This is a genomic window from Sulfitobacter sp. 1A13679 (genome assembly GCF_043557115.1).
Lineage (GTDB): Bacteria > Pseudomonadota > Alphaproteobacteria > Rhodobacterales > Rhodobacteraceae > Sulfitobacter > Sulfitobacter faviae.
The window spans coordinates 110,669-162,575 of record NZ_JBIFFO010000007.1; the positions used below are offsets into that span (position 1 = coordinate 110,669).

51 protein-coding genes (1 of these 51 only partly in view) are annotated in these 51,907 nt (G+C 63.6%); 35 read left to right on the top strand and 16 right to left on the bottom strand.

Annotated elements, in window-relative coordinates:
- The 3 genes from ACGYLA_RS07665 to ACGYLA_RS07675 form a co-directional block, all read left to right on the top strand.
- Window positions 1-62 carry the 3' portion of a metal-dependent hydrolase gene (locus tag ACGYLA_RS07665; protein ID WP_394431587.1) on the top strand. The gene continues 631 nt to the left of window position 1, outside the view, so the window shows 62 of its 693 coding nt (coding positions 632-693); the start codon falls outside the window, past its left edge; the stop codon is at window positions 60-62.
- Window positions 63-135: 73 nt separating this feature from the next.
- The gene (locus tag ACGYLA_RS07670) at window positions 136-294 is read left to right on the top strand and encodes a hypothetical protein (RefSeq protein WP_394431589.1); all 159 of its coding nucleotides are present in this window, start codon (window positions 136-138) and stop codon (window positions 292-294) included.
- A 16-nt stretch (window positions 295-310) separates the two neighbouring features.
- Window positions 311-1,000 (top strand): VIT family protein, encoded by a 690-nt coding sequence (locus tag ACGYLA_RS07675; RefSeq protein ID WP_067267575.1) that lies wholly within the window; start codon window positions 311-313, stop codon window positions 998-1,000.
- Between the two features lie 78 nt (window positions 1,001-1,078).
- Here the strand turns inward: ACGYLA_RS07675 and ACGYLA_RS07680 are convergent, their stop codons facing one another.
- Window positions 1,079-1,855, bottom strand: coding sequence for a Bax inhibitor-1 family protein (locus tag ACGYLA_RS07680; RefSeq protein WP_394431591.1), 777 nt, complete (start codon window positions 1,853-1,855; stop codon window positions 1,079-1,081).
- 625 nt (window positions 1,856-2,480) lie between these two features.
- Here ACGYLA_RS07680 and ACGYLA_RS07685 point away from each other — a divergent pair.
- The 4 genes from ACGYLA_RS07685 to ACGYLA_RS07700 all read left to right on the top strand — a co-directional run bounded on the left by ACGYLA_RS07685 (window position 2,481) and on the right by ACGYLA_RS07700 (window position 5,624).
- Window positions 2,481-2,855, top strand: coding sequence for a helix-turn-helix domain-containing protein (locus ACGYLA_RS07685; protein WP_168612238.1), 375 nt, complete (start codon window positions 2,481-2,483; stop codon window positions 2,853-2,855).
- Between the two features lie 83 nt (window positions 2,856-2,938).
- The gene (gene hisN / locus ACGYLA_RS07690) at window positions 2,939-3,739 is read left to right on the top strand and encodes a histidinol-phosphatase (RefSeq protein WP_394431593.1); all 801 of its coding nucleotides are present in this window, start codon (window positions 2,939-2,941) and stop codon (window positions 3,737-3,739) included.
- A gap of 134 nt (window positions 3,740-3,873) precedes the next feature.
- Window positions 3,874-5,208, top strand: a complete 1,335-nt coding sequence (locus ACGYLA_RS07695) for an 8-oxoguanine deaminase (RefSeq protein WP_394431595.1) — start codon at window positions 3,874-3,876, stop codon at window positions 5,206-5,208.
- Window positions 5,205-5,624 (top strand): CAP domain-containing protein, encoded by a 420-nt coding sequence (locus ACGYLA_RS07700; RefSeq protein WP_271693224.1) that lies wholly within the window; start codon window positions 5,205-5,207, stop codon window positions 5,622-5,624. The genes ACGYLA_RS07695 and ACGYLA_RS07700 overlap by 4 nt, the downstream gene beginning before the upstream one ends.
- Window positions 5,625-5,651: 27 nt before the next feature.
- Here ACGYLA_RS07700 and guaD read toward each other — a convergent pair whose 3' ends face one another.
- Window positions 5,652-6,953: a guanine deaminase gene (gene guaD, locus ACGYLA_RS07705; protein ID WP_394431597.1), complete on the bottom strand. Its 1,302-nt coding sequence runs from the start codon at window positions 6,951-6,953 to the stop codon at window positions 5,652-5,654.
- Window positions 6,954-7,075: 122 nt separating this feature from the next.
- Between guaD and mgtE the strand changes: the two genes are divergently transcribed.
- The 4 genes from mgtE to ACGYLA_RS07725 all read left to right on the top strand — a co-directional run bounded on the left by mgtE (window position 7,076) and on the right by ACGYLA_RS07725 (window position 11,782).
- Window positions 7,076-8,479: a magnesium transporter gene (gene mgtE, locus ACGYLA_RS07710; protein WP_394431599.1), complete on the top strand. Its 1,404-nt coding sequence runs from the start codon at window positions 7,076-7,078 to the stop codon at window positions 8,477-8,479.
- Window positions 8,476-9,063: a 5-formyltetrahydrofolate cyclo-ligase gene (locus tag ACGYLA_RS07715; RefSeq protein ID WP_394431601.1), complete on the top strand. Its 588-nt coding sequence runs from the start codon at window positions 8,476-8,478 to the stop codon at window positions 9,061-9,063. Before mgtE ends, ACGYLA_RS07715 begins: the two co-directional genes overlap by 4 nt.
- Window positions 9,064-9,101: 38 nt before the next feature.
- A complete protein-coding gene (locus tag ACGYLA_RS07720) occupies window positions 9,102-9,914 on the top strand; it encodes a TIGR00282 family metallophosphoesterase (protein ID WP_168612244.1) in 813 nt (270 codons plus the stop codon).
- A gap of 95 nt (window positions 9,915-10,009) precedes the next feature.
- Entirely contained in the window at window positions 10,010-11,782 is a 1,773-nt protein-coding gene (locus tag ACGYLA_RS07725; protein ID WP_394431603.1) for an SLC13 family permease, read from the top strand.
- A 1-nt stretch (window position 11,783) separates the two neighbouring features.
- On the opposite strand, the gene ACGYLA_RS07730 is transcribed toward ACGYLA_RS07725, so the two are convergent.
- Window positions 11,784-12,818 carry a hypothetical protein gene (locus ACGYLA_RS07730; protein ID WP_394431605.1) on the bottom strand — a complete coding sequence of 345 codons (1,035 nt, stop codon included), beginning with the start codon at window positions 12,816-12,818 and terminating at the stop codon, window positions 11,784-11,786.
- Between the two features lie 319 nt (window positions 12,819-13,137).
- On the opposite strand from ACGYLA_RS07730, the gene ACGYLA_RS07735 reads away from it, so the two are divergent.
- Entirely contained in the window at window positions 13,138-14,583 is a 1,446-nt protein-coding gene (locus ACGYLA_RS07735; RefSeq protein WP_394431607.1) for a hypothetical protein, read from the top strand.
- A gap of 68 nt (window positions 14,584-14,651) precedes the next feature.
- On the opposite strand, the gene ACGYLA_RS07740 is transcribed toward ACGYLA_RS07735, so the two are convergent.
- Window positions 14,652-15,509 (bottom strand): bile acid:sodium symporter family protein, encoded by an 858-nt coding sequence (locus tag ACGYLA_RS07740; protein ID WP_394431609.1) that lies wholly within the window; start codon window positions 15,507-15,509, stop codon window positions 14,652-14,654.
- A gap of 75 nt (window positions 15,510-15,584) precedes the next feature.
- Window positions 15,585-17,357, bottom strand: coding sequence for an SLC13 family permease (locus ACGYLA_RS07745; RefSeq protein WP_394431611.1), 1,773 nt, complete (start codon window positions 17,355-17,357; stop codon window positions 15,585-15,587).
- Between the two features lie 119 nt (window positions 17,358-17,476).
- On the opposite strand from ACGYLA_RS07745, the gene ACGYLA_RS07750 reads away from it, so the two are divergent.
- Entirely contained in the window at window positions 17,477-18,217 is a 741-nt protein-coding gene (locus ACGYLA_RS07750; RefSeq protein ID WP_394402223.1) for a YebC/PmpR family DNA-binding transcriptional regulator, read from the top strand.
- Here the strand turns inward: ACGYLA_RS07750 and ACGYLA_RS07755 are convergent.
- Window positions 18,214-19,095 (bottom strand): LysR family transcriptional regulator ArgP, encoded by an 882-nt coding sequence (locus ACGYLA_RS07755; protein WP_394431613.1) that lies wholly within the window; start codon window positions 19,093-19,095, stop codon window positions 18,214-18,216. The genes ACGYLA_RS07750 and ACGYLA_RS07755 overlap by 4 nt on opposite strands.
- 91 nt (window positions 19,096-19,186) lie before the next feature.
- On the opposite strand from ACGYLA_RS07755, the gene ACGYLA_RS07760 reads away from it, so the two are divergent.
- The 6 genes from ACGYLA_RS07760 (at window position 19,187) to ACGYLA_RS07785 (ending at window position 25,527) form a co-directional block, all read left to right on the top strand.
- On the top strand, window positions 19,187-19,786 hold the full coding sequence (locus tag ACGYLA_RS07760) for a LysE/ArgO family amino acid transporter (protein WP_394431615.1): 600 nt from the start codon (window positions 19,187-19,189) through the stop codon (window positions 19,784-19,786).
- Between the two features lie 55 nt (window positions 19,787-19,841).
- On the top strand, window positions 19,842-20,771 hold the full coding sequence (locus ACGYLA_RS07765) for a DMT family transporter (protein ID WP_136720479.1): 930 nt from the start codon (window positions 19,842-19,844) through the stop codon (window positions 20,769-20,771).
- A gap of 92 nt (window positions 20,772-20,863) precedes the next feature.
- A complete protein-coding gene (betI, locus tag ACGYLA_RS07770) occupies window positions 20,864-21,439 on the top strand; it encodes a choline-responsive transcriptional repressor BetI (protein WP_394431617.1) in 576 nt (191 codons plus the stop codon).
- Window positions 21,440-21,515: 76 nt separating this feature from the next.
- Window positions 21,516-22,973 (top strand): betaine-aldehyde dehydrogenase, encoded by a 1,458-nt coding sequence (gene betB, locus ACGYLA_RS07775; RefSeq protein ID WP_394431619.1) that lies wholly within the window; start codon window positions 21,516-21,518, stop codon window positions 22,971-22,973.
- A gap of 159 nt (window positions 22,974-23,132) precedes the next feature.
- Entirely contained in the window at window positions 23,133-24,791 is a 1,659-nt protein-coding gene (gene betA / locus ACGYLA_RS07780; protein WP_394431621.1) for a choline dehydrogenase, read from the top strand.
- A 61-nt stretch (window positions 24,792-24,852) separates the two neighbouring features.
- The gene (locus ACGYLA_RS07785) at window positions 24,853-25,527 is read left to right on the top strand and encodes a thermonuclease family protein (RefSeq protein WP_394431623.1); all 675 of its coding nucleotides are present in this window, start codon (window positions 24,853-24,855) and stop codon (window positions 25,525-25,527) included.
- Here the strand turns inward: ACGYLA_RS07785 and ACGYLA_RS07790 are convergent, their stop codons facing one another.
- Both ACGYLA_RS07790 and ACGYLA_RS07795 read right to left on the bottom strand, forming a co-directional pair.
- Window positions 25,528-26,928, bottom strand: coding sequence for a short-chain fatty acyl-CoA regulator family protein (locus ACGYLA_RS07790; protein ID WP_394431625.1), 1,401 nt, complete (start codon window positions 26,926-26,928; stop codon window positions 25,528-25,530). It lies immediately after the preceding gene.
- A gap of 78 nt (window positions 26,929-27,006) precedes the next feature.
- Window positions 27,007-28,221, bottom strand: a complete 1,215-nt coding sequence (locus tag ACGYLA_RS07795) for a multidrug effflux MFS transporter (RefSeq protein ID WP_394431626.1) — start codon at window positions 28,219-28,221, stop codon at window positions 27,007-27,009.
- Between the two features lie 169 nt (window positions 28,222-28,390).
- Here ACGYLA_RS07795 and ACGYLA_RS07800 point away from each other — a divergent pair, with 169 nt between their 5' ends.
- The 7 genes from ACGYLA_RS07800 to ACGYLA_RS07830 all read left to right on the top strand — a co-directional run bounded on the left by ACGYLA_RS07800 (window position 28,391) and on the right by ACGYLA_RS07830 (window position 34,174).
- A complete protein-coding gene (locus tag ACGYLA_RS07800; RefSeq protein ID WP_168612268.1) occupies window positions 28,391-29,923 on the top strand; it encodes an acyl-CoA carboxylase subunit beta in 1,533 nt (510 codons plus the stop codon).
- Between the two features lie 105 nt (window positions 29,924-30,028).
- Window positions 30,029-30,283: a Rho termination factor gene (locus ACGYLA_RS07805; RefSeq protein ID WP_394431627.1), complete on the top strand. Its 255-nt coding sequence runs from the start codon at window positions 30,029-30,031 to the stop codon at window positions 30,281-30,283.
- Window positions 30,181-30,681 carry a DUF6497 family protein gene (locus ACGYLA_RS07810; RefSeq protein ID WP_394431629.1) on the top strand — a complete coding sequence of 167 codons (501 nt, stop codon included), beginning with the start codon at window positions 30,181-30,183 and terminating at the stop codon, window positions 30,679-30,681. Before ACGYLA_RS07805 ends, ACGYLA_RS07810 begins: the two co-directional genes overlap by 103 nt.
- Before the next feature lie 214 nt (window positions 30,682-30,895).
- On the top strand, window positions 30,896-31,036 hold the full coding sequence (locus tag ACGYLA_RS07815; RefSeq protein WP_162931863.1) for a hypothetical protein: 141 nt from the start codon (window positions 30,896-30,898) through the stop codon (window positions 31,034-31,036).
- A gap of 81 nt (window positions 31,037-31,117) precedes the next feature.
- Window positions 31,118-31,465, top strand: a complete 348-nt coding sequence (locus tag ACGYLA_RS07820; protein ID WP_067261657.1) for a hypothetical protein — start codon at window positions 31,118-31,120, stop codon at window positions 31,463-31,465.
- A gap of 319 nt (window positions 31,466-31,784) precedes the next feature.
- On the top strand, window positions 31,785-31,991 hold the full coding sequence (locus ACGYLA_RS07825) for a hypothetical protein (protein WP_067261646.1): 207 nt from the start codon (window positions 31,785-31,787) through the stop codon (window positions 31,989-31,991).
- A gap of 137 nt (window positions 31,992-32,128) precedes the next feature.
- The gene (locus tag ACGYLA_RS07830) at window positions 32,129-34,174 is read left to right on the top strand and encodes an acetyl-CoA carboxylase biotin carboxylase subunit (protein WP_394431631.1); all 2,046 of its coding nucleotides are present in this window, start codon (window positions 32,129-32,131) and stop codon (window positions 34,172-34,174) included.
- A gap of 42 nt (window positions 34,175-34,216) precedes the next feature.
- Here ACGYLA_RS07830 and ACGYLA_RS07835 read toward each other — a convergent pair whose 3' ends face one another.
- Window positions 34,217-34,672 carry a DUF4174 domain-containing protein gene (locus ACGYLA_RS07835; RefSeq protein ID WP_394431633.1) on the bottom strand — a complete coding sequence of 152 codons (456 nt, stop codon included), beginning with the start codon at window positions 34,670-34,672 and terminating at the stop codon, window positions 34,217-34,219.
- Window positions 34,673-34,837: 165 nt separating this feature from the next.
- On the opposite strand from ACGYLA_RS07835, the gene scpA reads away from it, so the two are divergent.
- From scpA to ACGYLA_RS07860, 5 genes are all read left to right on the top strand, one after another.
- On the top strand, window positions 34,838-36,979 hold the full coding sequence (scpA, locus tag ACGYLA_RS07840) for a methylmalonyl-CoA mutase (RefSeq protein ID WP_209219048.1): 2,142 nt from the start codon (window positions 34,838-34,840) through the stop codon (window positions 36,977-36,979).
- Entirely contained in the window at window positions 36,979-37,500 is a 522-nt protein-coding gene (locus ACGYLA_RS07845) for a GNAT family N-acetyltransferase (protein ID WP_394431636.1), read from the top strand. The genes scpA and ACGYLA_RS07845 overlap by 1 nt, the downstream gene beginning before the upstream one ends.
- A 52-nt stretch (window positions 37,501-37,552) precedes the next feature.
- A complete protein-coding gene (locus ACGYLA_RS07850) occupies window positions 37,553-38,233 on the top strand; it encodes a TerB family tellurite resistance protein (RefSeq protein ID WP_394431638.1) in 681 nt (226 codons plus the stop codon).
- Window positions 38,233-39,234: an endonuclease/exonuclease/phosphatase family protein gene (locus tag ACGYLA_RS07855; protein WP_394431640.1), complete on the top strand. Its 1,002-nt coding sequence runs from the start codon at window positions 38,233-38,235 to the stop codon at window positions 39,232-39,234. Before ACGYLA_RS07850 ends, ACGYLA_RS07855 begins: the two co-directional genes overlap by 1 nt.
- A 77-nt stretch (window positions 39,235-39,311) precedes the next feature.
- Window positions 39,312-39,677 carry a hypothetical protein gene (locus ACGYLA_RS07860; RefSeq protein WP_276153849.1) on the top strand — a complete coding sequence of 122 codons (366 nt, stop codon included), beginning with the start codon at window positions 39,312-39,314 and terminating at the stop codon, window positions 39,675-39,677.
- Here ACGYLA_RS07860 and ACGYLA_RS07865 read toward each other — a convergent pair.
- The 4 genes from ACGYLA_RS07865 to ACGYLA_RS07880 form a co-directional block, all read right to left on the bottom strand.
- Window positions 39,674-41,257 (bottom strand): Ppx/GppA family phosphatase, encoded by a 1,584-nt coding sequence (locus ACGYLA_RS07865; protein WP_394409900.1) that lies wholly within the window; start codon window positions 41,255-41,257, stop codon window positions 39,674-39,676. The genes ACGYLA_RS07860 and ACGYLA_RS07865 overlap by 4 nt on opposite strands.
- Before the next feature lie 83 nt (window positions 41,258-41,340).
- Window positions 41,341-43,515 (bottom strand): RNA degradosome polyphosphate kinase, encoded by a 2,175-nt coding sequence (locus tag ACGYLA_RS07870; RefSeq protein WP_394431643.1) that lies wholly within the window; start codon window positions 43,513-43,515, stop codon window positions 41,341-41,343.
- Window positions 43,516-43,576: 61 nt separating this feature from the next.
- Window positions 43,577-44,257, bottom strand: coding sequence for a chromosomal replication initiator DnaA (locus tag ACGYLA_RS07875; RefSeq protein ID WP_394414854.1), 681 nt, complete (start codon window positions 44,255-44,257; stop codon window positions 43,577-43,579).
- Between the two features lies 1 nt (window position 44,258).
- A complete protein-coding gene (locus tag ACGYLA_RS07880; protein WP_067265471.1) occupies window positions 44,259-45,341 on the bottom strand; it encodes an AI-2E family transporter in 1,083 nt (360 codons plus the stop codon).
- Window positions 45,342-45,529: 188 nt separating this feature from the next.
- Between ACGYLA_RS07880 and proS the strand changes: the two genes are divergently transcribed.
- From proS to ACGYLA_RS07900, 4 genes are read left to right on the top strand one after another with little or no spacing between them, the layout of a single operon-like run.
- Complete coding sequence (proS, locus tag ACGYLA_RS07885) at window positions 45,530-46,870, top strand: proline--tRNA ligase (RefSeq protein ID WP_394409909.1); 1,341 nt, start codon at window positions 45,530-45,532, stop codon at window positions 46,868-46,870.
- Between the two features lie 8 nt (window positions 46,871-46,878).
- On the top strand, window positions 46,879-47,385 hold the full coding sequence (locus ACGYLA_RS07890; protein WP_394431646.1) for a DUF2937 family protein: 507 nt from the start codon (window positions 46,879-46,881) through the stop codon (window positions 47,383-47,385).
- Window positions 47,386-47,439: 54 nt separating this feature from the next.
- Entirely contained in the window at window positions 47,440-48,735 is a 1,296-nt protein-coding gene (locus tag ACGYLA_RS07895; protein ID WP_394431648.1) for a lipoprotein-releasing ABC transporter permease subunit, read from the top strand.
- Window positions 48,728-49,411, top strand: coding sequence for an ABC transporter ATP-binding protein (locus tag ACGYLA_RS07900; RefSeq protein WP_394431650.1), 684 nt, complete (start codon window positions 48,728-48,730; stop codon window positions 49,409-49,411). Before ACGYLA_RS07895 ends, ACGYLA_RS07900 begins: the two co-directional genes overlap by 8 nt.
- A gap of 1 nt (window position 49,412) precedes the next feature.
- Here the strand turns inward: ACGYLA_RS07900 and ACGYLA_RS07905 are convergent, their stop codons facing one another.
- The 3 genes from ACGYLA_RS07905 to ACGYLA_RS07915 all read right to left on the bottom strand — a co-directional run.
- Entirely contained in the window at window positions 49,413-50,090 is a 678-nt protein-coding gene (locus ACGYLA_RS07905) for a hypothetical protein (RefSeq protein ID WP_394431652.1), read from the bottom strand.
- 190 nt (window positions 50,091-50,280) lie between these two features.
- The gene (locus tag ACGYLA_RS07910; RefSeq protein ID WP_394431654.1) at window positions 50,281-50,754 is read right to left on the bottom strand and encodes a GIY-YIG nuclease family protein; all 474 of its coding nucleotides are present in this window, start codon (window positions 50,752-50,754) and stop codon (window positions 50,281-50,283) included.
- On the bottom strand, window positions 50,747-51,907 hold a 1,161-nt coding region (locus ACGYLA_RS07915), incomplete at its 5' end, for a toprim domain-containing protein (protein ID WP_394431656.1). The genes ACGYLA_RS07910 and ACGYLA_RS07915, both read right to left, overlap by 8 nt.

The window sequence follows — 51,907 nt, forward strand, 5'->3', positions numbered from 1 at the left end:
TCGACGGGCTTCCGGGCGTCGATGTGGTTGAGCCGCAGGTGATGCAGCCGATCACCGTCTGATCCTCCTCCGCCCCGACGCCTTGCGCGGCGGGGCGGAACGGGGGATACCTGAAGGAACTGCCGGGGGAATGCCATGTTTGCCAAATCGACTGCCGTGATCTTGCTGCTGACACTGGGGGCCTGCGCACCGTTGAGCCGGGCGGAGCCTACCGGCAGTGTCGGCTTTACCGGGGTGGGCGGCGACGGGCCGGTCATTTTCCCGGCGCATCTGTTGGTGTATCAGCCGCAGTAGACGCAAGGCGGGTCAGATGCCCAAAGAAGGCCACTTCATCAACCGCAGCAACTGGCTGCGCGCCGCCGTTCTGGGGGCCAACGATGGTATCGTCTCCTCTGCCAGCCTGCTGGTCGGGGTGAGCGCGGCGGGTATGACGCAGGGCAATGTCCTGCTGACGGGGCTTGCGGGCCTCACCGCCGGGGCGCTGTCGATGGCGGCGGGGGAATATGTCTCGGTCTCGGCGCAGGCGGATGTGGAGAAGGCCGATCTGGAGCGCGAGCGCGTCGCCCTGATCGAAGACCCGGACTATGAACTCAGCGAACTGGCCGAAGGGCTGGAGAACCGGGGCGTGCAAAGCGACCTCGCCCTAGAGGTTGCCACCCAGATGACAGACCATGACGCCCTCGGCGCCCATGCGCGCGAAGAGTTGGGCATGTTCGGCCTCGCCGGTCAGGCCGATCCGTTACAGGCGGCGGGCGCTTCGGCATTGGCCTTTGCCTTGGGGGGCGGTCTGCCGCTGTTTGCGGCGGTTCTGGCCCCTGCGGGGCTGCGCGGCGTGACCATCGCCTTGGTGGCGCTGTTGGCGCTGATACTGCTCGGCGCGGGCGGCGCGCAACTGGGCGGTGCGCCAAAGCGGCCCGCCATCGGGCGCGTCGTGGTTTGGGGCGGTCTGGCAATGGCCGTGACGGCCGGGGTCGGGCACCTTTTCGGCGCGATTGGGTGAGCGGCTTGGCCTAAGAAGGTGCCAAAGAAAAAGGCCGGTCCTTTCGGAGCCGGCCTTTCGCATTAGATGGCAGGGCGATTACTCGCGGTTGCCGAAGAGCGACAGCAACATCATGAACATGTTGATGAAGTCCAGATAGAGGCTCAGCGCGCCCATGATCGCGGCCTTGCCCAGCCACTCGGTGTCGCCGTGATGGGCGTGGGCCAGATACTCGGTCTTGATCTTCTGGGTGTCATAGGCGGTCAGGCCCGCGAAGATCAGAACACCGATGGCCGAAATCGCGAACATCAGCGCCGAGGAGGCGAGGAAGATGTTGACGATCGACGCGACGACCAGACCGATCACACCCATGATCAGGAAGCTGCCCCAGCCGGAGATGTCCTTTTTCGTGGTGTAGCCCCAGAGCGACAGACCCGCGAAGGCGATGGAGGTGATCAGGAAGACCTGCGCGATCGAATAGCCGGTGAAGACCAGAAAGATCGAGCTGATCGAGATGCCCATGACGGCGGCGAAGGCGTAGAACACAACCTGCGCCGTGGCGGCGGACATGCGGTTGATCATGGCGCCAAAGCCGAAAACAAAGGCCAGAGGCGCAAACATCACGACCCATTTCAGCGGCGAGGCATAGAGCGCATAACCCAATTGCGTCAGGTATTTATCCTGGCTGAGCTGCGCCACGGCGGCGGAGGGATCGGTGGTGACCGACAGGCCCGAGATGGCCCAGGCCGCGGCGAAGGTGATGAGCATGCCGATCGACATGGTGCCATACACCTTGTTCATATGAGCGCGCAGACCCTCGTCGATCGCGGAGACGCGCGCCCCGGCAGCAGAGCGAATTGAATTGACGTCAGCCATTTAGTGACTCCCATTGGCAAAGTTGCGTGTCGAAACCCGGCCGACACGTTCTTGGGTCTGAATATCGGGCCTGAGGGGGCGAATTTCAAGTGTCTTGCGGGCTGATAACACGGCAATAATCGCGGGTTTTTCGGGTGGGGATGTTCGGGGCATGCGCGGGGCGTCGGCTTGCCCTGTGCGCGCCTTGGACGGGGCTGCCGCGACCGGTCGATCGGCGGAAAAGCACCGATGCGTTTTGGGCGGCGCACGCGTGGGCAGCAGCCATTCCCACCGCCCCAAACACGAAAAGATGGCATTTGACGCATTCCGACGGGAACCGATTGATATCCTTCGCGTTCATCCAGTGGTTGCCGAGCGGGAAACCGACAGGCCCAAGGAAACTTGGGGATTTCACACCCGCCGGTCGCAGAGAGAGAGGGGCAGTGCACCGCCTGAGGTTGCAGTCGATACAGGGCAGATTTTTACCATCCCGTGAAAATTCTTGGCCGAATTCAACGCAACCGCTATGATAGGAGGTAGAACTTTCGCGCAACCCCTGCGGTATCGTGCGAGGCGACGGCACACTTCGTCCTTGTTTGGAACTGAGATTGGCACGATCGCATGTGCCCTATAAGGATTAGAGAATATGGTGCATGTGGTAGATGTACATGTAGGCAAACGTATCCGGCAGCGCCGCTGGCTGACGGGGATGACCCAGCAGAAACTGGCGGAACTGGTTGGGATCAAATTCCAGCAGATACAGAAATACGAAACCGGCGCGAACCGCGTCAGCGCATCTCGGCTGTGGGATATCGCCGATGCGCTCGGGGTGCCGGTGTCTTTCTTCTTTGAGGGTCTGAAAGACGAAGAGGTCGCGGAGGGGGCGCCGATGGACGGGCTGCCCGCCGATCTGATGGCCGATAAGGAAGCGATGGAACTGGTGCGCTCTTACTACGCCATCCCCGAAAACCAACGCCGCCGTCTGTTCGAACTGGCCCGCGTGTTGAGCGACGTGGCCTGATCGGCGCCGGAAGTCTCCCATCGACGCTTCTCTAAGGCTCTGACAGGCTTGCGCTAAGGGGCGCAAACTGTCAGGTCTTTGTCATGATGAACACCACCGATTTCGATCCCGATATTCGCCGCGTCGCCCATCTGATGGCGGATGCGGCGCGGCAGGTCATCCTGCCTTATTTCCGCAGCCTTGGTTTGCAGGCCGACAACAAGCTCGGCACGGGTTTCGATCCGGTGACGGAGGCCGATCGCGCCGCCGAACGGGCGATGCGCGATATTCTGGCGGCGGAACGGCCCGCGGATGGCATCTTAGGTGAGGAATATGGCGCGCAGCCCGGCACATCGGGGCTGACTTGGGTGCTCGACCCCATCGACGGGACGCGCGGCTTTCTCAGCGGCACACCGACTTGGGGCGTGCTGATCGCGGTCTCCGATGCCTCGGGGCCGTTCTATGGCATCATTGACCAGCCCTATATCGGGGAGCGGTTCGAGGGGGCGCCGGATGGCGCGCTGTTGACCGGGCCCCACGGCAGCCACCCTTTGCAGACCCGTGCGGCGCGAGACCTGCGGCAGGCCATCGTTTTCACCACATTCCCCGAGGTCGGCAGCAGCGAGGAGGGCAGCGCCTTTCGCGCCGTCGCCTCGCAGGCGTTGCTGACCCGCTATGGCATGGATTGTTATGCCTATGCGTTGGTCGCGGCGGGGCAGGTCGATCTGGTGATCGAAGCGGGGCTGAACGCCTATGACATTCAAGCGCCGATCGCGGTGATCCAAGCCGCCGGGGGCATCGTCACCGATTGGCAGGGCAACCCGGTGCATGAAGGGGGCAGGGCGCTGGCCGCGGCCAACCGCGACATCCACGCGCAAGCGCTTGCGATCCTTTCCGCCTATTGATCCAATTGTCGGGAAAGCCCGGATTGACCGGCCCCGGCGGGATGCGATAAATCCCGCAGAAGGTCGGTTCTCTCGCCCGTTTTCCACCGATCACACACGCTTTGCATGAGACGGGCATAGCGAAAGTGTGACCTATGGCAGAGACGCTCATCCGCGGCGCGGATTACCTGATTACGATGGACGACACCCGGCGCGAGCTTGCGGGCGCGGATCTGCTGCTGCGCGACGGGGTGATTGTCGAGATCGGGCAGGGCCTTCGGACAGAGGGTGAGATTGTCGAGGCGAAGGGCTGTGTTGTCACGCCGGGCCTCGTGAACACCCACCACCATCTCTACCAAAGCATGACCCGCGCCGTGCCGGGGGCGCAGGATGCGCTGCTCTTTGGCTGGCTGCAACGGCTCTACCCGATCTGGGCGCGCATGGGGCCAGAGCATATGTTCGTCTCGGCCCAGATCGGGCTGGCGGAATTGGCACTCTCGGGCTGTAGCCTGAGTTCGGACCACCTTTATCTCTACCCCAACGGCGTGCGGCTGGAGGATACGATCCACGCCACCGCCGAACTTGGGCTGCGCTTTCACCCCACCCGCGGCTCGATGAGCATCGGCGAAAGCGATGGCGGCCTGCCGCCCGATGCGCTGGTGGAGCGTGAGGCGGCCATTTTGGAAGACTGCATCCGCGTGGTCGACGCCTTTCACGACCCCGCCGAAGGGGCGATGTGCCGCGTCGGATTGGCACCCTGTTCGCCCTTTTCGGTTAGTCGCGAATTGATGCGCGACACGGCGCTGCTGGCGCGCGACAAGGGCGTGATGCTGCACACCCATTTGGCCGAGAATGCCGAGGATGTCGCCTATTCGCAGGAGAAATTTGGCTGCCGCCCGGGGGAATATGCCGAAAGCCTCGGCTGGCTCGGCGACGACGTTTGGCACGCCCATTGCGTGCAGTTGGACGGGGCCGAGATCGACCTTTTCGCCCGAACCCGCACCGGGGTTGCGCATTGTCCCTGCTCGAACTGTCGCCTCGGCTCGGGCATCGCGCCGGTGCGGGCGATGCTGGACGCGGGCGTGCCGCTGGGGCTGGGCGTCGATGGCTCGGCCAGCAACGACAGCGGCAATCTGGCTGCCGAGGCGCGGCAAGCGATGCTGTTGCAGCGGGTGGCCCGCGGTGCCGACGCGATGAGCCCGCGCGCGGCGCTCGAACTGGCCACGCGGGGCGGTGCGGATGTGCTGGGGCGGCCTGACTGCGGGCGGCTGATGCCCGGCAAACGAGCCGATGTGGCGATTTGGGATGTTTCGGGCGTGCAAAGCGCGGGCAGTTGGGACCCGGCTGCGCTGCTTCTTGCCGGTCCCACGGCGGTGCGCGACCTTTTCGTTGAAGGCCGACAGGTGGTGCGCGATGGTCAGATTACCACCATCGACTTGGCCGCTCAGGTGGCGCGGCAGAATCATTTGGCGAAAGGCTTGGCTGAATGAAGCCGGTTTTATTCTCGATACTGATGCTGGCGGGGATGCCCGCTTTGGCCGATCCGATGGGGTTGGACAGGGTGAACGCCCTGCGCGATGTGAAGGGGTTGCAGCCCCTGAGCTATGACAGCCGTTTGGAACAGGCGGCAAAGGACCACGCCCGCGACATGGCCACGCATGACTATTTCAGCCACCAAGGCCGCGATGGCACCGATGTTGGCCGCCGCGCGGCGGTGGCAGGCTATGAATGGTGTTTCGTGGCCGAGAATATTGCCAAGGGGCAGCAATCGCTCGATGAGGTCATGACCGGCTGGACCAACTCGCCCGGGCATTACCGCAATATGGTCGACGCCCGGGCCGAGGAGATGGGGCTGGTCCGTGCCGATGACGCGGTTTGGGTCATGGTGCTGGGCGCGCCCTGCTGAGCCCAGCCATAGGCGGGGGGGGGGGCGTTACGCCGTGCCGCCCTGCCGCGCGCCCGCCACCCAAACATCCGCAATCGCGCGGTCATCGCCCATCATGATCGTGGCGAAAAGGCTTTCCCAAATGTCCTTGGCCGCCGCGTGGCGCTGCGCGATGGCGGGGGTGGAGTCGAGCGACAGCACGGTGATGTCGGCCTCCATCCCTTCGGCCAGTGAGCCCACATGATCTTGCAAATGCAGGCTGCGGGCCGAGCCCGCGGTCGCCAGCCAAATGAGCTGTGCCGCATGCAGCGGCGTGCCGCGCAACTGGCCGACCTCATAGGCCGCTGCCATGGTGCGCAGCATCGAAAAGGACGAGCCGCCGCCGGTATCCGTCGCCAGCGCCAGTGGGATGCCCCGCGCGGCAAGGCCGGTCATGTCGAACAGCCCCGAGCCGATGAAGGTGTTTGAGGTCGGGCAGTGCACCAGCGCGCCGCCCGTCTCTGCCAGACGGTCGATCTCGCGCGGTTCCAGATGGATCGCATGGCCGTAGAGGCCGCGCTCGCCCAGCAGGCCATGGGCCTCATAGGTATCAAGGTAATCGCGCGCCTCTGGAAACAGCCCGCGGACCCATTCGATCTCATCCGTCTGCTCGCTGAGGTGGGTCTGCATCAGACAACTCGGATGCTCCGCCCAAAGCGCACCGAGGGCCGAGAGTTGCTCGGGCGTGGAGGTGGGCGAGAAACGCGGCGTGATCGCATAGGTCGCGCGGCCCTTGCCGTGCCAGCGCTCAATCAGCGCTTTGCTGTCATCATAGGCCGATTGCACTGTGTCACGCAGCCCTTCGGGGGCATTGCGGTCCATGCAGGTCTTGCCCGCGACGATCCGCTGGCCGCGTTCTTCCGCCGCCTGAAACAGCGCGTCGGCGCTGTGGGGGTGGATGGTGCAATAAGACGCGACCGTGGTGGTGCCATGGGCCAGCGTCAGGTCCAGATAGCGCGCGGCGATCTCGCCCGCATAGGCCGGATCCGACAGGCGCATCTCTTCGGGGAAAGTATAGGTGTTCAGCCAGTCGATCAGCCGCTTGCCCCATGAGGCGATGATCGCGGTCTGCGGGTAGTGCACATGGGCATCGACAAAACCCGGGCAGATCAGCGCATCGGCGTAGCGTGTCACCTCGGCCTGCGGATGCGCGGCGCGCAGCGCGTCCCCCTTGCCGACGGCGGCGATCCTGCCATTTTCGATCAGCACACCGCCTTGGGTGTCGATCTTCACGGCATCCTCCCAAGCGCTTTGCATCGGGTTGCCGGAATAGGTGAGCGTCGCGCCCAAAAGGAGTCGTTGATTTGTCATGCCAGTGGTTTAGGTGAGGGCGGGACGGGGAACAATACCGAAGCGTCGCTGGTGCCGTTGTACCGGCTTGGGCGCTCGCATACTATCGTTCTCAACAAAGGCGCAGAGACGGAGAGCAGCGGATGTCAGAGCAGATCGAAGAGCTGGATCCGGCGGCCTCCCCTGAAGAGCGTGCTGAGGCCTATGTGCTGGACCGCAAAGCGGTGGCCGCGATCCTTGAGGCGGTGGAGGCCAAGGATCAGGCGCATCTGACCCAACTGATGGAGCCGCTGCACGCGGCGGATATTGCCGACCTTCTTGAGCAGATCGACGAGGACGACCGCGCCGCCTTGATCCGGCTTTACGGGCAGGAGTTCGACGGGGAAATCCTGTCGGAACTCGACGAGTCGGTCCGTGAGGAAGTCATCAGCATCCTGACGCCGCAGGTTCTGACCCAAGCGGTGCGCGAGCTGGACAGCGACGATGTGGTCGACCTGATCGAAGATCTGGAAGACGCGCAGCAGGAAACCATCCTCGACGCGCTGGAAGAGACCGACCGCGTCGCGGTGGAACAGGCGCTGAACTGGCCCGAATATTCCGCCGGTCGTCTGATGCAGCGCGAGGTTGTCATGGCGCCGGAGCATTGGACGGTGGGCCAAGCCATCGACCATCTGCGCGCCACCAAGGAAGAAGACCTGCCGGATCAGTTTTATCACATCGTCATGGTCGACCCGCGACTGCATCCGGTGGGCAATGTGACCTTAGGCAAGCTCATGCGCTCGCGCCGCGAGACGCGTCTGGCGGATATTCTGGAAGAGACGTTTCAGATCATCCCCGCCATGCGCGATGAGGGCGATGTGGCCTATGCCTTCAACCAGTACCACCTGATCTCGGCCCCCGTGGTCGACGAGGAGGGGCGGCTCATCGGGGTCATCACCATTGACGATGCCATGGCCGTGCTCGACGAAGAGCATGAGGAAGACATCCTGCGTCTGGCGGGCGTGGGCGAGGGGTCGCTCTCTGACCGGGTGACGGAGACGACGAAGCAGCGGCTGCCGTGGCTTGCGGTGAACCTTGTGACGGCGATTGCGGCTTCGGTGGTGATCTCGCAATTCGAGGCGGCGATTGCGCAGATCGTGGCGCTGGCCGTGTTGATGCCGATTGTGGCCTCCATGGGTGGCAACGCAGGCACGCAGAGCTTGACGGTGGCGGTGCGGGCCATCGCGACCAAAGACCTCACCGGCTCCAACGTTTGGCGGGTGATCCGGCGCGAGGTTTTGGTGGGGCTGGTCAACGGGCTGATATTCGCGGTGATCATGGGCATCGTCGGCGTGCTTTGGTTCGGCTCGCCGGGGCTGGGCTATGTCATCGCCACGGCGATGGTGATCAACCTCGTGGTGGCGGGGCTTGCGGGCACCGGCATCCCGATCTTGCTCGAGCGGTTCGGGGTGGACCCGGCGCTCGCCTCGGGCGCGTTTGTGACGACGGTGACGGATGTGGTGGGCTTTTTTGCCTTCCTCGGCCTTGCCGCCTTGGTGCTGTTGTGAGCGATTGCGCCGCCCGGAAGGCCGAGGCGCGCAAGGCGGCCTTTGCCCGCCGTAAGCCCTTGTTCGATCAAGCGAATGCGGCGCAGGCGGGCTATCTTTCCGAGGTTTTGGCGGGCTACCGCGGCGTGCCGCTGTCGGGATTCATGCCGATCCGAACGGAGATTGATCCACGCCCCGCCATGGCTGAGGCTTGCGCCCATGGTCCCGTCGGCGTGCCAGTGATCAAAAAGCCGAACCACCCGCTGTCCTTTGCCCGTTGGACCCCCGAGACAGCGATGGTGCCGGGCACCTTCGGCGCGATGATCCCCGCAGAAACCGACTTTTTTGAGCCCGAGATCGTGATCGTGCCGCTATTGGCCTTCAACCGCGCGGGCGGGCGGCTGGGCTATGGCGGCGGCTTTTATGACCGTACGCTGGCGATGCTGCGCGGACGGCGGGCCACGCTGGCCATTGGCTTTGCTTTCGCAGGGCAAGAGTGGGACGACATCCCGCTGGAAGACACCGACGCGCCGCTTGATCTGATCGTGACCGAGGCCGGGGTGATCGAGGTCGCGCCGGGCCAACCCCCGTCCCGAGCGGAATAAGGGTTGCCGCCAAGCCGCGCGCGTCCTAGTCCATGGGCATGAAGATTTTGTTTCTTGGCGATGTGATGGGCCGGGCCGGACGGCGGGCGATCACCGAAAATCTGGCGCGGCTTCGGCGCGACTGGAAGCTCGATTTCATTGTGGTGAATGGCGAGAATGCGACCGGCGGCATGGGGCTTTCGGGCGCACATGCCAAGACGCTGCTGGATGCCGGGGCCGATTGTCTGACCCTTGGCGATCACGCTTTCGACCAGAAAGACATGCTCAGCTTTATCGAGCAGGAGCCGCGGGTAATCCGCCCGCTGAACTTCTCCAAATCCGCGCCGGGCAAGGGGGCTAAACTCTTCACGGCGCAGAACGGCAAGAAGGTTCTGGTCACCCAAGCGCTTGGGCAGGTCTTTATGAAGCGCCCTTTCGACGATCCCTTCTCGGCGCTGGAGCCGGTGCTGAAAACGCATCCGTTGGGCGGAATGGCGCAGGCGATCATTGTCGATATGCACTGCGAAGCCACGAGTGAGAAGATGGCCATGGGCCATTGGTGCGACGGGCGAGCGAGCCTTGTGGTCGGCACCCATACCCATGTGCCCACGGCGGATGCGATGATCCTGCCGGGCGGGACGGGCTACCTAAGCGATGCTGGCATGTGTGGCGATTATCATTCGGTGATCGGCATGGACAAGGCCGAGCCGCTGCGCCGTTTCATCACCGGCATGCCGCGCGAACGTTTCACTCCCGCCAATGGCGAGGCGACCCTGTCGGGCGTCTATATCGAGACTGACGACCGCACGGGTCGGGCCACGCGGATCGTGCCGGTGCGCGAGGGCGGAACGCTTCAGGCCAGCGCGCCCTAAGAACAGGAATGCGCGGCCCCATGCGTCGCGCTTGCACCGAGGGCGGCAATCGGCGTAACTGGACAGCGGCCTTTTGCCCGAATGACAGGTTCTTGATGGAATTTTTCAGCTTCTCTCCGATGGAGACGGCGGTGCTGACCCTCGTGGTCGTCGGCATGATGTTCGTGCTTTTCCTGCGCGAAGCCTTTCCGACCGAAGTGGTCGCCATCGCCGGGGCGGCCTTGCTGCTGGCGCTTGGCGTGCTGCCCTATGACGACGCCCTTGAGGTGCTTTCAAACCCCGCGCCATGGACCATCGCGGCGATGTTCATCATCATGGGGGCCTTGGTCCGCACCGGCGCGCTGGATGTCTTGACGCGACTGGCCGAACGTTCGGCCAAGACGCATCCCAAAACGGCGGTGGCGGGGGTGATCCTGTCGGTCATGGCGGCCAGTGCGATTATGAACAACACCCCCGTGGTGGTAGTGATGATCCCGGTGGTGGTGCAGTTGACCCGCACGCTGAACACCAAGGCCTCCAAGCTGTTGATACCGCTCAGCTATGCCGCGATCATGGGCGGCTCTCTGACGCTGATCGGCACCTCGACCAACCTATTGGTCGACGGCGTGGCGCGGTCGCAGGGCATGGCCCCTTTCGGCATTTTCGAGATCCTGCCCGTGGGCCTTGTGGTCTGCGCTTGGGGCTTGCTTTACATGCTGCTCTTCGCTGACCGGCTGCTGCCCGCGCGCGACAGCATGGCGAATATGCTCTCTGACCGATCCAAGATGAAATTCTTTACCGAGGCGGTGATCCCGCCCGAAAGCAACCTGATTGGCCGCGAAGTGCTGGACGTGCAGCTTTTCAAACGCGAGGGCGTGCGGTTGATCGACGTGGTGCGGGGCGACGACTCGCTGCGCCGCAACCTTAAAGGGGTCGAGCTTCAGGTCGGCGACCGCGTGGTGCTGCGCACCCAGATGACCGAGCTTCTCAGTCTGCAAAACAACAAGGAACTCCGCCGGGTCGATCAGCTTTCGGCAGTGGAGACCACGACCGTCGAAGTGCTGATCACCCCCGGTTGCCGGATGGTGGGGCGCAGCTTGGGCTCGATGCGGCTGCGGCGGCGCTATGGGGTCTATCCGCTGGCGGTGCACCGCCGGAATCAGAACATCGGCCAGCAGCTTGACCAATTGATCGTCAAGGTCGGCGATACGCTGCTGCTGGAAGGGGCTGCCGAAGACATCCAGCGGCTGGCGAGCGAGATGAACCTTGTCGATGTGACCCAACCTTCGGCCCGGGCGTTCCGCCGGGGTCATGCGCCGATCGCCATTGCCGCCCTCGTGGGGATCGTGGCGCTGGCGGCCTTCAACGTGGCGCCCATCCTCCTGCTGGCCGTGATCGCCGTGGCCGTGGTGCTGGTGACGGGCTGTATCGACGCGGAGGAGGCTTTCTCTTTCGTCGAGGGGCGGCTGCTGGCGCTAATCTTTGCCATGTTGGCGGTTGGCGCGGCCTTGCAGAATTCCGGCGCGATCACGCTAATCGTCGACAATATCGCGCCGGGGCTGGCGCAATTGCCGCCGTTTTTCATCATCTGGGCGGTGTTCCTGCTGACCACCATCCTGACCGAGATCGTCAGCAACAATGCCGTGGCGGTGATTATGACGCCGATTGCCATCAGCCTCAGCACCGCGCTTGGCATGGACCCGCGCCCGCTGGTGGTGGCGGTGATGATCGCTGCCTCCTGCGCCTTTGCCACGCCCATCGGCTATCAGACCAACACGCTGGTTTACGGGCCGGGGGGCTATCGCTTCACCGATTTCATGCGCATCGGGATCCCGCTGAACCTGAGCATGTCGGTGCTGGTCAGCGCGGTGATCCCGCTCATCTGGTAGCTTAGGCGCTGCGCGGCACGTCGGACTGGGCGACGATTGCGTCAAAGCCCGCTTGCGCCTCAAGGAAGTTACGGGTCAGCGGGGCGGTGAGTTCGGATTGGTCCGAGAAATAGGCCCCGACCCGACAGATATGGGCCGCGAATTCAGGATGCACCCCGGCGTCATCATAGCGCCGGATGCGGTCCTTGCTCAGCCAGCCGCGCTTCTTGGCCTCTTTGCTGATCAGTTTGAGCCGCTGCACCGCATGGAAGGTCAGGTAGACCGAGAGGTAATCGAGGTAGTCGGGCAGGGCGACGCCGCAGGTCGGATCGAAGGCGTCGATCACCACATCCACCATATCCGGCGGGGCGATGGGCCATGCCTCATCCCCGATCAGCCAAGCGATGTCTTCGGCCCCGTGGCGCAGACCGGCATATTCAAAGTCGAACCAGCGCAGCTTGTCATCCGCGCCAATCGCGGCATTGCCTGAACGGCAGTCCCATTTGACGAATTGCCGCGCCGGGGCGTTGATGCGCTCATAGGCGGCGGTGCGGTCGAACTGCCCCGAGATGCCGCCGCCGAGGTCTTTTAGAAAATCCACCGCATCGACAAAGTTCAGCACCCAGTCGCGGTTGTTGCCCAGATGCGGCATGATCGCGTTCAACTCGGTCTGGCGCGCGGCGCCGTGGATGCGGAAGATGGCTGAGACAGCCTCGGCTGCGAGGTCAAGCTGTTCGGCGCGTTCCACCCGCGCGACCTCGACGTTGAGGCGGCGTTTGCCGACGTCGGATTGGAACATGATCTCGCCCACCACGCCCAGACATTCGGGAAGGTCGCTGCAGTGGCGGCCAAGCTCGGTCAGCACATGGGCTTCGAGATGGGTGCGGCGGAAGTTCGGGCGCAGGGTGGCGATCACCGTGCGGTCGGTCAGATGCAGCCGAAAGCTCGACCGGTTTTCGCCGCCCGGCGCCGATACCCGCGCCACATCTTGCCCGAAATGCTTGCGCGCCGCCGCGGCGATCTGGGCCTGAGCGCTTTGTTCCTTGGGTCGTGCCATGGGGCCTCCGCTGGTGTTTTCGCCTGTCTAGGTCGGCTGGCTGACGAGGGTACGGCGGGTTTTGGGCAAAACAAAGGCAATTTCCACTTATCCCGACGGGAGTGATTCGCACCCCATCAGCGCATTTGACCTATACGAAAGAACAATGCCCTCTCAGGGTGTCTCACTGTTTCGACTTATCACGCTTTGTCGGCCCAATTTACCCAAAAAATGGAAAGAATTTGGCGGAAATAGGCGCCGCTGCTAGGTTTAAAGGCCAGTGGGGGATGCGGCGCTGCAAAGCGGCCGCGGCTGCAAATGCATATGAGGGATTGGCGTCATGGGTTACAGATTCTCAAAGGGTTGGAACAGCAAGGACAATAGCTGGTCCACTGGCGGTGAAGCGGAAAGCGGTTGCGATGCCAGCGGAACGAAGTCCTATCACAACGGCGGGGTAGAGGGCTCCTCCTTCGCGAAGTGGTATGACAAGCACTTGGCCGAGAAGTTCGACGGGAACGATGACGGCAAAGGCTTTGGTTCGGGTGGGACCAAGGGGTCCGGTTCTGGCGGCACGAAAGGTTCCGGCTCGGGTGGTACAAAGGGTTCCGGTTCGGGTGGCACGAAGGGGTCTGGCTCGGGCGGCACCAAGGGTTCCGGTTCTGGTGGTACGAAAGGTTCGGGCTCTGGCGGTACGAAGGGCTCCGGCTCTGGTGGCACCAAGGGCTCCGGCTCGGGTGGCACTAAGGGTTCCGGTTCTGGCGGTACGAAAGGCTCTGGCTCCGGTGGCACCAAGGGTTCCGGTTCTGGCGGTACGAAAGGCTCCGGTTCTGGCGGTACGAAGGGTTCCGGCTCGGGTGGCACCAAGGGTTCCGGCTCCGGTGGCACCAAGGGCTCCGGTTCTGGCGGTACGAAGGGCTCCGGCTCGGGTGGCACTAAGGGTTCCGGTTCTGGTGGCACGAAGGGCTCCGGTTCCGGTGGCACCAAGGGTTCCGGTTCCGGCGGTACGAAAGGCTCCGGTTCTGGCGGCACGAAGGGCTCCGGTTCTGGTGGCACCAAGGGCTCCGGTTCTGGTGGTACGAAAGGCTCCGGCTCGGGGGGCACCAAAGGCTCCGGCTCTTGCGGCACTAAGGGGTCTGGTTCGGGTGGTACGCAAGGGGGTGATACCGGTGGCGACGATAAGTCCGTTCTTAATTTCCTGATGGGAGAGAGTGGGGAGATCACAATCGCCGTCACGGAAACGCCGGAGGGGCAGTTGCACTTCAACCTCTCGCCCACTGATCCCGAAGCGGAATCCCACGCTGACATCAACGGGCTTTTCTTCAATGTGACTGATGGCAGCGCAATCGAAGAACTGAACTTCTTCCCTGATGTGAACGCCGAAGGCTATCACCTGACGGATGTGAAGGCCGTGGATGACGGTGTCGACGGTTTCGACGATGGTCCCCAAGCGGGAGGCAGCTTCGATGTGGGTCTGCAGTTCGGCACGACCGCTGACAGTTCCGATGATGAGGTCACAAGCACGAACTTCACCCTATGGACCTATCCCGGCTCGCTGTCTTTCGAAGATATCGATCTGAGCGGCATGCGTGTTGTGGTGGACTCGGATGAGAGCGGCGGCGAGGTGCTTGAGGTGTCCGGTATGGTCGATCCTGACATGGAGGACTCCGATGCCGATACCTCCGACCCCGCGAGCGCCCTCATGGACGCGCTGACCCTCACTTCCGTGCCGGAGGAGGAAGACGAAGGGGGCGACACCTGCGAGGATGACGCCTTCGACATGGCCTAAGGGGCCGTCAGTCTAAAAACGAAAGGCGCGTCCCTCGGGGCGCGCCTTTTGCTTGGCGGGCGTCGCCCTCAGCGTCCGCGCATCCAAAGGACGAAGGGCAGGGCCACCAGATACATCGTGATGCCATAGACCGCCGAGGGTAGGGCATAGGCGCTGAACCCCGACGCTTGGCCCGAGATCAACCCGGCGAGGGTGATGCCAAGCGTTGCGTTCTGGATGCCCACTTCGATCGAGATCGTCTTGCGCGTCTGCCACGCCAGCCCGGCCGCTGCGGCAATGCCCAGCCCCAGCAACATCAGCGCCGCGTTCATGCTAATGAGCGCGGGACCAAGCCGGGCGAGGTTCTCGGTGAAAATGCTCCAATTTCCGGCCAATGCGGCGAGGACAATCAGCACGAAGAGCAGCGCGGCGAGGGCGGAGAGGCCCGGCTCGATCCGCGCGGCAAAGCCGGGGGCGAGGTGGCGCAGGGCAAGCCCAAGCGCCACGGGCAGGGTGGTGATCACGAACATCGCCACCGTCAGCGCCGCGACCGAAACATCCGGCGCGGCATCGCCCATGAAGTGCCGCACGGCGATGGCGGTGAAGACTGGCACGGTCAGGATGCTCAGAAGCGAGACCACTGCCGTCAAAGTCACCGACAGCGCCACATCGCCCCGCGCGAATTTGCTGATCATATTCGAGGTCACGCCGCCCGGGCAGAAGGAGAGGATCATCAGCCCCACGGCCAGTTCTCCGCGCAGGCCGAAGGCCATGGCCACCGCCCATGCGGCAGCGGGCACCAGCACCACTTGGCAAAGCGCGCCCAAGGCAAAGGCGCGCGGATATTTCGCCACGCGGGTGAAGTCTGGGACCGTGAGGCCCACGCCCAGCGACAGCATGATGATCGCCAATGACAGCGGCAGTACGACGCTGATTAGAATGTCCATTTGTCCCCCCAAAGCTGACCTTCAGCCTAGGGGCGGCAAATATGCTCTGGCAAGTCCGACGCGCGGGGGCGGCGATTAAAGCGGCCAGAAGAACAGGATCGCGGGGATCGACACGGCGACGACGATGATCTCCAGCGGCAGCCCCATGCGCCAATAGTCGCCAAAGGAATAGCCGCCGGGGCCGAGGATCAGCGTGTTGTTCTTATGCCCAATCGGGGTCAGGAAAGCCGAAGAGGCCGCAACCGCCACCGCCATCAAGAACGGGTCAGGAGAGACGCCGAGCGACTGCGCCATTTGGATGCCCACAGGCGCCGCGACGATGGTCGTCGCCGTGTTGTTGAGCACATCCGACAGCGACATGGTCACCACCATCAGAACCGCAAGGACCACCCAAGCGGGCAGTCCCTCGGTCAGCCCCACCAGCGCGCCCGCGATCAATTCGGTCCCGCCCGAAGTCTCGAGCGCCGCGCCCAGCGGGATCATGGAGCCCAACAGAACGATCACCGGCCATTCGATATGGGTGTAGAGTTCCGAAAGCGGCACGATTTTGGCAAGCACATAGCCGACCACCACGATGCCAAGCGCGATGGGCAGGTAGATCAGCCCGAAGGAGGCCGCCGCCACGGCCCCCGAGAACATCGCGATAGCAAGCCAAGTCTTGCTGTCTTGCGTCACCGCAAGACCCCGGTCGGCCAGCGGCAGAACGCCCAGCCAATCGGTGACATGAGCCACCGTGTCACGCGGCACCAGCAGCAAAAGGATGTCACCGGGTTTCAGCTCGGTCGTGCGCAGTTGCGAGGTGATCTTGCGGCCCTGTCGCGACAGGCCCAGAAGCACCGTGCGCTGCCGCCACGACAGGCCCACCGCCTGCGCCGTGCGCCCGTTGAGCCGCGAGCCATCGGTCACCACGACCTCGACAATCTCGACCCCGTCGCCATCGGCCAACAGCAGGTCTTCGCGGTCCCGGTCAGCCAGCGCGAGGTTCAGCGTGCTGCGGAACTCGTCCAGCGCGTCGGGCGTGGCCTCAAGCACGATCGCGTCTCCGGCTTGCAGCACCACGTTGCGCGCCGTGCCATAGCGCCGTTTGCCGTCGCGCATCAGCCCCAAGATCGCCACATCGGCGCGATGCGCCTCTTCTTGCAACTCGGCCAGCCGTTTGCCGATCTGTTTGTTGCCCTCGGGCACGGTCAGCTCGGCGATATATTGGGCGATATCCTCGGCCTCGATCATCGCGTCTTCGCGGGCGGGGATCAGCCGCCAACCGACCAGCGCCACGAAGATCAGCCCCGCGATGGCGGCCAGCCCACCGACGGGGGCGAAGTCGAACATCTTGAAAGGCGCGCCCAAGGATTCCTGCCGGATGGAAGCGATGATGATATTGGGCGGCGTGCCGATCAGCGTGGCCATGCCGCCAAGGATGGTGGCGAAACTGAGTGGCATCAGGCTCAAGCCCGGCGCGCGGCCCGCTTTGCGTGCGGTCTGGATGTCGACCGGCATCAGCAGGGCCAAGGCGGCGACATTGTTCATAAAGGCCGACAGCACCCCGCCCACGGCGCCCATCATGGTGATATGCGCGCCCAAGCTGCGCGAACTGTCGACCAGCGTGCGGGTGATCAGCATCACCGCGCCCGAACGGACCAACCCAGCCGAAACCACCAAGACCAGCGCCACGATCAGCGTGGCCGGATGGCCGAAACCGTCAAAAGCGTTTTCCGTGGGCACCACCCCCAGCACCACGCCGAGCATCAGCGCCCCGAAGGCCACGATGTCATAGCGAAACCGCCCCCAAAGCAGCAGACCAAAGACCGCGCCGAAGAGGGTGAAAAGGATGATCTGATCAGTGGTCATAAATCCGGTCTAACGTGGTTGCCCCATCGGCGGAAAGCTAAGCACAGGCCGGGTGGCTTGTTCCAGCGGTGATGCTGGCATATAGAGTGGCGCAAACGCATTGCCAGAACGAGGTATTCATGGCCGGTCACTCCAAATGGGCAAACATCCAGCATCGCAAGGGCCGTCAGGACAAGCTGCGCGCCAAGGTGTTTTCCAAACTCTCCAAGGAAATCACCATCGCGGCCAAGATGGGCGACCCCGACCCGGACAAGAACCCGCGTCTTCGTCTGGCGGTGAAAGAGGCCAAGGGCCAGTCCATGCCCAAGGACAACATCGAACGCGCCATCAAGAAGGCCGTCGGCGGTGAGGGCGAAGATTACGAGGAAATCCGCTATGAGGGCTATGGCCCCAATGGCGTAGCCGTGATCGTTGAGGCGATGACCGACAACCGCAACCGCACCGCTTCGACCGTGCGCTCGACCTTCACCAAGAACGGCGGCAATCTGGGCGAGACCGGTTCGGTCGGCTTCATGTTTGAGCGCAAGGGCGAGGTGATCTACCCGGCCTCCGTCGGTGACGCCGACACCGTGATGATGGCGGCGATCGAAGCGGGCGCCGAAGACGTGGAAAGCTCCGAAGAAGGTCACGTGATCTATTGCGCCGACACCGATCTCAACGACGTGTCGACCGCGCTGGAGGCCGAACTGGGCGAGTCGGAATCGACCAAGCTGATCTGGCGTCCGACCACCACCACCGAGATGGATCTCGAGAACATGGAAAAGCTGATGAAGCTGATCGATGCGCTTGAGGAGGATGACGACGTGCAGCGCGTCACCACCAATTTCGAGGCCTCAGACGAGGTTATGTCGCAGCTTTAACGCGGCATTTGCACCAGCGCCTCGCGCGCCGCGGCCCTTATGGCGGCGGTGAGCGGGGCCAGCGCGGGCGCCATGATCCGCGCCACCTGCCAGTAAAGCGGCACATCCAGCGGCAGCGCCTCGTCCAGTGACACGAGCCGCCCCGCCGCCATATCCTCGGCCACCAGCGGCGCGGGGTTCATCCCCCAACCCAGCCCTTGCTGCGCCGCCGCGACAAAGCCGTGGCTTGAGGGTAGATGGTGGCTTGGCGGGGTCAGTCGCTGCCCGGTCTTTCGCATCAACCATCGCCCTTGCAGTTGATCCTTATGATCGAAGGTGAGCATCGGCGCGCGGGCCAGTGCCTCGGTCGTGACGCCTTCGGTAAACCAGGTCTCGCGATAGGCGGGGCTGGCAGTGGCATGGTAGCGCAGCGCCCCCAAGGGCAGCACGTCGCAGCCCGGTGCCGCGCGGGCTTGCCCCGTCACCGCCGCGCTGACCTCCCCCCTTCGCAGCCAATCGGCAGAGGTGTCTTGGTCGTCGATCATCAGATCGAAAAGCATGTCGGGCACCTGCGCCAGCGCCGGGATCAGCCATGTGGCCAAGACATCCGCAGGCACCGCAAGGCGCAGCCGGGGCGGGGCGGTGGCATCGCCCGCGCCAAGCGCCTGCGCTTCGAGCAGGGCCACATCCTCCGCATGTTTGGCAAGACGCTGGCCCATGGGGGTGCCGGTGCAGGGCTGGCCGCGCAGAACGAGGGTGGCCCCCACACGATCCTCCAGCGCTTTCACCCGTTGCGAGATTGCCGAGGGGGTCACCCCCAACACCGCCGCCGCGGCGTCAAAACTGCCGAGCCGCAGGATATGTGCCAATGCGGTTAGCTGCGCGCTGTCGAGCTGCATAAGTTTTGCTAATCCTGACGTAGACTATTGAATTTGAGTAATCTGAACCGCCGGGCTAGGCAAAGGCAACCCATGTTATAGGACGCTTTTGATGTTGACCTCACTCCTTCCCGGCTTCGCCCTCAGCCTCACCCTCATCATGGCCATCGGGGCGCAGAACGCCTTTGTCTTGCGCCAAGGGCTGCGCTGCGAACATGTGCTGCCGGTGGTGCTGGTTTGTGCTGCCTCGGATGCGGTGTTGATCATGTCGGGGGTCGCGGGCTTTGGCGCGCTGGCTGAGGCGGCCCCGTGGTTCGGACCGCTGATGCGCTATGGCGGCGCGGCTTTCCTGCTGTGGTACGGCTGGCGCAACGCGGTTTCCGCATGGCAGGGCGGGGAGGCGCTGGAGGCCGAGGGGCAATCCACCCGCAGCCTGCGCAAGGCGATCCTGACGCTGCTGGCGCTGACGTGGCTGAACCCGCATGTCTACCTCGACACCTTGGTGCTGCTCGGCTCGATCTCGGCGCAATATCCGGACCGGCTCAGCTTTGGCATCGGGGCGGTGCTGGCAAGCTTCGTCTTCTTCTTCTCACTGGGCTATGGCGCGCGGCTGCTGGCGCCGCTCTTTGCCAGACCGCGCAGTTGGCAGGTCTTGGACGCCATCATCGCCGTGACCATGTGGGCGATTGCCATCAAATTGCTTGCGATGTGAATAAAAATGCCGCGCCCATCTTGCCCTTGGCAGCGCTTTGGGAAAGGGTCGCGGCATGACACACTCTCCCGCCACCACCCCCGACATCCCCGCTCCGCCCAACCGCCCGCTTGTCGGGGTCTTTTGGATGTTGGTGACGGGGGCCTGTTTCATCGGCGTGACCGCGCTGGTGAAATACATGGGGCCGCGGCTGCCTTCGGCCGAGGCCGCTTTCCTGCGCTACGCCATGGGGTTGGTCTTTGTCCTGCCGGTCCTGCGGTCGCTGCTGGCCACACCGGTGAGCCGGCGGCAATGGGGGCTTTTCGGCATGCGGGGCCTGTGCCACGCGGGCGGGGTGATCCTGTGGTTCTACGCCATGACCCGCCTGCCCATCGCCGAGGTGACGGCGATGAACTACCTCGCGCCGATCTATGTCACCGTGGGTGCCGCGATCTTTCTGGGGGAGAAGCTGGCCGCGCGGCGTATCGTGGCGGTCTGTCTGGGGCTGGCGGGGGCGGCGATCATCCTGCGGCCCGGTTTTCGCGAAGTCTCTACCGGGCATTTGGCGATGTTGCTGGCGGCGGTGGTCTTTGCCGGGTCCTACCTCTTGGCCAAGGTGCTGGCGGATGAGGCGCGCCCGGTGATGATCGTGACCATGCTGTCGATCTTCGTGACCATCGGGCTGGCGCCCTTCGCCTTTGCCGTCTGGATCACGCCGACACCGCAGGAACTGCTGATCCTTGCCGGGGTCGCCTTTTTCGCGACGGCGGGTCATTTCACCATGACGCTGGCCTTTGCCGCCGCCCCGGTGACGGTGACGCAGCCGGTCACTTTCCTGCAATTGGTCTGGGCCACGATCCTCGGCGTGGTGGTCTTTGCCGAGCCGGTGGACCTCTGGGTCGTGCTGGGCGGGGCGGTGATCTTGGGCTCTGTCACCTTTATTACATGGCGTGAAGCGATGCTGAAACGGCAGGTCACGCCCCCCTCGCATGCGACGAAATTCTGACCTTCCGCTCCGCCGGGTGGTACTTGATTGACGAGTCAATAAAGATTCCCCTATCCTGAGGCGGTCAACACTGCCCCAAGGATCCGAATCCAATGCCCAAAGTCGGAATGGAACCCATTCGCCGCTCTGCGCTGGTCAAAGCCACCATCGCCGAGATCGGCGAGGCCCAGTCGCTGGATGTGACGGTGAGCCAGATCGCCAAGCGGGCGGGCATGTCGAGCGCGCTGGCGCATCACTACTTCGGCGGCAAGAACCAGATCTTTCTGGCGGCGATGCGGCATATCCTGTCGGAATATGCCGCCGGGGTGCGCGAACGTTTGGCCAAGGCCCGCACGCCGCATGACCGCGCGGCGGCGATCATCGTCGCCAGTTTCGACGATACCGGCTTTCACCCCGGCACGATCAGCGCGTGGATGACACTCTACGCCCATGCCCGCACCAACTCCGAAACCCGGCGGCTGCTGACGGCCTACCAAAGCCGGTTGCGGTCCAACCTCACACATGCGCTGCGCCCGATCAGCCCCCAGCCCGAGGGCGACGCCGAAACCTTGGCGGCGCTGATCGACGGGCTCTACCTGCGCGCGGCGCTGTCGGATGGCGTCAGCGCGGCAGAGGCCATGACCCGCGCGCTCTATACACTCGACCTGCTGCTTAAAGCGGGCCGTTGAACACCGCGGAGACGGGCGGCACCGCCGCGCTCCGCCTCTCTGAACACTCCTCGCCTCAGGCAAGAAAGTCCCTTTGATGTCCTATGATCCCCAACCCACCGCCAGCCACTTTATCGACGGCGCCTATGTCGAAGACACCAATGGCACGCCGATCCCGGTGATCTACCCGGCAACGGGCGAAAAGATCGCCACGGTCTATGCCGCCACGCCTCAGATCGTGGAGCATGCCATCGCCTCGGCCCGCCGCGCGCAGGCCGCATGGGGCGCGATGAGCGGCACCGAGCGCGGCCGTATCCTGCGCCGCGCCGCCGACATGATCCGCGACCGCAACCACGATCTGTCAGTGCTGGAAACCCAAGACACCGGCAAACCCTATCAGGAGACCTCCGTCGCCGATGCCACCAGCGGCGCGGACGCGCTGGAGTATTTCGGCGGCCTCGCTGGCAGCCTGACCGGCGAGCATATCCAGCTCGGCGAGGATTGGGTCTATACCCGCCGCGAGCCTTTGGGCGTCTGCGTCGGCATCGGTGCATGGAACTACCCCACCCAGATCGCCTGCTGGAAGGCCGCGCCTGCGCTCGCCTGCGGCAATGCGATGATCTTCAAACCGTCGGAGACCACGCCGCTCTGCGCCCTGAAAGTGGCCGAGATCCTGATTGAGGCCGGCTTGCCCGCGGGCCTCTTCAACGTGGTCCAGGGCATGGGCGGAGTGGGCCAGTCACTTGTCACCGATGCCCGCGTCGACAAGGTCTCGCTCACCGGCTCCGTGCCCACGGGGCGCAAGGTCTATGCCGCGGCTGCCGAGGGCATCAAACATGTGACGATGGAACTGGGCGGCAAGTCGCCCCTGATCGTTTTCGAGGACGCGGGCATCGACAACGCAGTCGGCGGCGCGATCCTCGGCAACTTCTACAGCTCGGGGCAGATCTGCTCGAACGGCACCCGCGTCTTCGTGCACCGCGACATCAAGGAAAAGTTCCTCGCGCGCCTTTCCGAGCGGCTGGACAACGCCGTGATCGGCGACCCGATGGACTCCGACACCAGCTTCGGCCCGATGGTCAGCGAACGACAGATGCAGATCGCGCTGGACTACGTCGAAAAGGGCAAGGCCGAAGGCGCGCGACTGGTCTATGGCGGCACCCGGATCGAACGTGACGGTTTCTACATGCGGCCCACAGTCTTTGCCGATGTGACCGACGACATGGTCATTGCCCGCGAAGAGATTTTCGGCCCCGTCATGGCGGTGCTCGACTTCGAGTATGAGGCTGAGGTCATGGCCCGCGCCAACGCCACCGAGTTCGGCCTCGCCGCCGGTGTCTTCACCCGCGACCTTGCCCGCGCGCATCGCGTGGCGGCGGGGTTCGAGGCCGGGACCTGCTACATCAACAGCTACAACGACGCGCCGGTCGAAGCGCCCTTCGGCGGCATGAAGAATTCCGGTGTCGGTCGCGAAAACGCCAAGGCGGCGATCGAGCACTATAGCCAAGTGAAGTCGGTCTATGTGCGCATGGGCGATGTCGAGGCGCCCTTCTGAGGGGGCGAATTCGCTGAGAGGTGCTTGAGGGATCGATCTGATCCTCAAGTCACCTCGTCAATTCTGGGGTGCGATTCCCCACCGCCTCAAGGACAAGCCGCGCATTCGCGCGGTGCTGCGCATCCTTGACCCGGCGCGGAATCACGGAAGGTGAGTGTTATGGAAGCTGAATTTGTCATCGTCGGCGCGGGCTCCGCGGGCTGCGCCATGGCCTACCGTCTGGCGGAGGCGGGCCGCAAGGTCATCGTCATCGAACATGGCGGCAGCGATGCGGGCCCCTTCATCCAGATGCCCGCGGCGCTCAGCTACCCGATGAACATGCCGCGCTACGACTGGGGCTATAAATCCGAGCCCGAGCCGCATTTGAACAACCGCGAATTGGTCTGCCCGCGCGGTAAAGTGATCGGCGGTTCGTCGTCGATCAACGGCATGGTCTATGTCCGCGGCCATGCCAAGGATTTCGACCATTGGGAAGAGTCCGGCGCGCGCGGCTGGTCCTACTCGGATGTGCTGCCCTACTACAAACGCATGGAGACATGGCACGAAAACGGCCATGGCGGCGATGCTGCATGGCGCGGCAAGGACGGCCCGCTGCACGTCAGCCGCGGCCCGCGCGAGAACCCGCTTTTCGACGCCTTCGTGCAGGCCGGGGCGCAGGCGGGCTACCCGGTGACCCATGACTATAACGGCGAGCAGCAAGAGGGTTTCGGCCCGATGGAGCAGACCGTCTGGAACGGGCGGCGCTGGTCGGCGGCCAATGCCTATCTGCGCCCGGCGCAGAAGACCGGCAACGTCACCCTGATCCGTGCGCTGGCGCAACGTGTCGTGATCGAAGAGGGCCGTGCTGTGGGTGTCGAGGTCAAGCGTGGCCGCGCGACGGAGGTAATCCGCGCCAGCCGCGAGGTGGTGCTGGCGGCGTCTTCGATCAACTCGCCGAAACTGCTGATGCTCTCGGGGATCGGCCCCGCCGCGCATCTGGCCGACCACGGGATCGAGGTGCTGGCCGACCGCCCCGGCGTGGGTCAGAACCTGCAGGACCATCTGGAGCTCTACATTCAAATGGCCTCGCGCCAGCCGATCACGCTCTACAAGCACTGGAACCTCTTGTCGAAGGCCGTCATCGGCGCGCAGTGGCTCTTTACCAAGACCGGCATGGGCGCCTCGAACCAGTTCGAATCCGCGGCCTTCATCCGCTCGAAGCCCGGCGTGGAATACCCTGATATTCAATACCATTTCCTGCCCATTGCCGTGCGCTACGACGGGCAGGCGGCGGCCGAGGGGCATGGCTTTCAGGCGCACACGGGGCCGATGCGCTCGAAGTCGCGGGGCGAGATCACCCTGCGCTCCGCCGACCCTGCCGAGGCGCCGCGCATCCGCTTCAACTACATGTCCCATCCCGACGATTGGGAGGAGTTCCGCACCTGCATCCGCCTTACGCGGGAGATCTTCGCGCAGGACGCCTTCAAGCCCTTCGTCAAACATGAGATCCAGCCCGGAGAAGCGCTGCAATCGGATGCAGAGCTTGACGCCTTCATTACCGAACACGCAGAAAGCGCCTATCATCCCTGCGGCACCTGCCGCATGGGGGCGGCGGACGATCCGGGCGCCGTGGTCGACCCGCAAGCACGGGTGATTGGGGTCGAGGGGCTGCGCGTGGCCGACAGTTCGATCTTCCCGCGGATCACCAATGGCAACCTTAATGCGCCCTCGATCATGGTCGGCGAAAAGGTCTCAGACCTGCTTTTGGGCCGCGATCCGCTGCCGCGCGCGAATGACGAACCTTGGGTGCATCCGAACTGGCAGGTGGCGCAGCGCTGATCGTTAACTTGCCTTAACCTCCTGTCTTGAAGGCCGCGGGGCAGGGCGTCATACCTGCCTCATGTTAAGGATTTGTTCACTTTTCGCCCTCAGTCTGACACTGAGCCTCGCAACTGGATCAGCGGGGGCGCAGACCGTCTCGGGGGTGGTCCGCGTGATCGACGGGGATACTTTCGATCTCGGCGGTACGCGCATCCGCTTACATGGCATCGATGCGCTCGAGGCCAGCCAGACCTGCGAGACAGAGGTCGGGCAGGCTTGGGCCTGCGGAGATTGGACAACGAGGGAGGTGCGCGACAGATACCAAGGGGCCAACGCGCGTTGTGAGGCACTGGACCGCGACCGCTATGATCGCATTGTCGCCCGCTGCCATGTGGGCAACGTTGACGTGGGGCAGGCGCTGGTGCGTGACGGGCTGGCCTTTGCCTATCGGAAATATTCGATGGACTATGATCTGGATGAGAAAGCCGCCTTTGTCGCAGGCCGTGGGATTCACGGGTTCAAGACGGTTTCCCCCGCCCGCTACCGCGTGACCCGCCGCAGCGGGTCCGAGCCTGCCCGGCCGGAGGGGAGCTGCCAGATCAAAGGCAATATCAGCGCCAAGGGGGTTAAGATCTATCATATGCCGGGGCAAGAATTTTACAGCCGCACCCGCATCAGCGCCCGCAAAGGCGAGCGTTGGTTCCGTTCCGAGGCAGAGGCACGCGGCGCGGGGTGGCGGCGCGCGCGGCGCTGATCACTCCACCCGGTAGGGCAGGGTGTCGCGCAGATGCGGGTCGACCACCAACTGCCGCTCCAGCGGCGGGACGGAGCGTTGATGGCAATCCCGGCGTTCGCAAATGCGGCAGGAAATGCCAATCGGTTCAAAGGCATCGCTGCGGGTGACATCCATCCCATCGGCATAGACCAGCGCGGGCGCATGGCGCACCTCGCAGCCCAGTGAAATCGCGTAGCGCCGCACTGGCGCGCCAAACCGCCCCGCCGGTTTCGAGATGTCCCGCGCCAAACTGATATAGCGCACCCCATCCGGCGTCTCGGCCAGTTGGCGCAGGAACCTTCCCGGCGTCTCGAAAGCGCGGTGGACGTTCCAAAGAGGACAGGCGCCGCCAAAACGCGCGAATTGCAACCGGGTGGCCGAGTGGCGCTTCGTGATCGTGCCCGCCTGATCGACCCGCACAAAGAAGAAAGGGACCCCTTTCGCGCCGGGCCGCTGAAGCGTCGAAAGCCGATGCGCCACCTGTTCGATCGAAGCACCGAAATGCCCGGCCAGCACCTCAAGATCATGGCGGCAGTCCTGCGCTTTTTGCAGGAACCGCCCATAGGGCAACAGGGCCGCCCCGGCGAAGTAATTGGCCAGCCCGATCTTCGCGATATCCCGTGCCGCAGCGCTGTGGAAACGGGCAAGGTCAAGCGTGGCCTCCAGCAACGCATCCTGCTGCGTCAGCGCCACCTGCAACAGCATTTGAAAAGTCTGTGTTTCGGGTGCTGCACGGGCCGATAGATGCAGCGTTTTGCGCGCAGGATCATAGGCGCGCAGGCGGTCGTCATCTTCAAAGACTACGGTCACCCCGGCGCGTTCGAGAGCGGCTGCCGCAGTCGCTCGCGTATCACTGCCGCTGCCTTCGCGTGTCGCGAAATGCTCTGCCGCACGGTCGACGGCGTCGATGTAATTGTCGCAATAGTGAAAGAAGTCCCTCACTTCCTCCCAAGGGGAGGGCATCGCCCGGGCGTCTTCGCGGCCCAAGGCTTCGTCCAGTGACGCCAGCCGCTCATGCACTTGCCGGTAGCTTTGATGCAGGGCAAGAAAGGCGTGCGCCAGCCCCGGGGCGTTGGACGCCGTGAGGCGCAGATCGGCCATCGGGGGTGCCTTTCCGGCGAAAATCGGATCGGCCAGCGCCTCGCGCAGATCGCTGACCAACCGCTCCCCATCGCCGCTGGAAAGCTCGGTCACATCCAGCCTGAACTCCGACGCCAAGGCGAGCACGACATTGGTGCTGACAGGCCGGTTGTTGTTCTCCATCTGGTTGAGATAGGGCAAGGAGACGCCCAGCCGGGCGGCGAAGTCTTTTTGCGTCAGCCCCGCGCGGGTGCGGGTCTCACGCAGTTTCACACCGGCATAGAGTTTCTGGATCGCCATCCGCGCACCTTTGCAACTTTGCAGCTGGGTGCAGCCTAGCTTTGCAAAGCCTGGGTCACAAGTGCGAGGAGCGTAGGCCTAGAGGCCCAAAGCCTTCTCACGCCGGATCACCACCCAGATGGAGGCGACCGAGGCGATGGCCGTCAGCAGCATGAGCCACAACAGCGGATAGGCTCCGGTTTCGGGAGTGAGCAGGGCGCCCGCCAGCGCGCTCAAAGCCGCGCCGCCGACGATCATGATCGCCCCGCCCAGCCCGGAGGCCGTGCCAGCCAGATGCGGGCGCACCGACAGCATCCCGGCGGTGGCATTGGGGATGCACAGCCCGTTGCCCAGCCCCACCAGCGTCATCAGCCCGAAAAAGCTGAGCGGAGAGCCGTAGCCCGCAAGAAAGATCAGCAGCGACACCGTGCCGCCCAGGGCGTTGGAAATGCAGCCCCAAAGCACCAGCGTATTGACGCCAAACCGGGTCGCCGTCCGCGCGGTGACGAAGTTGCCGATGAAATAGCCAATCGCGGGCGCGCCGAAATAGAGGCCCAGCACCGCAGGCTCCATCCCGAAGACCACGGTCCCTACGAAGGGTGCGCCGCCGAGATAGGCAAAAAAGGCGCCCGAGCAAAAACCCGTGGCCAGCGCATAGCCCCAAAAACGGGGGGAGCGGAGCAACTCGGGGTATTCGCCGAACTGCTGGCGCAGCGATTTGCCGCTGGCCCGGGCGGTTTCGCCCAAATCCGCCCAAGCCACCCAAAACACCAACCCGCCGAGGATCAGCATCGCCCAGAAGGAAGCCTGCCAGCCGAAACCCTGTTCCAGCAACCCGCCCAAGGCTGGGCTGATCATGGGCACCAGCGCCATGCCCATGGTCACATAGCCGATCATGGAGGCGGATTCGTCCTGGGTATAAAGATCGCGGATCACCGCACGGCTCAGCACCATGCCCGTGGCGATCACAGCCTGCGCCATGCGGAATACCAGAAACACGGCGATGTTCGGCGCCAGCAGACAGCCGACCGTGGCCACGAAAAAGATGCCCAAGCCCCAAAGCATCACGCGCCGCCGACCGAGGTTGTCCGAAATCGGCCCGATGAAGATTTGCAGTATCCCACTGAAGAAAAGGTAGAGCGGTACCGAAAGCTGGATCACAGCATAATCCGTGCCGAAATGGTCTGCCATCTTTGGCAGGCTGGGCAGGAAAATGTTCATCACCATCGCCGAAAGCCCGGCCAGCAGGATCAGCGTTGAAATATGGGGCGGGGTCGTCCGGTCTAAATACCGGACCCGGGGGATATCGCTCATGCAAATGCAAGTAGTCGCGGGTATGGGAAATGTCCATGTTAACTAGATTGTTTTGCAACTTTTCATTTTGCTTCGCAGCGCCTGTAATGATTTTGCAAATTTGCAAAATTGCGCTTTGGTCAGTTGCGCTCCTCCGGTAGACTGGTCGAAATCACAATAGGGGTGCGTCATGAAAGACATTCTCGAACAACTGGAGCGGCGTCGCGAAGATGCGCGTTTGGGCGGCGGTCAAGCACGGATCGATGCGCAGCACGGCCGCGGCAAGCTCACCGCGCGGGAGCGGGTCGATCTGCTGCTCGACGAAGGCTCGTTCGAGGAATTCGACATGTTCGTCACCCACCGCTGCACCGATTTCGGCATGCAGGATCAGAAGCCCGCGGGCGATGGCGTGGTCACCGGCTGGGGCACGATCAACGGCCGCCTTGTCTATGTCTTTAGCCAGGATTTCACCGTCTTCGGCGGCTCGCTGTCAGAGACACATGCCCAGAAAATCTGCAAGATCATGGACATGGCAGTGCAAAACGGCGCGCCGGTGATCGGCATTAACGATTCCGGCGGCGCGCGCATCCAAGAAGGCGTGGCAAGCCTCGCAGGCTATGCCGAGGTCTTCCAGCGCAACATCGAAGCCTCCGGCGTGATCCCTCAGATCAGCGTCATCATGGGCCCCTGCGCGGGCGGGGCGGTCTATTCGCCCGCGATGACCGACTTCATCTTCATGGTCAAAGACAGCTCCTATATGTTCGTCACCGGTCCGGACGTGGTGAAAACCGTCACCAACGAAGTCGTCACCGCCGAAGAGCTGGGCGGCGCCACGACCCACACGCGCAAATCCTCCGTCGCCGACGCGGCCTTCGAGAACGATGTGGAGGCACTGGCCGAGGTGCGCCGCCTCGTCGATCTGCTGCCCGCCAATAACCGTGAAAAACCGCCGGTCCGTCCCTTCTTCGACGATCCCAACCGGATCGAGCCCTCGCTCGACACGCTGGTGCCCTCCAACGCCAACACGCCCTACGATATGAAGGAATTGATCCTCAAACTGGCGGATGAGGGTGACTTTTACGAAATCCAAGAGGAATTCGCCAAGAACATCATCACCGGTTTCATCCGCCTTGAGGGGCGTACCGTCGGCGTGGTGGCCAACCAACCGATGGTGCTGGCGGGCTGCCTCGACATCGACAGTTCGCGCAAAGCGGCGCGTTTCGTGCGTTTCTGCGACGCCTTCGAGATCCCGATCCTCACGCTCGTCGACGTGCCCGGCTTCCTGCCCGGCACCGGTCAGGAATTCGGCGGTGTCATCAAACACGGCGCGAAACTGCTCTTCGCCTATGGCGAGGCGACGGTGCCGATGGTCACCGTCATCACGCGCAAAGCCTATGGCGGCGCCTATGACGTGATGGCCTCGAAACACCTGCGCTCGGATTTCAACTACGCTTGGCCCACCGCCGAAGTCGCCGTGATGGGCGCCAAAGGCGCGACCGAGATCATTCACCGCAAGGATCTGAACGACCCCGAAAAGATCGCCAAACACACCAAAGATTATGAGGATCGTTTCGCCAATCCCTTCGTGGCCGCCGAACGTGGCTTCATCGACGAGGTGATCCAGCCGCGCAGCACCCGCAAACGGGTCGCCCGCGCCTTCGCCTCTCTGCGCAACAAAAAAGTGCAGACCCCGTGGAAGAAACACGACAACATCCCGCTTTGAGCGCCATCATGCAGCTTCATCCTTTCTCAAATACCGATCCCACGAGGGCCGCGCGCGGAACCCTCGGCGGGCTGGGTGGTTTTCCTTGCAAAGGAGGACCGGATCATGCCGAATTCATCCATCAAGGACGAAGAGACCTACAAGTCCCTGCGCGAGGATGGGGCGAGCAAGGAGAAAGCCGCCCGCATCGCCAATGCGCAGGCCAACGACAGCCAGCATCCCGGCAAGAAGGGGGGCAAACAGCCGCCCTACGAGGATTGGACCAAGGACGATCTCTACGACCGGGCGCAGGAGCTCGGGATCGAAGGGCGCTCGGACATGGACAAGGACGCGCTGATCTACGCGCTGCGCAACCACTAGGTGCTCTTCTGCGCCGGGCCTGGCTGCCAGCCCTGCTGGCGGTCGGGCTTGCAGCCCCCGCGCGGGCCATTGATGTCCCATCTGGACAAACAGTTGACCTGCAAGAGGTCTTGGTCGAGGAACTCGGCGGTGAGACTTGGCTTCGCTTCCGTTTCATTGCGCCGCAGATTGCCAAAGGGCCGGGGGCCATCGCCTATGACCGCGCCGCGCCGGATATGGAGCATCTCTGCGCGGTCGTCGCACTTCCTTACATGACCGAACATGCGTTGGCAGGGCAGGTGATCGTCGTCTCCCTCGCCGACCGTCCGGTGGAATTCGGCGCGGCCGACCCCGAAGCGACCCAGTATTTCGAAGCTTTCCGGGCGCAGGATGACACCTGCATTTGGGAGGGTTTGTGATGCGCAGGCAATATCTTGCAAGAATCCGCCGATCCTCGGATTGGAATGATGCTTTGGAGTCACAACGTGACCGATTGCACTTGCAACCGTATCCATTGCCATGTGAATCGCATATGATGCGGTCAAGGAATACCCACGTATCCCTTACCTCAGAACCCGGGCTTGGCCGGCGTGTTGTCGTGTCAGGTTCATTTAACATTAATAGGAGATATACATGTCCAAGAGCATCAAGTTGCTGGCAGCTATCGGTTTCGTCGCAGCGGTTTCGGCCTGCGCACAGCAAGAAGAAGAGTTTGTCGTGGTCGAGCCCGAGCCCATCTCGGTTGAGCCCGTCTACACCGGCAAGTACAAGTAATGCCGTTGCAGGGCAGGCGTTTGCGCCTGCCCTGATCCCAGCCACCCCTGCAACCGGGAGGGGTGTCTGATGCCCGCCTATATGCTAAAACACCGCGGGTTCCCCGGGCGTCTGCCCGGCACCGATTTCCAATTCACCATTCGCCGCCCGAACCCCAAAGGGGTCACGCCCATCACCCGGCGTGAGCGTCGCCCCGACCGCCGCGCCCCGGATCGCCGCGCCGATACCGCCTTTGTTAAAGCCCTTTGGGAAGCCTTTGGCGAACACCCTTTCGAGCGGGGCAATCTTGATGCGGGCCGTCTGTCTTGGCTCTTTGGCCGCGAGGTTCTGCCCGCGACCGATCCTTTCGACCCTGCCGATTACGAAGCGCTGTTGGTGCTCGACGTGGCCGCCGCCCGCGCCGCATTCCCCGAAGCTTTCGAGGATTGATCGGCATGATGTCGCCGCGCCTGTTTGCAGATCAGCATGGCTTTGCCGAAGTTCCGTTCGGGACTGGCGCAGGCTTGGCGCCGCTGCGGGCTTGGGCCAAGCTTGCCTTGGCTAGCGGCACATCATTTGTCCTTCGTGCCGTTGGACATGAAGACCATACCCCTTCCCCTATCGGGCAGTCGCGCGCTTGTGCGGGGCTGCCCGACTTTTCGAAAGGGTGGTTTTCGCGCCACAGGGCAGCAGACCGAAAAACCGACCGGGAACTTGTCAAACGGCAGGGCGTTGGTCGGATAGTAGATAGCAGTGAAGGAACAGGCACATGTCCATTCGTAACATCATTCTCGCGCTTGGCGCGACAGCCGGTCTGGCCGCATGCGGTGACAACATCGGCGAGCAGGGTCTGGGCGGCGCAGCCGTCGGCGCAGGTGCGGCAGCCGTTACAGGCGGGTCGCTGGCGCAGGGCGCAGCCATCGGCGCTGCGGCCAACGTCGGGTACTGCCAGCTCAACCCCGGCAAGTGTAACTGATCACAGCCCAATAGCCGCTTTGCCCGCCCTTCGCGCGGGCAGGGCGGCCTCCCCTTTCATCTTTACCCTACAGGCACCCGCGCAGCCCCGGCTGACGCGGCATTTTGCGTGGCCTGTCACCGTCAAAGGAACTGCTGATGTTTGACAAGATCCTCATTGCCAACCGGGGCGAAATCGCCTGCCGCGTGATCAAGACCGCCAAGAAAATGGGCCTGACCACCGTGGCGATCTATTCCGATGCGGACGCGCAGGCGCTGCATGTGGAAATGGCGGATGAGGCCATTCACATCGGCCCTCCCCCGGCGAACCAGTCCTATATCGTCATCGACAAGGTGATGGAGGCGATCAAGCAATCGGGCGCGCAGGCGGTGCATCCGGGCTACGGTTTTCTGAGCGAAAACAGCAAGTTCGCCGAAGCGTTGGAGGCCGCTGGCGTGGCCTTCGTCGGCCCGCCGAAAGGGGCCATCGAGAAGATGGGCGATAAGATCACTTCGAAAAAGATCGCCAAAGAGGCCGGGGTTTCCACCGTGCCGGGCTATATGGGGCTGATCGAAGACGCCGAGGAAGCGGTGAAGATCTCCAATGACATCGGCTACCCGGTGATGCTCAAAGCCTCCGCTGGCGGTGGTGGCAAGGGCATGCGGATTGCTTGGAACGACGAAGAGGCCCGCGAGGGTTTCCAATCGTCCAAGAACGAGGCCGCGAATTCCTTCGGCGATGACCGTATCTTCATTGAAAAATTCGTGACGCAGCCGCGCCACATCGAAATTCAGGTGCTCTGCGATGCCCACGGCAACGGCATCTATCTGGGCGAGCGTGAATGTTCGATCCAGCGCCGCAACCAGAAGGTCGTCGAAGAGGCGCCGAGCCCTTTCCTTGACGAAGCCACCCGTAAAGCGATGGGTGCACAGGCCGTCGCGCTGGCCCAAGCCGTGGGCTACACCAGTGCGGGCACGGTGGAATTCATTGTCGACGGCGACAAGAACTTCTACTTCCTCGAGATGAACACCCGCCTTCAAGTGGAGCACCCGGTCACCGAGTTGATCACCGGTGTGGACCTCGTGGAGCAGATGATCCGCGTGGCCAATGGCGAGAAGCTGTCGATCACGCAAGACGACGTGACACTGACCGGTTGGGCCATCGAAAACCGTCTTTATGCCGAGGATCCCTACCGCGGCTTCCTGCCCTCCATTGGCCGTCTGACCCGCTACCGCCCGCCGCAGGAAGTGGCCGCGGGGCCGCTCTTGGAGCAGGGGACATGGCAGGGCGATGCGCCCGCAGGCGACATGGCCGTGCGCAACGATACCGGCGTCTACGAGGGCGGCGAGATCTCGATGTATTACGACCCGATGATCGCCAAGCTCTGCACTTGGGCGCCGACCCGCGAAGAGGCGATCGAGAAGATGCGCGTGGCGCTCGACAGTTTTGAGGTCGAGGGCATCGGGCACAACCTGCCCTTCCTCAGCGCGGTGATGGATCACCCCAAGTTCGTCTCGGGCGAGATGACCACCGCCTTCATCGCCGAGGAATATCCCGATGGTTTCGAAGGTGTGACCCTGCCGGAGAGCGAGCTGCGCCGCATCGCCGCCGCCTGTGCCGCCATGCACCGCGTTGGCGAAATCCGCCGCGCCCGCGTCTCGGGCCGAATGGACAACCACGAGCGTAAAGTCGGCAGCGACTGGAACGTGAAGCTTCAGGGTGAGAACTTTGATGTTGTCACCAAGGCCGATCCCGAAGGGGCGACGGTGGCTTTCTCCGACGGCAGCGAAATGCGGGTCAGCGGTGATTGGACCCCGGGCGACCAACTGGCCGAGATGACCGTCGATGGCGCGCCTCTGGTGCTGAAGGTCGGCAAAATCTCAGGCGGCTTCCGCATCCGCACCCGCGGTGCGGACCTAAAGGTCCATGTCCGCACGCCGCGTCAGGCGGAACTGGCGGCCCTGATGCCCGAAAAGCTGCCGCCAGACACGTCGAAGATGCTGCTCTGCCCGATGCCGGGTCTGGTGGTGAAGCTCGACGTCGAAGTGGGCGACGAGGTTCAGGAGGGCCAAGCGCTCTGCACCATCGAGGCCATGAAGATGGAAAACATCCTGCGCGCCGAGAAGAAGGGCGTCGTCAGCAAGGTCAACGCGGGCGCGGGCGACAGCCTTGCGGTGGACGATGTGATCATGGAGTTCGAATAGGGTGCGAGGCGGGGGCGATCAGGGCGGGCAGGGCGCGGGGCATCAGCGGATGATGTCGCGCTCCTTCGCCTCTCTGATCTCTCGCTGCCTCAGCGGCATCTTGTCGATGCTACGGGTGATCTCGCGCACGTCCCAAGGGAAGGGTTTGCGCAGCTCGATCTGGCCTTCCTTGTCGACCAGCACCAGCATGAAACCACGCGGGCGCATCCGCAGCCGCAGCGGGCTCTGCGCGGCGGGGTCGGTATCGGTCAGCACGACGACATCGCGCAGGCGCAACTCATCCTCACGCTCGCGGAGGTATTCCATCTGCGCGACGAAGGCGGGGTCGTTCTCGGAATTGGCAAAGACCAGCACGGGCCGTTTGGTCCATTGGAAGGTGCTGAGATCGGCCATATCGGCAGGCAGGAACAACGGATCCTCCATCGGGGCATCCGCCCCTTGGGCCATGGCGGCCGTGGTCATCAATCCTGCAAAAACTAGTGAGATCAAACGTTTCATCAAGGCTCCTGTCCCCTCAAATATAGGGGGCCTGTGCCAGTTTGCGAAGGGCAAAGCGCCGCAGGGGCAATTTATCCCCCTAGGGGCGCGGCCTTTGACAATTCAGCCGCCACAGTTGCGCAGGCCGATGCCTGCCGCCGGGCGCTAAGGGAGAAGGACAAGCATATGACATCCGACCAAAAGGACGCGAAGGCGCGTTGGCAGGAACTGGCCACGGGCGAACTGCGCGGGCGCAGCCTTGACGATCTGACGTGGAAGACGCTGGAGGGGATCGACGTCCAGCCGCTCTACACCGCCGAGGACGTGGACGGGCTGGAGCATCTCGGCAGCATTCCCGGCGAAGCGCCGTTTACGCGCGGCGTGAAGGCCACGATGTACGCCGGCCGTCCCTGGACGATCCGGCAATATGCGGGTTTCTCCACCGCGGAGGAATCAAACGCCTTCTACCGACGCGCCTTGGCGGCAGGCCAGCAGGGTGTCTCCGTCGCCTTCGATCTGGCGACGCACCGCGGCTATGACAGTGATCATCCCCGCGTTGAGGGCGATGTCGGCAAGGCGGGCGTGGCCATCGACTCTGTCGAGGACATGAAGATTCTCTTCGATGGCATTCCGCTCGATCAGGTCTCGGTCTCCATGACGATGAACGGCGCGGTGATCCCGATCCTCGCCAATTTCATCGTCGCGGGCGAGGAACAGGGCCACGACCGGGCCAAGCTCTCGGGCACGATCCAGAACGACATCCTCAAGGAATTCATGGTGCGCAACACCTATGTCTACCCGCCGGAGCCGTCGATGCGGATCATCGGGGACATCATCGAATATACCTCGGATCACATGCCCAAGTTCAACTCGATCTCGATCTCGGGCTACCACATGCAGGAGGCGGGGGCGAACCTCGTGCAGGAACTGGCCTTCACCATCGCCGACGGGCGCGAATATGTGCGCACGGCGATTGCGGCGGGTATGGACGTGGACCGCTTCGCGCCGCGTCTGTCGTTCTTCTTCGCCATCGGCATGAACTTCTTCATGGAGGCTGCCAAGCTGCGCGCCGCGCGCCTCCTGTGGTCGCGGGTGATGGAGGAGTTCGAGCCTAAGAACCCCAAGTCCTCGATGCTGCGGACCCACTGCCAGACTTCCGGCGTCAGCTTGGCCGAACAGGACCCCTACAACAACGTTGTGCGCACCGCTTACGAGGCGCTTTCGGCGGTGCTGGGCGGCACCCAGTCGCTGCACACCAACTCGCTGGATGAGGCCATCGGCCTGCCCACCGACCATTCCGCGCGTATCGCCCGCAACACCCAGCTGATCCTGCAGGAAGAGACCGGCATCACCAATGTCGTCGACCCGCTGGCAGGCTCCTACTACGTCGAGAAGCTGACCGCCGATCTGGCAGAGGCGGCGTGGAAGCTGATCGAGGAGGTCGAGGAGATGGGCGGCATGACCAAGGCGGTGGCCTCCGGCATGCCCAAGCTCAGGATCGAGGAAGCCGCGGCGCAGCGACAGGCAGGCATCGACCGCGGCACCGAGGTGATCGTGGGCGTCAACAAGTACCGCCGCGACAAGGAAGAGCCGATCGACATTCTCGACGTCGACAACGTCAAGGTGCGCGCAGGACAGGTGGCGCGTCTGGAGCGCATCCGCGCCGAGCGCGACGAAGAGGCCTGCACCGCCGCCTTGGCAGAACTGACACGGCGGGCGGCCGAGGGCGGCAACCTGCTCGACGCCGCGGTCGAGGCCGCGCGCGCACGCGCCACAGTGGGGGAAATCAGCATGGCGATGGAAAAGGAATTCGGACGGCACCGGGCCGAGGTCAAGACGCTCTCGGGTGTCTATGGCGCGGCCTATGAGGGCGACGCGGGCTTTGCCGACATCCAGAAATCGGTCGATGAATTCGCCGAGGCCGAAGGCCGCCGCCCGCGTATGCTGGTGGTCAAGATGGGCCAGGACGGCCACGACCGCGGTGCCAAGGTGATCGCCACTGCCTTTGCCGATATCGGCTTTGACGTGGACGTGGGCCCGCTGTTCCAGACCCCTGCGGAGGCCGCGCAGGACGCCGTGGACAACGACGTGCATGTCATCGGCATCTCCAGTCAGGCGGCGGGGCATAAGACGCTGGCGCCACAGTTGATCCAAGCGCTGAAGGATGCGGGCGCCGAGGATATCCTCGTGATCTGCGGCGGGGTGATTCCGCAGCAGGACTACAAGTTCCTGCAAGACGCGGGCGTGAAGGCGATCTTCGGCCCCGGCACCAATATCCCAACCGCCGCGCAGGATATCCTGAAGCTGATCCGCGAGACGCGGAAGTGATGCAAGACGACGGAAGCGCCGCCCTGAGAGGCGGCGCGATCCGCCCCGCCGTGGCGCAGGATGCCGCCGCCGTGGCGGCGCTGTGGAACGGTATGATCCGCGACAGCCTGTCGACCTTCACCACCGACGAAAAGACGCCGGCGGAGATCGCAGCGCTGATCGCCGCCCGCGCCAATGCCTTTTGGGTGGCCGAAGGGGAGGGCGCGGTGCTGGGCTTTGTCACCTATGGCAGTTTTCGCGGCGGGCCGGGCTATGCCGCGACGGTGGAGCATAGCATCGTCCTGTCCGCGGCGGCGCAGGGGCAGGGGCTGGGCCGCGACCTGATGACACAGGCCATAGAGGCGGGGGCGGCGCAGGGCTGTCACACCATGGTTGCCGCGATCAGCAGCGCCAATCCCGGCGCTGTGACGTTCCATGAAAAACTGGGCTTTGCACAGGTCGGGCGGATGCCCGAGGTGGGGCGCAAACATGGCCAATGGCTCGATCTCATCTTGATGCAAAAAACGCTGACTGCATCCTGACTTCCCCGATGCCAGCGGTTAAGCTGGGGGCCGAATACCAAAGGGTCAGCCCATGTCGATCTGGACGCGCATCTCCGAAGCTCTGTCAGCCCTCACCGCGGGCGAAGGGCTGTCGGCTGTCTTTGACCGGCTGCGCAGCCCGCCCGAGCGCTCGGTCGCCTTTACCATCGCGGTGATCGCGCTTGGCGCCAAGATGGCCAAGGCCGATGGGCTGGTGACCCGCGATGAGGTGACCGCCTTTCGCGAAGTGTTCCAGATTGCCGAGGCGGATCAGGAAGGGGCGGCGCGGGTCTTTAACCTTGCCCGCCAAGACGTAACCGGTTTCGAGGATTACGCCCGCCGCATCGCGCGGATGTTCAGTGACCAGCCTCAGACCCTGCATGACCTGATGGAGGGGCTGTTTCACATCGCGATGGCTGATGGCATCTACCACCCCAACGAAAACGCCTTCCTTGAGGATGTGGCCGCGATTTTCGGCATAGATGAAGAGGCTTTCGCCTCGCTGAAAGCGCGTTTCGTGCCGGATAGCTCGCCCCTGCCGCGCACGGTTCTGGGCATCGGCCCCAATGCGACGTTGGAAGAGGCCCGACGCGCCTGGCGGCGGCTGGTGCGCGAGAACCATCCCGATGCGCTGGTGGCGCGCGGCCTGCCGCAAGAGGCGATCAAGATGGCCGAGAAACGCATGATCGACATCAACCGCGCATGGGAAACGCTCTCGGGCAAACACGCTTGATGCGCATCGCGACCTACAATGTTGAGTGGTTCGCGAGCCTTTTTGACGATGACAACCGGCTTCACGACGATGACGCTTGGGCCGGGCGGCACGGGGTGACCCGTGCGCAGCAGACGGCGGCTTTGGGCCAAGTGTTCAGCGCGCTGGATGCCGATGCGGTCATGGTGATCGAAGCGCCGAACCACGGGCGGCGGCAATCCACCGTGGCGGCGCTTGAGCATTTCGCCGCGCGGTTTTCCCTGCGCACGCGGGCCGCTGTCATGGGGTTTTCCAACGACACCGAGCAAGAGATCGCGCTGCTCTATGACCCCGACAAGCTCAGCGCCCGCCATGTACCTCAGGGTGCCACCAATGCCCCGCGCTTTGACCAGACGCTGCGGATCGACCTTGACGTGGATGCGACGGAAGACGCGGTGGTCTTTTCCAAACCGCCCTTGGAGTTGGAGGTCACCACGAAGGCCGGTTTCGTCTTTCAGATGATCGGCGCGCATCTCAAATCCAAAGCGCCCCATGGGGCCAAGTCCAAGGCCGATGTGTTGCGCATCGCCATCGCCAACCGGCGCAAACAATTGGCACAGGCGATCTGGCTGAGGCGGCGGATCGACATGCATTTGGCGGCGGAACGGCCCGTGATGGTCTTGGGCGATTTAAACGACGGGCCGGGGCTGGATGAATTCGAAAGCCTGTTCGGGCGGTCCTCGGTCGAGATCGTGCTGGGGCAGGGGGCGGCGGCGCTCTTCGACCCTCATGCCAAACAGGCGCTCAGCCGCCGTTTGGGGGCCGCGCCAACGAGCGCGCGTTTCTGGATCGCGCCGGAGGAACGCTATCTTCAGGCGCTGCTAGACTACATCATGGTCAGCCCGCAGATCGCCGCCCGTGCGGCCCGCTGGCGGATTTGGCATCCGATGGATGATCCGGCCTGCTGGCAAGACGTCGCCCTGCGCGACGCGCTGCTGGCCGCTTCGGATCACTTTCCCGTCACGCTGGATGTCGATCTTTAGGCGGGGGGCTGCCAGCGGCGTGGCGTAAGACTGGACATGCGCGCGGGGCCGCCTACCTCAATCCCATGACACGCTTTATGCCCCTTATCGCTCTTTGTACGGTGCTGCCCCTCGCAGCCCATGCGCAGGAAGAATCCGAAGAACGCGGCCTCGGCCTGATGGAGCGCGGCGCGCAGATGTTCATGGACGGGATCATGGATGAGATGGGCCCGGTCATGGAGGGGTTTGAAGGGTTCACCGAGGCCATGCGCCCCGCGCTGCGCGATTTCGCGCGGGAGATGGGGCCGAAGCTTACGGAGCTTTTGGACGAGGTCGAGGATTGGAGCGCCTATCAAGCGCCCGAGATGCAGCCCAACGGCGATATCATCATCCGCCGCAAGCCCGATCATCCGATGGTCCCGCCAGAGACCCCAACCGAACCCGCGCCGCAGATCGAGCTTTAACGCGCGGCGCGTTTGCCGGTCCGGACATGCACCTCTGCCTCAAGCGATTTCGCGAGTGAGTTCAGCCGCGCCTCTGCGACCTCGCCGAAAAGCGGCACCATGTCGGGGGTGAGCCAGAGTTCCAATTGCTTCTTCTTGGGGAACCAGCGCAATTCGCCGCGCTGTTCGCCCTTGTCCATCCAGAGCATCGCACCAAAGCGCATGGCTTTGCCAAGGATTTCGGCCTCCAACCGGGTCTTTTCGTCGACCATTTCATAGAGGTCTTCGAAACGCGTGTTTTCACGCTTGTTGGAATAGCGGTGCAGCAGGGCGAGCCCGAGGTAGATGCGTTCGGCGTGTTTCAGCCCGCCGAGATTGGCGCGGGTGGCATTGTCGAAACATGTCTCGGCCCGGTAGTCGGGATGCGCGCGCCAACTGACGTCGTGCAACAGGCAGGCCGCTTTGACCAAACGCCTACGGGCGTGGGGGGCAGAGCGGTAGAGCGGCAGGATGAAGTTATAGAGCACCTTGCCGAAACCGGGCATCCGCGCGTCTTTGGCCTCGGCGAAATAGCAGGCTTCGATCAGCGGATCCCGGTCGCGCAGGCGCTGCGGCATCTGCTCATAGAGCATGCCTTCGCGGATGCCGTAGCTGGAAATGGCGATGTCCTTGGGCCGGAAAGTCTTGACCAGCCGGCTCAGCACCTCCGCGGCATAGGGCACCAGCGACATCCGGCTGGAGGAGACACCGCAAGCGCTGCGCAATTCCTCAAGATCGGAGGTTTGGATAAATTTCACCGTCTCGCGAACCGAGGTCACGGTCATGCGGTATTCGTGTAGCACATGCAGTGGATAGCCCCGGCGGTACATGTCGATCCGCGCGATTGCGCGCCATGAGCCGCCCACAAGGAACAGCCGGTCGCGCTGGCTGCCCATCTTTTCCTGAAGCCCGGTGATGACCTCTTTGATATGCGCGTGCCGTCCTTTGGCACCACCCTTGAGGTCGCGCAGCTTGAGCGGGCCGAGCTGGGAGGTGACCCGCCGCCCGACGCGCCCGCCCGAGATTTCGGCAAGCTCCATCGAAGAGCCGCCGATGTCGCAGACAAGGCCGTAAGCGCCGGGCCAGCCCAAAAGCACCCCTTGCGCCGAGAGCCGCGCCTCTTCCTCGCCGTCGATCACCCAGATGCGCAACCCGGTCTCGCGCAGCACATCGGCGCAAAAGGCGCGGCCATCGCTGGCATCGCGTACCGCCGCCGTGGCGACGACGGTAAGTTCCGACAGGCCCATCCCATCGGCCAGTTTGCTGAACCGCCGCAGGGCCGAAAGCGCGCGGGCGCGCCCTTCGGGGGACAGATGCCCGGTCTCGGCCATGCCCGCGCCCAAGGCGCACATGATCTTTTCGTTGTAAAAATAGGCCGGAGAGCGCGCCGCGCCGTCAAAGACCACCAGCCGGACGGAGTTCGACCCCACATCCACCACGCCGACGCGCGCCAGCGCCCGCGCGCCCGGATCCTGAAACAAGGGTTTTCCGAAAAGGCCCAGTTCCGCCACACCCGTCTCAGGGACGGGGGCGGCTCGGGAAGGGTCGGTCTGGTCTGCCATCAATGCTCCTGCGGGCCATCCGTTTCACTGGATAATTGGCGCAGGGGGGCGGTGAGGTCAATTGCCAAAGGGGCGCTTGCCGGTCAATCCTCGGTATGGGTTAGCTTGGGCACATCCGACGCCCCGGCGCTGCCCCGACCGGAAAGCGAGGGGTTTTCCATGAAAAAGCGGTGGCAGCTGAAGGCGAAAGTGCCTTCGGGGATCGCCGGGCGGGTGAATTTACCATCCGGCCCCATGACCCAGCTTTGCGCCACGTCAGCCAGATTGGCCGCCATGATTTGGCTGGTGATCTGCGCCTTGACGGTGGGGTTCTCGATCTCGACCAATGTCTCGACCCGGCGGTTCAAGTTGCGGCCCATCCAATCGGCAGAAGACATGAAGACCCGTGCCTTTTTATGCGGCAGCCCGTGGCCATTGCCGAAACAGACGATGCGGCTGTGTTCCAAAAAGCGCCCGATGATGGATTTGACGCGGATGTTGTCCGACAGCCCCTTCACCCCGGGGCGCAGCCCGCAGATGCCGCGAATGACGAGGCTGATTTCCACCCCGGCTTGGCTAGCGTCATACAGCGCGTCGATCACCTCGGCGTCGATCAACGCGTTCATCTTGGCCCAGATCACGGCGGGGCGTCCGGCGCGGGCATGTTCGGCCTCGGCCCGGATCATCTCAAGCAGGCGCGGCTTGAGCGTCGTGGGGGAGATGGCGAGGTTTTCCAACTGCTCCGGCGGGGCGTAGCCCGACAGGAAATTGAACACTTTCGTCGCATCGCGCCCTAGGCTGGAATCGCAGGTGAAGAGCGACAGGTCCGTATAAATCCGCGCGGTGATCGGGTGGTAGTTGCCGGTGCCGTAGTGGGTATAGGTCACCAGTTGATCACCCTCGCGGCGCACCACGGTCGAGATCTTGGCGTGGGTCTTGAGGTCGAGAAAACCGTAGACCACATGCGCGCCCGCCCGCTCCAACCGGCGCGATTGGCGGATGTTGGCAGCCTCATCAAAGCGGGCCTTCAGCTCGACCAGCGCGGTGACCGATTTGCCATCCTCCGCCGCTTCGCAAAGCGCGCTAACGATGGGGCTGTCGCGCGAGGTGCGGTAGAGCGTCTGCTTGATCGCCACCACATCTGGGTCGCGCGCCGCTTGGGCAAGGAAACGCACCACCATGTCGAAGGTCTCGTAGGGGTGGTGCAGCAGCATGTCTTTCTGCCGGATCGCCGCGAACATATCGCCGTCATGGTCGCTGACGCGCTCAGGCACGCGGGGGGTAAACTGCGGCCAGAGCAGGTCGGGCCGCGCATCGGTCACCAGTTTCGACAGGTCGGCGATGCCCAACATGCCGTCGATCTCGATCACGTCTTGGGGGCGTACGCAAAGCTCGCGCATGACGACGGATTTCAGTTTTTCGGGCGCGCCGGCGGAATGGGTCAGGCGCACGACTTCGCCCCGGCGGCGGCGTTTCAGCGCGACTTCGAATTCCCGCACGAGGTCTTCGGCCTCGTCCTCTACCTCAAGATCGCTGTCGCGCAGCACACGGAATTCGAAATGCGCCTTGAGTTTGTAGCCCGGAAAGAGGTTGGGAATATTGATGATCAGCAGATCTTCAAGCGGCAGATAGCGCAGGCAGCCATCGGGGGCGGGCAGGGGCACGAAACGGTCGATCTGCGCCGGGATCGGCAGCAGCGCCTGTAACGGGCGTTTGTCGCGGGTGCGTTCCAGTTGCAGCGCCAGCGCGTAGCCGGTGTTGGGAATGAAGGGGAAGGGGTGCGCGGGGTCGATCGCCAGCGGCGAGAGCACGGCGAAGACTTGGTTGAGGAAGACCCCTTCGAGATGTTTGTAATCGGCCTCGGTCAGATCGGCTGTGCGCTCCAGCATGATGTTCTGCGCGTCCATCTCGGCCATGAGGTCGACCAGCACCCGTTGCTGGGACATCATCAGATTGCGCGCGTCTTCGTTGATCAACACCAGTTGCTCACCGGGGCTCAGCCCATCGGCGGCGGCGGTGGTGTTGCCCGCCTGCGCAAGCTCGCGCAGGCCCGCCACGCGCACGGTATAGAATTCATCGAGGTTGGTGGCCGAGATCGACAGGAAGCGCAGCCGTTCCAACAGCGGCACGCGCGGGTTCTCGGCCTCTTCCAGCACGCGCCAGTTGAAGTCGAGCCAGCTCAACTCACGGTTAAAGAACCGGCCCGGCCCGGCTGTATCAAGCTCGGGCAGATCGGTGGCGGGCGGAAAGGGCGCTTGCAGGAAATCGGCTTGGGTCATGCGGGCCTCATGACATTGGAATGTAACGGGTTTGCGAAGGCTTGCGTTAATTATTCCAGTATCACGTGCGCGGCGGGGCGATGTCCAGCACCTGCGCGGCCAGTGCGCGGGTCAGGGGGCGCTTCTGTGCAAGGCTGGCGGCATCCAGCCGGTCGACCAGCGCGATGGCGGCGGCAAAGGATCGGTCCATCCGCGTCATGAGGTAGTTGATCAGTTCCGGCTTGGGCGTCAGTTGCCGGTCGGCCAGCAGTTTGACCAGCAGGGCCGAGAGCAGCGCATCGTCGGGCGCCTCCATCTCGACCATCGTGGCACCGCGCATCCGGCTGACCAGATCGGGCAGCGTGAGGCCCCAATGCGCCACCGGCCCGGTGCCGGTGAGCAGCAGCGCCTGACCTTCGGCCAGCACGAGGTTGTGCAGATGAAAGAGCGCCGTTTGCGCCGCCGCGTCTCCGGCGATCAGATGCACGTCCTCCACGGCCACGGGGCCACGGGCGAGGGCGGGAATATCGGCCTCCAGCAGGTCCGCCGCACTGATGATCCGCGCGCCCGAAAGGTCCGCCCAAACATGCGTCAGATGCGTCTTGCCTGAGCCTTGCGGCCCAGTCAGCGCCAGCTTGCCGCCCGCCCAACCGCGCCAGCCGTCGATCATCGCCATGGCCATGGCGTTGGAGGGGGCGACAAAGAAAGCGTCGCGGCCCAGAGCCGTTCGGCTGGGCAGGTTCAACCCGAGTTGGTGGGCCATGTTAGCGGATGTCCTCGTCGACGGTCGTTTCAGGCTCTCGGCCTTTGTAGAGCACGCTTTCGCGGTAGCGCGCCGTGGCAAAACGCGCGATCACCCCGATGGCGGCGGCCACGGGCACCGCGACCAGCAGACCCACGAAGCCGAAGAGCGTGCCGAAGACCGACAACGCCAGCAGCAGCCAGACCGGGTGCAGGCCGACCGAATTGCCGACGAGCTTTGGTGTCAGCAGGTTGCCCTCGACCACTTGGCCCAGCACGAAGATGCCCGCGACGAGACCGATGGAGAGCCAATCGCCCCAGAATTGGAACAATGCCAGACCGATCGCCAGCGCCCCGCCGATCAAAGCGCCGAGGTAGGGGATGAAGGTCACCAGCCCCGCGACAAAGCCGACGACGAGGCCGAATTGCAGCCCCACCAGCATCAACGCCACGGCGTAATAGGTGCCAAGGATCAGGCAGACCGTGCCCATGCCGCGCACGAAAGAGGCCAACGTCGCGTCGATCTCGCGCGCCAATTGGCGAATCGTCGGGGCATGGTCGCGCGGCAGCAGCCGGTCGATGGCGGCGACCATACGGTCCCAATCGAGCAGCAGGTACACCGCGACCACGGGGACGATGACGAACAAGAGCAAGACGTTGATCAGCGAGGCAAAGGAGGCCAGCGCGGTTTGCAGCAATTGCCCGCCGCGTTCCTGAATGGTGGTGCCCAGCGTCGTCAACGAGGTGCGCAGGGTCGAATCATCGTCCAAGAGAGAGGGGAAACGGTCGGTGATGAAATCGGTGAAATTACGGGTCAGCTTGGGCGCGGTCTCGATCAGGTTCACGGTCTGGTTCACCAGCGTCGGGATCACCAAAAGCGCCATCAGCACGAAGACCAAAAGCGCCACCACGGTGATGACGGCGGTGGCCATGGTGCGGCTGAGCCCCAAACGCTCCAACCGGTCGGCCACGGGGTCAAGGAAATAGGCAATCGCCCCGCCCAGCAGGAAGGGCAGCATCACATCGCCGATGAACCACAGCGCCACCATGAACACCGCTGCCGCGATGCCCCAGTACTTCAATTGGTCTCTGATTGGCAGGGCCATGGCGCTCTCCGGCAGGGAATGCCATCACATCGCCCATGTGGCGTTTTGTTTCAAGTCTTGGCTGCGGGTGGCGCGCGCGGATCAGGCGGCCGTGGCAGTATGCCAAGCCGCAGCTATGCCGCGCGATGTGATTGTCTCGCCCTTTGACATGCACTAGTCAGGGGGCAATGCGTCAATGAGGAAACACCATGCGTCTGTCCCAATATTTTCTACCCGTGCTGAAGGAAAACCCTGCCGAGGCGCAGATCGTCAGCCACCGGTTGATGCTGCGGGCGGGGATGATCAAGCAATCCAGCGCGGGGATCTATTCCTGGCTGCCGCTGGGCTACAAGGTGCTGCGCAAGGTCGAAGAGATCGTGCACCAAGAGCAGCAGCGCGTGGGCCATATCCCGATGCTGATGCCAACGCTGCAATCGGCGGACCTGTGGAAGGAATCGGGCCGCTATGACGCCTATGGCCCCGAGATGCTGCGCATTCGCGACCGGCAGGACCGCGACATGCTCTATGGTCCCACCAACGAAGAGATGATCACCGATATCTTCCGCAGCCACGTTGGCTCTTACAAAGACCTCCCGCTGACGCTCTACCACATCCAATGGAAGTTCCGTGACGAGATCCGCCCGCGTTTCGGCGTGATGCGGGGGCGTGAGTTCCTGATGAAGGACGGCTATAACTTCGACCTCACCAAAGAGGACGCGTTGCACGCCTATAACCGCCATCTGGTCAGCTACCTGCGCACCTATGAGCGGATGGGCCTGCAAGCGATCCCGATGCGCGCCGACTCTGGCCCCATCGGCGGCGATGACACGCATGAGTTCCTCGTGCTGGCCGAAACGGGCGAGTCGGAGGTTTTCTACGACAGCGAGATCACCGATCTGACCTTTGGCGACCGCGAGATCGACCCCAATGATCACGACGCCTGCCGCGCGGTGCTGGAGGAGTTCACCTCGCGCTACGCCCGCACGGATGAGACCCACGATCCGGAGGTTTTCGCGCAGGTACCGGAAGAACGCCAGCGCAGCGCGCGCGGCATCGAAGTGGGGCAAATCTTCTATTTCGGCACCAAATATTCCGACGCGATGAACGCCAAGGTGCAGGGGCCGGACGGCAAACAGGTGCCGGTGCATATGGGCAGCCACGGCATCGGCGTCAGCCGCCTGCTGGGCGCGATCATCGAAGCCAGCCATGACGACAAGGGCATCATCTGGCCCGAGGGGGTGACGCCCTTCCACGCGGGGATCGTGAACCTCAAACAGGGCGATGCGGAGGCCGACGCGGCCTGCGACGCACTTTACAACAGCCTCAAGGCGCTGGGCCTCGATCCGCTGTATGACGACCGCAAGGGCGGGGCGGGGATGAAGTTCGCCACGATGGACCTCATCGGTCTGCCATGGCGCATCACCGTCGGCCCGCGCGGGCTGAAGAACGGCGTGGTCGAACTTACCAGCCGCCGCACGGGCGAGAGCGAGGAACTGCCGCCCGAACAGGCGGTTGAGAAGATCGCCAAGATCTACGCCGGTATCGTCTGAGGGCCGCGATGATCCTTCGGGCGCTGACATTGGCCGGTGGGATCGTAAGCGCAGGCATTGCCGCACAAGGCCCGGGGTTCACCCGGGCCTATGTGTTTCAACTGGAGGCGGCGGAGCAGCGCCTCGCCAAAGTCGTGGCGGATTTTGATGCCGCCGCGCAGGCCGCAGGGCTGAACCGGGACAACGCCGTAGCGCGGCTGCGCGGATCGGCGCTGCTGGAGCGCCGGGGCTTGGACCTGCGCCGCAACATCGAACGGCAAGGGTGGCTTGAGGCCACATTGCCGAGGCTCCAATCAGCGGGCCCCTTCCTGCGCTGCTATCTGCTATGGCGCAGCCCGGATGCCGAAGCTTTGCGCGCCGCCCTGCGCGGCTTTGCCCCCACCGCCCCGCGCAGCCGGGCCGAATGGCTCTTCGCCGGTTTGGGGTTCATCGCGGGGGCCAGTCTCACCCGCCTGCTGCTATGGCTGCCCACATGGCCCGCGCGCTTCCGCCGCCGCCGGGCATTGCGTTCTTGACCCTGCTGGGGCAAAGCCTCAGGTTGCGCGCACCTCAGACCGGAGCCTTCCCGCATGGCCAGCAAACCCACACGCACCGCCCCATTCGCGGCCTTTGAATGGATGATCGCTTGGCGCTACCTGCGCGCCCGCCGCGCCGAAGGGGGCGTCAGCGTCATGACGTGGATCAGCCTTATCGGCATCACGTTGGCGGTCTTTGCGCTGATCGCCACGCTTTCGGTCCGCTCAGGGTTCCGCGCCGAGTTCGTCGATACGATCCTCGGGGCCAATGCCCATGTCACCGTCTACACGATGGGCGAGGTGCGGCCCAACGGCCAGATCGACCGCACCATCGACAACTACGAGGAAATGGCCGAGGCAGTGCGGCAGGTGCCGGGCGTGACCCGCGTGGCCCCGCTGGTGCGGCAACAGGTCATGGCCAACCGCCGCCAGTCCAACGCGGGGGTCGAGGTTTTCGGTATCGCTTCGGATGATTTGATGACCATCCCCGGCATCCAGCCTTCGGAGCGTTCTTTCGGTGACATCACGCGTTTTGAAGAGGGCATGGCCATCGGCAGCGGCGTGGCGCAGTCCTTGGGCGTGCAGGTCGGCGATAGCGTCAAGCTGATCTCGCCCAATGGGGTAAAGACCGCCTTTGGCACCAGCCCGCGGGTCAATGCCTATGAGGTGGTCTATATCTTCTCTGCCGGGCGCTACGATATTGATAAAACACGGGTCTACCTGCCGATCACCGAGGCGCAGAGCTTTTTCAACCGCGAGGGCGTGGCGGATGAGCTGGAGGTCATGGTCGAAGACCCGGAAGGGGTGGACGCCATGGCGCCCGCGCTGATGCAGGCGGCGGGTGAGCGCGCGCAGGTCTGGACGTGGCGCGACGCCTCAAGCTCCTTCCTCTCGGCGCTCGACATCGAGGACCGGGTGATGTTCGTGATCCTCAGCGTTCTGGTGCTGATCGCGGCGATGAACATCGTTTCGGGGCTGATCATGCTGGTCAAGAACAAGGGCCGCGACATCGGCATCCTGCGCACAATGGGGCTGTCTGAGGGTTCGGTGCTGCGGGTGTTCTTCATCTGCGGGGCCTTCACGGGCATCATCGGCACCGCCGCGGGCGTCGTGCTGGGGGTGCTGTTTGCCACTTACGTCGACCAGATCTTCGGCTTCGTGAACTACCTCAGCGGCGGCAATGCCTGGGATGCCTCGATCCGGGGCATTTATTTCCTGCCCGCGAAACTGCAACTGGGCGATGTGCTCTCAGCCGTGGCGCTGTCGCTCGGTCTGTCCTTCGTCGTCACGATCTTTCCCGCCCGCCGCGCGGCGCGGATGAACCCGGTGGAGGCCCTGCGCTATGAATGATCCCGTCCTGCGTCTGAGCGGCATTTCCAAGGCCTACAATTCCGGTGCGCCGAACGAGGTGCAGGTGCTGCGCGGCATCGACCTTGAGGTGGCCCCCGGCGAGGTGGTGGCGCTGGTCGCACCCTCCGGGGCTGGCAAGTCGACGCTGCTGCATATCGCGGGGCTTTTGGACACCGCTGACAGCGGCACGGTGGAGATCGGGGGCGATGACCTGACGGGCCAGAGCGACCGCCGCCGGACGGCCGTGCGCCGCGCCGACGTGGGCTTCATCTACCAGTTCCACCACCTGCTGCCCGAGTTCACGGCGCTGGAGAACATCGTGTTGCCGCAGCTGGCAAATGGCGTGGCGCGCAAGGAGGCCGAGGCGCGGGCGCGGGAGCTACTGACGCAGGTCGGCATCGCCGAGCGCGCCGATCACCGCCCCGCCGCCATGTCGGGCGGTGAGCAGCAGCGGGTGGCCTTCTGCCGCGCGCTGGCCAACGCGCCGCGGCTTCTGCTGGCGGATGAGCCCACGGGCAACCTTGACCCCTCGACCTCGGATCAGGTCTTTGCCGCGCTGATGGCGCTGGTGCGCGGCACCGGGCTTTCGGCGGTGATCGCCACGCATAACCTTGAACTGGCGGCCCGGATGGACCGGCAAATTCGGCTCGACGCGGGGCAGTTGCTGCCGGTCTGACTCAGCCGCAGATGTTTTCTAACTCGACCCCGTCCCAGGGCAGGCCCACGTCATAGGGGCGGCTTTGGGGCAGGGGGGCCACGGGCATGACCTCCGACAGCATCGCATGCAGCCGCTTGGTGCGCGGCGCCTGCGGGTCGAGCGCGCGGCAGCAAACGAATTCCTCAACGATCGAGCCTTGTTGCTCATAGCCAAAATCGAGAAACCGCGGCTTGGTATCCACGTCGAAGAGGTAGGGGTCCGGACTGGTGAACTGCTCGGAGGCCGCGCGCAGGGGCGTGTAGCCGGTGAGGTCGCGGTTCTGCCATTGCCAGACATGGGTGATCTCATGCGCCAGCAGCATGGCGGCGATCAGCCCGATGCGGTCGGGGTGATCGGGCAGGTAATCCTCGAGGTACCAGTCCTTGTCGAAGAGCACACGGTTGAAGAGCGCCACGGCGGCGGGTTTCGAGGTGACGGTCTCGCCCACCTGCGGCGGCAGAATGCGCTCGCGGCAAGTGGTGCGCGGGCGCGGCTTGCGGCGGAAGGTGACCGCGCGGGTGGGGGCGCCGTCATGCAGGCGCACGCGGTCGTAGTTGAGGGTGGGCCCGTGGATGGTGGCGAGATAGGCGCGTTCGTTGTCCGTCAGCGGTCGACCGCAGGCGGCGAGGAGGAGGCAGAGGAGAAGCGCGCGGATCATGGGATGAGTTAGGCGCGGGGGAGGTTGTGGATCAAGGGGGAAGTTTGGGGTGATCGCGGACGGTACAGGTAACTGCTGTCGCGGTCCCGACCTATCGTTGTGTGGAAGCCCCTTCCCCATGGGGGGAAGGGGCTATGCGCCAAAGGCGCAGGGGATACGGACAGATGTGGCTGGCTAGTAAGGCTATTTCTTAGTGAGAGTCGAAACCCGTCAATTCAAGATCCAGTTCAATCGTTGCATACAACTCTAACAGATATTGCTCGATCGGATCAGGCACTTCCAAGAATCGAAAACTCATTGATCTAATCGCATCAATCTCATCGCGAAATGTCTGACCATACTCCGGATGTTCAACAATCGCTTGTCTGCTATTTACTGAAGAGTAAGTAGCCTTAGCAATCTCTGGGTGTTTTGCCCTTGTTCGCTTTAACGCGAAAGATGCGGAATTGTGAGACCTTGTTGTATGAGCTCGGAACCGGCCCTCCAAATTTCGGGTGCGGCCTACATACACAGGGTCCTCGTTCTCATAGAGTATGTATATTTCTGACTTACCCTTATCTTTAACGCTGGCCCTAAACTTCTCTATTGGCATATTCGTCAGTGCTTCAAACAGACTTGGAATCTTACCCGTATAGTCCGAAAAACTTTTCTTCCCCTCAAACATCCAACTCCTCCACAAACTGCGCGTTCTGCTGAATATACGCGAACCGCATCTCCGGCTTCTTCCCCATCAGCCGTTCCACCAGATCCCCGGTCTCGCCCGGTACGTCCTCGTCCACGGTCACGCGGATGAGCTTGCGGGTCTCAGGGTCCATCGTGGTCTCCTTGAGGTCCTTCGCGTCCATCTCGCCCAGACCCTTGAAGCGGCTGACGTCGATCTTGCCCTTACCGCCGAGGCCCTTCTCCAACCACATGTTTTTCTCGGCCTCGTCGAGGCAATAGACCCGTTTCGCACCTTGGGTCAGGCGGAACAGGGGCGGGCAGGCCAGGTATAGGTGACCCGCGTCGATCAGCGGGCGCATCTGGGTGAAGAAAAAGGTCATCAGCAGCGAAGCGATATGCGCCCCATCGACGTCGGCGTCCGTCATGATGATGATCTTGTCATAGCGCAGATCGTCGAGGTTGAACTTCGTGCCCATGCCGACGCCAAGCGCCTCGCAGAGGTCGTTGATCTCGGCATTGGTCGTCAGCTTGCTGGAGGCAGCGCCCAACACGTTGAGGATCTTGCCCTTAAGCGGCAGCAGCGCCTGCGTATTGCGGTTGCGCGCGCCTTTGCCGGAACCGCCCGCCGAGTCGCCCTCGACGATGAACAACTCCGTGCCTTCACGCGTCTTGCTGGTGCAGTCGGTCAGCTTGCCGGGCAGACGCAGTTTCTTCGTGGCGCTCTTCCGCGCCGTTTCCTTTTCCTGCTTCCGGCGCATCCGCTCTTCGGCGCGCAGCACGAGGAAATCGAGGATGGCGCCGGCAGATTTCGTATCCGCTGCCAGCCAGTTGTCGAAATGGTCGCGCACGGCGTTTTCCACCAGACGCTGCGCCTCGGTGGTGGCGAGGCGGTCCTTGGTCTGGCCCACGAACTCCGGCTCGCGGATGAAGCATGACACCAGCGCGCAGCCGCCGGTGATCAGGTCATCGCGGGTGATGTCCTTGGCCTTGCGGTTGTTGGCCAGCTCGCCATAGGCGCGGATGCCCTTGAGGATCGCCGCCCAGAAGCCGCTTTCATGGGTGCCGCCCTCGGGGGTCGGGACGGTGTTACAGTAGGACTGGATGAAACCGTCGCGCGCGGGCGTCCAGTTGATCGCCCATTCGACCTTGCCCGG

Bases quoted from the DNA above. Each gene is read 5' to 3' on its own strand.
- ACGYLA_RS07815 (WP_162931863.1), top strand. From the start codon at position 30,896: ATGTCCAAGAGCATCAAGTTGCTGGCAGCTATCGGTTTCGTCGCAGCG.
- ACGYLA_RS07790 (WP_394431625.1), bottom strand. From the start codon at position 26,928: ATGGCGATCCAGAAACTCTATGCCGGTGTGAAACTGCGTGAGACCCGC.
- ACGYLA_RS07890 (WP_394431646.1), top strand. From the start codon at position 46,879: ATGATCCTTCGGGCGCTGACATTGGCCGGTGGGATCGTAAGCGCAGGC.
- ACGYLA_RS07795 (WP_394431626.1), bottom strand. From the start codon at position 28,221: ATGAGCGATATCCCCCGGGTCCGGTATTTAGACCGGACGACCCCGCCC.
- ACGYLA_RS07720 (WP_168612244.1), top strand. From the start codon at position 9,102: ATGAAGATTTTGTTTCTTGGCGATGTGATGGGCCGGGCCGGACGGCGG.
- ACGYLA_RS07865 (WP_394409900.1), bottom strand. From the start codon at position 41,257: ATGGCAGACCAGACCGACCCTTCCCGAGCCGCCCCCGTCCCTGAGACG.
- ACGYLA_RS07800 (WP_168612268.1), top strand. From the start codon at position 28,391: ATGAAAGACATTCTCGAACAACTGGAGCGGCGTCGCGAAGATGCGCGT.
- ACGYLA_RS07685 (WP_168612238.1), top strand. From the start codon at position 2,481: ATGGTGCATGTGGTAGATGTACATGTAGGCAAACGTATCCGGCAGCGC.
- ACGYLA_RS07750 (WP_394402223.1), top strand. From the start codon at position 17,477: ATGGCCGGTCACTCCAAATGGGCAAACATCCAGCATCGCAAGGGCCGT.
- ACGYLA_RS07910 (WP_394431654.1), bottom strand. From the start codon at position 50,754: ATGTTTGAGGGGAAGAAAAGTTTTTCGGACTATACGGGTAAGATTCCA.
- ACGYLA_RS07675 (WP_067267575.1), top strand. From the start codon at position 311: ATGCCCAAAGAAGGCCACTTCATCAACCGCAGCAACTGGCTGCGCGCC.
- ACGYLA_RS07870 (WP_394431643.1), bottom strand. From the start codon at position 43,515: ATGACCCAAGCCGATTTCCTGCAAGCGCCCTTTCCGCCCGCCACCGAT.
- ACGYLA_RS07725 (WP_394431603.1), top strand. From the start codon at position 10,010: ATGGAATTTTTCAGCTTCTCTCCGATGGAGACGGCGGTGCTGACCCTC.
- ACGYLA_RS07805 (WP_394431627.1), top strand. From the start codon at position 30,029: ATGCCGAATTCATCCATCAAGGACGAAGAGACCTACAAGTCCCTGCGC.
- ACGYLA_RS07760 (WP_394431615.1), top strand. From the start codon at position 19,187: ATGTTGACCTCACTCCTTCCCGGCTTCGCCCTCAGCCTCACCCTCATC.
- proS (WP_394409909.1), top strand. From the start codon at position 45,530: ATGCGTCTGTCCCAATATTTTCTACCCGTGCTGAAGGAAAACCCTGCC.
- ACGYLA_RS07850 (WP_394431638.1), top strand. From the start codon at position 37,553: ATGTCGATCTGGACGCGCATCTCCGAAGCTCTGTCAGCCCTCACCGCG.
- ACGYLA_RS07880 (WP_067265471.1), bottom strand. From the start codon at position 45,341: ATGGCCCTGCCAATCAGAGACCAATTGAAGTACTGGGGCATCGCGGCA.
- ACGYLA_RS07695 (WP_394431595.1), top strand. From the start codon at position 3,874: ATGGCAGAGACGCTCATCCGCGGCGCGGATTACCTGATTACGATGGAC.
- ACGYLA_RS07895 (WP_394431648.1), top strand. From the start codon at position 47,440: ATGGCCAGCAAACCCACACGCACCGCCCCATTCGCGGCCTTTGAATGG.
- ACGYLA_RS07855 (WP_394431640.1), top strand. From the start codon at position 38,233: ATGCGCATCGCGACCTACAATGTTGAGTGGTTCGCGAGCCTTTTTGAC.
- ACGYLA_RS07825 (WP_067261646.1), top strand. From the start codon at position 31,785: ATGTCCATTCGTAACATCATTCTCGCGCTTGGCGCGACAGCCGGTCTG.
- hisN (WP_394431593.1), top strand. From the start codon at position 2,939: ATGATGAACACCACCGATTTCGATCCCGATATTCGCCGCGTCGCCCAT.
- ACGYLA_RS07735 (WP_394431607.1), top strand. From the start codon at position 13,138: ATGGGTTACAGATTCTCAAAGGGTTGGAACAGCAAGGACAATAGCTGG.
- ACGYLA_RS07875 (WP_394414854.1), bottom strand. From the start codon at position 44,257: ATGGCCCACCAACTCGGGTTGAACCTGCCCAGCCGAACGGCTCTGGGC.
- ACGYLA_RS07680 (WP_394431591.1), bottom strand. From the start codon at position 1,855: ATGGCTGACGTCAATTCAATTCGCTCTGCTGCCGGGGCGCGCGTCTCC.
- scpA (WP_209219048.1), top strand. From the start codon at position 34,838: ATGACATCCGACCAAAAGGACGCGAAGGCGCGTTGGCAGGAACTGGCC.
- ACGYLA_RS07900 (WP_394431650.1), top strand. From the start codon at position 48,728: ATGAATGATCCCGTCCTGCGTCTGAGCGGCATTTCCAAGGCCTACAAT.
- ACGYLA_RS07745 (WP_394431611.1), bottom strand. From the start codon at position 17,357: ATGACCACTGATCAGATCATCCTTTTCACCCTCTTCGGCGCGGTCTTT.
- ACGYLA_RS07820 (WP_067261657.1), top strand. From the start codon at position 31,118: ATGCTAAAACACCGCGGGTTCCCCGGGCGTCTGCCCGGCACCGATTTC.
- ACGYLA_RS07860 (WP_276153849.1), top strand. From the start codon at position 39,312: ATGCCCCTTATCGCTCTTTGTACGGTGCTGCCCCTCGCAGCCCATGCG.
- betB (WP_394431619.1), top strand. From the start codon at position 21,516: ATGTCCTATGATCCCCAACCCACCGCCAGCCACTTTATCGACGGCGCC.
- guaD (WP_394431597.1), bottom strand. From the start codon at position 6,953: ATGACAAATCAACGACTCCTTTTGGGCGCGACGCTCACCTATTCCGGC.
- ACGYLA_RS07830 (WP_394431631.1), top strand. From the start codon at position 32,129: ATGTTTGACAAGATCCTCATTGCCAACCGGGGCGAAATCGCCTGCCGC.
- ACGYLA_RS07785 (WP_394431623.1), top strand. From the start codon at position 24,853: ATGTTAAGGATTTGTTCACTTTTCGCCCTCAGTCTGACACTGAGCCTC.
- ACGYLA_RS07835 (WP_394431633.1), bottom strand. From the start codon at position 34,672: ATGAAACGTTTGATCTCACTAGTTTTTGCAGGATTGATGACCACGGCC.
- ACGYLA_RS07905 (WP_394431652.1), bottom strand. From the start codon at position 50,090: ATGATCCGCGCGCTTCTCCTCTGCCTCCTCCTCGCCGCCTGCGGTCGA.
- ACGYLA_RS07740 (WP_394431609.1), bottom strand. From the start codon at position 15,509: ATGGACATTCTAATCAGCGTCGTACTGCCGCTGTCATTGGCGATCATC.
- ACGYLA_RS07845 (WP_394431636.1), top strand. From the start codon at position 36,979: ATGCAAGACGACGGAAGCGCCGCCCTGAGAGGCGGCGCGATCCGCCCC.
- ACGYLA_RS07700 (WP_271693224.1), top strand. From the start codon at position 5,205: ATGAAGCCGGTTTTATTCTCGATACTGATGCTGGCGGGGATGCCCGCT.
- ACGYLA_RS07755 (WP_394431613.1), bottom strand. From the start codon at position 19,095: ATGCAGCTCGACAGCGCGCAGCTAACCGCATTGGCACATATCCTGCGG.
- mgtE (WP_394431599.1), top strand. From the start codon at position 7,076: ATGTCAGAGCAGATCGAAGAGCTGGATCCGGCGGCCTCCCCTGAAGAG.
- ACGYLA_RS07765 (WP_136720479.1), top strand. From the start codon at position 19,842: ATGACACACTCTCCCGCCACCACCCCCGACATCCCCGCTCCGCCCAAC.
- betA (WP_394431621.1), top strand. From the start codon at position 23,133: ATGGAAGCTGAATTTGTCATCGTCGGCGCGGGCTCCGCGGGCTGCGCC.
- ACGYLA_RS07670 (WP_394431589.1), top strand. From the start codon at position 136: ATGTTTGCCAAATCGACTGCCGTGATCTTGCTGCTGACACTGGGGGCC.
- betI (WP_394431617.1), top strand. From the start codon at position 20,864: ATGCCCAAAGTCGGAATGGAACCCATTCGCCGCTCTGCGCTGGTCAAA.
- ACGYLA_RS07730 (WP_394431605.1), bottom strand. From the start codon at position 12,818: ATGGCACGACCCAAGGAACAAAGCGCTCAGGCCCAGATCGCCGCGGCG.